This window comes from Kitasatospora sp. NPDC085879, from assembly GCF_040686255.1.
Classification (GTDB): domain Bacteria; phylum Actinomycetota; class Actinomycetes; order Streptomycetales; family Streptomycetaceae; genus Kitasatospora.
In genome coordinates, this window is sequence record NZ_JBFBJZ010000036.1 from 1 (window position 1) to 56,959 (window position 56,959).

Annotated in this window: 49 protein-coding genes and 2 pseudogenes (1 of these 51 cut by a window edge); 36 read left to right on the plus strand and 15 right to left on the minus strand. The window is 74.6% G+C overall.

Annotated features, from left to right (window positions below; genetic code table 11):
* Window positions 1–88: 88 nt before the first annotated feature.
* From AB0P35_RS25430 to AB0P35_RS25450, 5 genes and pseudogenes are all read left to right on the plus strand, one after another.
* Window positions 89–241: pseudogene (locus AB0P35_RS25430) on the plus strand (IS630 family transposase); the annotation flags it as partial.
* A gap of 223 nt (window positions 242–464) precedes the next feature.
* Window positions 465–2,060: an AMP-binding protein gene (locus AB0P35_RS25435; RefSeq protein ID WP_363514869.1), complete on the plus strand. Its 1,596-nt coding sequence runs from the start codon at window positions 465–467 to the stop codon at window positions 2,058–2,060.
* 46 nt (window positions 2,061–2,106) lie between these two features.
* The gene (locus tag AB0P35_RS25440; protein ID WP_363514672.1) at window positions 2,107–2,751 is read left to right on the plus strand and encodes a TetR/AcrR family transcriptional regulator; all 645 of its coding nucleotides are present in this window, start codon (window positions 2,107–2,109) and stop codon (window positions 2,749–2,751) included.
* Window positions 2,752–2,881: 130 nt separating this feature from the next.
* Window positions 2,882–5,353 (plus strand): SpoIIE family protein phosphatase, encoded by a 2,472-nt coding sequence (locus AB0P35_RS25445; RefSeq protein WP_363514675.1) that lies wholly within the window; start codon window positions 2,882–2,884, stop codon window positions 5,351–5,353.
* Window positions 5,354–5,526: 173 nt separating this feature from the next.
* Window positions 5,527–5,973 (plus strand): hypothetical protein, encoded by a 447-nt coding sequence (locus tag AB0P35_RS25450; RefSeq protein WP_363514678.1) that lies wholly within the window; start codon window positions 5,527–5,529, stop codon window positions 5,971–5,973.
* 6 nt (window positions 5,974–5,979) lie between these two features.
* On the opposite strand, the gene AB0P35_RS25455 is transcribed toward AB0P35_RS25450, so the two are convergent.
* From AB0P35_RS25455 to AB0P35_RS25465, 3 genes are all read right to left on the minus strand, one after another.
* Window positions 5,980–6,363, minus strand: coding sequence for an MmcQ/YjbR family DNA-binding protein (locus AB0P35_RS25455; protein ID WP_363514681.1), 384 nt, complete (start codon window positions 6,361–6,363; stop codon window positions 5,980–5,982).
* A gap of 65 nt (window positions 6,364–6,428) precedes the next feature.
* Window positions 6,429–7,373: a diacylglycerol kinase gene (locus tag AB0P35_RS25460; protein WP_363514684.1), complete on the minus strand. Its 945-nt coding sequence runs from the start codon at window positions 7,371–7,373 to the stop codon at window positions 6,429–6,431.
* On the minus strand, window positions 7,370–8,944 hold the full coding sequence (locus tag AB0P35_RS25465) for an FAD-binding oxidoreductase (RefSeq protein ID WP_363514872.1): 1,575 nt from the start codon (window positions 8,942–8,944) through the stop codon (window positions 7,370–7,372). The genes AB0P35_RS25460 and AB0P35_RS25465 overlap by 4 nt, the downstream gene beginning before the upstream one ends.
* 77 nt (window positions 8,945–9,021) lie before the next feature.
* On the opposite strand from AB0P35_RS25465, the gene AB0P35_RS25470 reads away from it, so the two are divergent.
* Both AB0P35_RS25470 and AB0P35_RS25475 read left to right on the plus strand, forming a co-directional pair.
* Window positions 9,022–9,618, plus strand: coding sequence for a TetR/AcrR family transcriptional regulator (locus tag AB0P35_RS25470; RefSeq protein WP_363514687.1), 597 nt, complete (start codon window positions 9,022–9,024; stop codon window positions 9,616–9,618).
* On the plus strand, window positions 9,615–11,174 hold the full coding sequence (locus AB0P35_RS25475) for a glycerol-3-phosphate dehydrogenase/oxidase (RefSeq protein WP_363514690.1): 1,560 nt from the start codon (window positions 9,615–9,617) through the stop codon (window positions 11,172–11,174). Before AB0P35_RS25470 ends, AB0P35_RS25475 begins: the two co-directional genes overlap by 4 nt.
* Before the next feature lie 4 nt (window positions 11,175–11,178).
* Here the strand turns inward: AB0P35_RS25475 and AB0P35_RS25480 are convergent.
* Window positions 11,179–11,362, minus strand: a pseudogene (locus tag AB0P35_RS25480) (transposase); the annotation flags it as partial.
* A gap of 158 nt (window positions 11,363–11,520) precedes the next feature.
* On the opposite strand from AB0P35_RS25480, the gene AB0P35_RS25485 reads away from it, so the two are divergent.
* From AB0P35_RS25485 to AB0P35_RS25535, 11 genes are all read left to right on the plus strand, one after another.
* Window positions 11,521–11,691, plus strand: a complete 171-nt coding sequence (locus AB0P35_RS25485) for a hypothetical protein (protein ID WP_363514693.1) — start codon at window positions 11,521–11,523, stop codon at window positions 11,689–11,691.
* Window positions 11,688–13,397, plus strand: coding sequence for a serine/threonine-protein kinase (locus AB0P35_RS25490; protein WP_363514696.1), 1,710 nt, complete (start codon window positions 11,688–11,690; stop codon window positions 13,395–13,397). Before AB0P35_RS25485 ends, AB0P35_RS25490 begins: the two co-directional genes overlap by 4 nt.
* Window positions 13,398–13,859: 462 nt before the next feature.
* Entirely contained in the window at window positions 13,860–14,177 is a 318-nt protein-coding gene (locus tag AB0P35_RS25495) for a trypco2 family protein (RefSeq protein ID WP_363514699.1), read from the plus strand.
* A gap of 133 nt (window positions 14,178–14,310) precedes the next feature.
* Window positions 14,311–18,960: a trypsin-like peptidase domain-containing protein gene (locus AB0P35_RS25500; RefSeq protein WP_363514702.1), complete on the plus strand. Its 4,650-nt coding sequence runs from the start codon at window positions 14,311–14,313 to the stop codon at window positions 18,958–18,960.
* Window positions 18,961–19,057: 97 nt separating this feature from the next.
* Window positions 19,058–20,527: an oxidoreductase gene (locus AB0P35_RS25505; protein ID WP_363514705.1), complete on the plus strand. Its 1,470-nt coding sequence runs from the start codon at window positions 19,058–19,060 to the stop codon at window positions 20,525–20,527.
* A gap of 59 nt (window positions 20,528–20,586) precedes the next feature.
* Window positions 20,587–21,555, plus strand: coding sequence for a leucine-rich repeat domain-containing protein (locus tag AB0P35_RS25510; RefSeq protein WP_363514707.1), 969 nt, complete (start codon window positions 20,587–20,589; stop codon window positions 21,553–21,555).
* A 511-nt stretch (window positions 21,556–22,066) separates the two neighbouring features.
* Window positions 22,067–23,611, plus strand: coding sequence for an arginine decarboxylase (locus tag AB0P35_RS25515; protein ID WP_363514710.1), 1,545 nt, complete (start codon window positions 22,067–22,069; stop codon window positions 23,609–23,611).
* A 3-nt stretch (window positions 23,612–23,614) separates the two neighbouring features.
* Window positions 23,615–25,228 (plus strand): class I adenylate-forming enzyme family protein, encoded by a 1,614-nt coding sequence (locus AB0P35_RS25520; protein WP_363514713.1) that lies wholly within the window; start codon window positions 23,615–23,617, stop codon window positions 25,226–25,228.
* 52 nt (window positions 25,229–25,280) lie between these two features.
* Window positions 25,281–26,297: a DMT family transporter gene (locus AB0P35_RS25525; protein ID WP_363514716.1), complete on the plus strand. Its 1,017-nt coding sequence runs from the start codon at window positions 25,281–25,283 to the stop codon at window positions 26,295–26,297.
* Between the two features lie 187 nt (window positions 26,298–26,484).
* The gene (locus AB0P35_RS25530) at window positions 26,485–27,507 is read left to right on the plus strand and encodes a citrate/2-methylcitrate synthase (RefSeq protein ID WP_363514719.1); all 1,023 of its coding nucleotides are present in this window, start codon (window positions 26,485–26,487) and stop codon (window positions 27,505–27,507) included.
* A gap of 294 nt (window positions 27,508–27,801) precedes the next feature.
* On the plus strand, window positions 27,802–29,115 hold the full coding sequence (locus tag AB0P35_RS25535) for a hypothetical protein (RefSeq protein ID WP_363514722.1): 1,314 nt from the start codon (window positions 27,802–27,804) through the stop codon (window positions 29,113–29,115).
* A 57-nt stretch (window positions 29,116–29,172) separates the two neighbouring features.
* Here the strand turns inward: AB0P35_RS25535 and AB0P35_RS25540 are convergent, their stop codons facing one another.
* From AB0P35_RS25540 to AB0P35_RS25565, 6 genes are all read right to left on the minus strand, one after another.
* Entirely contained in the window at window positions 29,173–30,756 is a 1,584-nt protein-coding gene (locus AB0P35_RS25540) for an MFS transporter (protein ID WP_363514725.1), read from the minus strand.
* Window positions 30,753–31,307 (minus strand): TetR/AcrR family transcriptional regulator, encoded by a 555-nt coding sequence (locus tag AB0P35_RS25545; protein WP_257018871.1) that lies wholly within the window; start codon window positions 31,305–31,307, stop codon window positions 30,753–30,755. Before AB0P35_RS25545 ends, AB0P35_RS25540 begins: the two co-directional genes overlap by 4 nt.
* Window positions 31,308–31,454: 147 nt before the next feature.
* Entirely contained in the window at window positions 31,455–31,850 is a 396-nt protein-coding gene (locus AB0P35_RS25550) for a cell division protein SepF (RefSeq protein WP_095871406.1), read from the minus strand.
* Between the two features lie 279 nt (window positions 31,851–32,129).
* On the minus strand, window positions 32,130–32,639 hold the full coding sequence (locus tag AB0P35_RS25555; RefSeq protein WP_095871405.1) for a DinB family protein: 510 nt from the start codon (window positions 32,637–32,639) through the stop codon (window positions 32,130–32,132).
* Between the two features lie 118 nt (window positions 32,640–32,757).
* The gene (locus AB0P35_RS25560) at window positions 32,758–33,471 is read right to left on the minus strand and encodes a VTT domain-containing protein (protein ID WP_363514730.1); all 714 of its coding nucleotides are present in this window, start codon (window positions 33,469–33,471) and stop codon (window positions 32,758–32,760) included.
* On the minus strand, window positions 33,468–34,388 hold the full coding sequence (locus tag AB0P35_RS25565; protein ID WP_363514733.1) for a deoxyribonuclease IV: 921 nt from the start codon (window positions 34,386–34,388) through the stop codon (window positions 33,468–33,470). Before AB0P35_RS25565 ends, AB0P35_RS25560 begins: the two co-directional genes overlap by 4 nt.
* Before the next feature lie 86 nt (window positions 34,389–34,474).
* On the opposite strand from AB0P35_RS25565, the gene AB0P35_RS25570 reads away from it, so the two are divergent.
* On the plus strand, window positions 34,475–35,728 hold the full coding sequence (locus tag AB0P35_RS25570) for a cytochrome P450 (protein ID WP_363514736.1): 1,254 nt from the start codon (window positions 34,475–34,477) through the stop codon (window positions 35,726–35,728).
* A 59-nt stretch (window positions 35,729–35,787) separates the two neighbouring features.
* Here the strand turns inward: AB0P35_RS25570 and AB0P35_RS25575 are convergent, their stop codons facing one another.
* Window positions 35,788–36,978, minus strand: a complete 1,191-nt coding sequence (locus tag AB0P35_RS25575) for an MFS transporter (protein ID WP_363514739.1) — start codon at window positions 36,976–36,978, stop codon at window positions 35,788–35,790.
* 88 nt (window positions 36,979–37,066) lie between these two features.
* On the opposite strand from AB0P35_RS25575, the gene AB0P35_RS25580 reads away from it, so the two are divergent.
* The 5 genes from AB0P35_RS25580 to AB0P35_RS25600 all read left to right on the plus strand — a co-directional run bounded on the left by AB0P35_RS25580 (window position 37,067) and on the right by AB0P35_RS25600 (window position 41,999).
* Window positions 37,067–38,260, plus strand: a complete 1,194-nt coding sequence (locus tag AB0P35_RS25580) for an ROK family transcriptional regulator (RefSeq protein ID WP_363514742.1) — start codon at window positions 37,067–37,069, stop codon at window positions 38,258–38,260.
* 235 nt (window positions 38,261–38,495) lie between these two features.
* The gene (locus AB0P35_RS25585; protein ID WP_179419244.1) at window positions 38,496–38,912 is read left to right on the plus strand and encodes a TOBE domain-containing protein; all 417 of its coding nucleotides are present in this window, start codon (window positions 38,496–38,498) and stop codon (window positions 38,910–38,912) included.
* Between the two features lie 35 nt (window positions 38,913–38,947).
* Window positions 38,948–39,646, plus strand: coding sequence for a glycerophosphodiester phosphodiesterase (locus AB0P35_RS25590; RefSeq protein WP_363514746.1), 699 nt, complete (start codon window positions 38,948–38,950; stop codon window positions 39,644–39,646).
* Window positions 39,643–40,761, plus strand: coding sequence for a winged helix DNA-binding domain-containing protein (locus AB0P35_RS25595; RefSeq protein ID WP_363514749.1), 1,119 nt, complete (start codon window positions 39,643–39,645; stop codon window positions 40,759–40,761). The genes AB0P35_RS25590 and AB0P35_RS25595 overlap by 4 nt, the downstream gene beginning before the upstream one ends.
* Before the next feature lie 95 nt (window positions 40,762–40,856).
* On the plus strand, window positions 40,857–41,999 hold the full coding sequence (locus AB0P35_RS25600; protein ID WP_363514752.1) for an AI-2E family transporter: 1,143 nt from the start codon (window positions 40,857–40,859) through the stop codon (window positions 41,997–41,999).
* Between the two features lie 18 nt (window positions 42,000–42,017).
* Here the strand turns inward: AB0P35_RS25600 and AB0P35_RS25605 are convergent, their stop codons facing one another.
* Window positions 42,018–42,923 (minus strand): hypothetical protein, encoded by a 906-nt coding sequence (locus AB0P35_RS25605; protein ID WP_363514755.1) that lies wholly within the window; start codon window positions 42,921–42,923, stop codon window positions 42,018–42,020.
* Window positions 42,924–43,169: 246 nt separating this feature from the next.
* On the opposite strand from AB0P35_RS25605, the gene AB0P35_RS25610 reads away from it, so the two are divergent.
* The 7 genes from AB0P35_RS25610 to AB0P35_RS25640 all read left to right on the plus strand — a co-directional run bounded on the left by AB0P35_RS25610 (window position 43,170) and on the right by AB0P35_RS25640 (window position 49,512).
* Window positions 43,170–44,138, plus strand: a complete 969-nt coding sequence (locus AB0P35_RS25610; protein WP_363514758.1) for an alpha/beta hydrolase — start codon at window positions 43,170–43,172, stop codon at window positions 44,136–44,138.
* On the plus strand, window positions 44,135–45,010 hold the full coding sequence (locus AB0P35_RS25615; RefSeq protein ID WP_363514761.1) for a fused MFS/spermidine synthase: 876 nt from the start codon (window positions 44,135–44,137) through the stop codon (window positions 45,008–45,010). Before AB0P35_RS25610 ends, AB0P35_RS25615 begins: the two co-directional genes overlap by 4 nt.
* Window positions 45,011–45,080: 70 nt before the next feature.
* Window positions 45,081–45,938: a class I SAM-dependent methyltransferase gene (locus AB0P35_RS25620; protein ID WP_363514764.1), complete on the plus strand. Its 858-nt coding sequence runs from the start codon at window positions 45,081–45,083 to the stop codon at window positions 45,936–45,938.
* Window positions 45,939–46,098: 160 nt separating this feature from the next.
* Window positions 46,099–46,821 carry a DedA family protein gene (locus AB0P35_RS25625; protein ID WP_363514767.1) on the plus strand — a complete coding sequence of 241 codons (723 nt, stop codon included), beginning with the start codon at window positions 46,099–46,101 and terminating at the stop codon, window positions 46,819–46,821.
* Between the two features lie 54 nt (window positions 46,822–46,875).
* A complete protein-coding gene (locus AB0P35_RS25630; RefSeq protein WP_363514770.1) occupies window positions 46,876–47,544 on the plus strand; it encodes an O-methyltransferase in 669 nt (222 codons plus the stop codon).
* Window positions 47,545–47,650: 106 nt separating this feature from the next.
* A complete protein-coding gene (locus AB0P35_RS25635; protein WP_363514773.1) occupies window positions 47,651–48,583 on the plus strand; it encodes a Gfo/Idh/MocA family oxidoreductase in 933 nt (310 codons plus the stop codon).
* A 401-nt stretch (window positions 48,584–48,984) separates the two neighbouring features.
* Window positions 48,985–49,512 (plus strand): GNAT family N-acetyltransferase, encoded by a 528-nt coding sequence (locus AB0P35_RS25640; RefSeq protein WP_363514776.1) that lies wholly within the window; start codon window positions 48,985–48,987, stop codon window positions 49,510–49,512.
* A 49-nt stretch (window positions 49,513–49,561) separates the two neighbouring features.
* Here AB0P35_RS25640 and AB0P35_RS25645 read toward each other — a convergent pair whose 3' ends face one another.
* Both AB0P35_RS25645 and AB0P35_RS25650 read right to left on the minus strand, forming a co-directional pair.
* The gene (locus tag AB0P35_RS25645) at window positions 49,562–49,930 is read right to left on the minus strand and encodes a YkvA family protein (protein ID WP_363514779.1); all 369 of its coding nucleotides are present in this window, start codon (window positions 49,928–49,930) and stop codon (window positions 49,562–49,564) included.
* 146 nt (window positions 49,931–50,076) lie between these two features.
* Window positions 50,077–50,664: a hypothetical protein gene (locus AB0P35_RS25650; RefSeq protein WP_363514782.1), complete on the minus strand. Its 588-nt coding sequence runs from the start codon at window positions 50,662–50,664 to the stop codon at window positions 50,077–50,079.
* A 154-nt stretch (window positions 50,665–50,818) separates the two neighbouring features.
* On the opposite strand from AB0P35_RS25650, the gene AB0P35_RS25655 reads away from it, so the two are divergent.
* Window positions 50,819–51,049 (plus strand): hypothetical protein, encoded by a 231-nt coding sequence (locus tag AB0P35_RS25655; RefSeq protein ID WP_363514785.1) that lies wholly within the window; start codon window positions 50,819–50,821, stop codon window positions 51,047–51,049.
* A gap of 13 nt (window positions 51,050–51,062) precedes the next feature.
* Here AB0P35_RS25655 and AB0P35_RS25660 read toward each other — a convergent pair whose 3' ends face one another.
* Entirely contained in the window at window positions 51,063–52,136 is a 1,074-nt protein-coding gene (locus AB0P35_RS25660; protein ID WP_363514788.1) for a nitronate monooxygenase, read from the minus strand.
* 113 nt (window positions 52,137–52,249) lie between these two features.
* On the opposite strand from AB0P35_RS25660, the gene AB0P35_RS25665 reads away from it, so the two are divergent.
* The 4 genes from AB0P35_RS25665 to AB0P35_RS25680 all read left to right on the plus strand — a co-directional run.
* Window positions 52,250–52,858: a hypothetical protein gene (locus AB0P35_RS25665; RefSeq protein WP_363514791.1), complete on the plus strand. Its 609-nt coding sequence runs from the start codon at window positions 52,250–52,252 to the stop codon at window positions 52,856–52,858.
* Window positions 52,859–53,143: 285 nt separating this feature from the next.
* Window positions 53,144–54,898, plus strand: coding sequence for a M12 family metallo-peptidase (locus tag AB0P35_RS25670; protein WP_363514794.1), 1,755 nt, complete (start codon window positions 53,144–53,146; stop codon window positions 54,896–54,898).
* Window positions 54,899–55,022: 124 nt separating this feature from the next.
* Window positions 55,023–55,613, plus strand: coding sequence for a TetR family transcriptional regulator (locus tag AB0P35_RS25675; RefSeq protein ID WP_363514797.1), 591 nt, complete (start codon window positions 55,023–55,025; stop codon window positions 55,611–55,613).
* Window positions 55,614–55,698: 85 nt separating this feature from the next.
* Window positions 55,699–56,959: the 5' portion of a hypothetical protein gene (locus tag AB0P35_RS25680; RefSeq protein WP_363514800.1), read on the plus strand. Its footprint extends 116 nt past the window's final position; the window shows 1,261 of its 1,377 coding nt (coding positions 1–1,261); the start codon lies at window positions 55,699–55,701; its stop codon lies off the right edge, out of view.

Consider the following 56,959-nt stretch of genomic DNA (forward strand, 5'->3'; position numbering starts at 1 on the left):
GAACCGCCTCCAGGCCATCGACCGGGAAACCGACGTCGCCTGAGCGGTGCACACAACTCCGTACCGGCTGGAGCACTCAGATCAGTACGCGGACATCAGGGCCTGGATCTCGACCTGGAACGACAATCCTCGGCCTTTCACCTGGACCAAGACCGCTGACGAGATCCTCAAATCCCTCGCCGACTATCTCACCAAGATCAACCCGACAGGCCCGGCATCAGAGCAAAACTCACCCTCGTGATTTGCGGCGCAAGACACTAGGAGTCGACTCAGGGGCAGCCGCATAGGGGCGCCGGGGGCACCTCCCGGCGCCCCTGAGTGGTTGCCCGCCGCCCCCTGTTGAGGTGCCCTCCTGCCAAGGATTGCTGTACGCCCTCTGGGCTGCGGGGCGGAAAGCGGGCAGGCTGTCACCTGGCAACTCCGCAGCACCGCGAGCTCCCACCACCCCGCCGGAGGTATGCATGGTGTTCCGCAGCGACCACCCCGAGATCGAGCCCGTCGACGTGCCGATCCACGACGCCGTCCTCGGCGACCTGAACGGCCGGGCCGACCTGCCCGCGCTGGTCGACGGCATCACCGGGCGCACCCTCAGCTACGCCGAGCTCGACCTCGCCTCCCGCCGGACGGCGGCCGGCCTCGCCGAGGCGGGGGTCCGCCAGGGCGACGTGGTCGCGCTGTACAGCCCGAACACCATCGCCTACCCCGTCGCCTTCTACGCCGCCACCCGCACCGGCGCCACCGTCACCACGGTCAGCTCCCTCGCCACCGCGGGCGAACTCACCGGCCAGCTGCGCGACAGCGGTGCCCGCTGGATCGTCACCATCGCCGCCTTCCTGCCGGTCGCCGCGGAGGCGGCCGCCGCACTCGCCGCCGACGGCCGCCCGATCGCCGAGATCTTCGTCTGCGACCAGGCCCCCGGCCACCGCTCGCTCACCGACCTCGCCGCGACCACCGCCGCCGAGCCGGCCCCGCGGATCGACCCCGGCGACCTCGCCGTGCTGCCCTACTCCAGCGGCACCACCGGCCTGCCCAAGGGCGTCATGCTCACCCACCGCTCGATCGGCTCGAATCTGGCGCAGACCGACTCGGTGCACGCCACCGCGGCCGGCGAGCGGATCATCGCGGTGCTGCCGTTCTTCCACATCTACGGACTGACGGCTCTGCTCAACCACCCGCTGCGCTGCGGTTCCACCGTCGTCGTGCTGCCCCGCTTCGACCTGGAGCAGTTCCTGCGCACCATCCAGGAGCAGCGGATCGAGGGCGTCTTCGCCGCCCCGCCGATCGTCCTGGCGCTCGCCAAGCACCCGCTGGTCGACCGCTACGACCTCTCCTCGGTCAAGTACGTGCTCAGCGCCGCGGCCCCGCTCGACGCCGAGCTCGCCGACGCCGCTGCCCGCCGGCTCGGTCTGCCGCGGATCCACCAGGGCTACGGCATGACCGAGCTCTCCCCGGTCACCCACGTCGTCCCGCTGGACGACCCGGCGCCGCCGCCCGGCACCGTCGGGAAGATGGTCGCCTCCACCGAGCTGCGCATCGTCTCCCTCGACGACCCGGACACCGACCTGCCGGCCGGGCAGAGCGGCGAACTGCTCTTCCGCGGCCCGCAGGTCATGAAGGGCTACTTCGGCCGCCAGTCCGAGACCGACGCCATGCTCGACGCCGACGGCTGGCTGCACACCGGCGACGTCGGCCACGTCGACGAGCAGGGCTACCTCTTCGTCGTCGACCGCGTGAAGGAGCTCATCAAGTACAAGGGCTACCAGGTCGCCCCCGCCGAGCTGGAGGCCCTGCTGCTCACCCACCCCGAGATCGCCGACGCCGCGGTGGTCGGCGTCACCGGCGAGGACGGCACCGAGCGCCCCAAGGCGTTCGTCGTCCGCACCCCCGGCAGCGGGCTGACCGGCGACCAGGTGCAGGAGTACGTGGCGGCCCAGGTCGCGCCGTACAAGAAAGTACGGGCGGTGGAGTTCCTCGACGCGGTGCCCAAGTCCGCCAGCGGCAAGATCCTCCGCCGCGAGTTGCGGGCCCGCCCGTCCTCCACCGGGGCGGCGGCGATCTGAGAGGATCGGCCCACCCGCCGTCGACCGCCACCGGAAAGTCAAGGCCATGACCGCCCACGCCGCCGCCCTGCGCACCCCGCAGCAGGACCGAAGCCGCGCCACCCGCCGCCGCCTGCTGGAGGCCGCCGTGGAGTGCCTGGCCGAGCTGGGCTGGCAGGGCTCGACGGTCGCCGTGGTCGCCGAGCGGGCCGGAGTGACGCGGGGCGCCGCCCAGCACCACTTCCCGACCCGCGAGGACCTCTTCACGGCGGCCGTCGAGCACGTCGCCGACGAGCGGCTCGCCCAGGTGCGGGCCAGCGCCGAGCAACTGCCGCCGGCCGGGCCGGGCCGCACCGAGGCCGTGGTCTCCATGATCGTCCGGCTGTACACCGGGCCGCTGTTCCGCGCCGCGCTGCACCTGTGGGTGGCCGCCGCGACCGAGGACGCGCTGCGCGAGCGGATCGTCGCCCTGGAGAACCACGTCGGCCGGGAGTCCCACCGGGCCGCCGTGGAGTTCCTCGGCGCCGACGAGTCCCGGCCCGGGGTGCGGGAGACCGTCCAGGCCACCATGGACATGGCCCGCGGCCTCGGCCTGGCCAACCTGCTGACCGACGACGGGGCCCGCCGGGCCGGCATCGTCCGGCAGTGGGCCGGCCTGCTGGAGGCCGCGCTGGCCGACGGCGGACCGGGTGGCGGGAGACCGGTGTGCTGAGCACGAACAGACCCCGCCCGGACCGGGCGGCGACCAGCAGTCGCCGACCGGCCGGGCTTTGTGCAGTCTGGTGGGGACCGGATTGGCCGGCCTCCCACCGGGAAGGTACCGGGCAGGTGAACTCCTGAAGATGCACGGATTCGACTGGACCGCGACCGACGGCGCCGGCCGCGGTGAGGCGGGCGCCGCCTCGGCGCGCCTGGCCGGCCACCGGCTGGTGCCCCTCGCCACCGCTCTCCTGCAGGAGGACGGCTGCATCCTGCACTGGAGCGAGGAGGCCGAGGCGCTCTCCGGCCACCCCGCCGAGGAAGCCGTCGGCTCCTACGCGGCCGACCTGCTCGTCCCCGAGAGCAGGCGGCACCGGGCCAACGAGCTGTTCAAGCAGATCATGGCGGGCTCCGGCTGGTCCGGCATCCAGGCGATCCGGCACCGGGACGGCACCGACGTCGAGATCGAGTTCCACACCTACCCGATCGCCGGGCCCGGCGGACAGCGCCTGCTGCTGGTCACCGGCTCCGACGTCCGCGCGCTGCGCCAGGTCGAGGCCGACCTCGCCGTCCTCGACGGCATCTTCAACCAGTCCCCGATCGGCATGGCGGTCTACGACACCGACCTGCGCTACGTCCGGCTCAACAACGCCCTCTCCAAGATCAACGGCGTGCCGGTCGACGACCACATCGGCCGCCGGGTCTCCAGCGTCCTGCCCGGCCTCAACAGCGCCGAGATCGAGGCCGTGATGCGCCAGGTGCTCACCACCGGCCGCCCGATCGTCGACGCCCGCTCGCACGGCCGCACCCCCGGCGAGCCGCGCCGCGACCGCGCCTGGTCCGCCTCCTACTTCCGGCTGGAGGACTCCACCGGCCGGGTGCTCGGCGTCAGCTCCTCGCTCATCGACGTCACCGAGCGCTTCCAGGCCGAGGCCCGCGCCGCCCGCGCCCAGGAGCGCCTCGCCCTGCTCGCCGAGGCCACGGCCCGCATCGGCACCACCCTCGACCTGCAGCGCACCGCCGAGGAGCTGATCGAGGCGGTCATCCCGCGGTTCGCCGACTTCGCCACCGTCGACCTGCTGGAGCCCGTGCTGCGCGGCGAGGAACCCGCCCCCATCCAGCCCGACAAGCCGATCCTGGTCCGCGCCGTCGCCGTCGGCGAGGCCTACGAGGCCGGGCTCACCCGGGCCGCCGACGCGGTCGGCGCGATCAGCGAGTACGACGCCCAGCGGGTCTACACCCAGTGCCTGCGCAGCGGCCGGCCGCTGCTGCGCTCGCACGTCGACGAGGAGGTGCTGCGCGGCCTGGTGCCCACCACAGACCGGGTCGGCCCCGGCGTCGCGGCCGGTGTCCACTCCTACCTGATGGTGCCGGTGCTCGCCCGCGGCATGGTGCTCGGCGGCGCCGAGTTCGTCCGCACCCGCAACCCCGAGCCGTTCACCGCCGCCGACGTCGCCCTAGCCGAGGAACTCGTCGCCCGGGCCGCCCTCGCCATCGACAACGCCCGGCTCTACCGGCGCGAACGCGAGACCGCCCTCACCCTGCAGCGCAGCCTGCTGCCGCAGGAGATCCACCGCACCCTCGGCCTGGAGATCGCCCACCGGTACCTGCCGAGCAGCCTGGTCTCCGAGGTCGGCGGCGACTGGTTCGACGTGGTGCCGCTCTCCTGCGGGCGGGTCGCCCTGGTCGTCGGCGACGTCATGGGACACGGCATCCGGGCCGCCGCCACGATGGGCCAGCTGCGTACCGTCGCCCGCACCCTGGCCACCCTCGACCTGCCGCCCGAGCAGGTGCTCACCCGCCTCGACGAGACCGCGAACGCCATCGGCGAGGGCCAGTTCGCCACCTGCATCTGCCTGGTCTACGACCCCGTGGACCGCACCTGCACGGTCGCCTCGGCCGGGCACCTGCCGCCCGTCCGGATCGCCCCCGACGGCACCTCCAGCACGGTCGAACTGCCGCCCGGCATCCCGCTCGGCATCGGCGGCGCCGGCTTCGAGAGCGTCGAGTTCACCCTGCCCGTCGGCGCGACCGTCGCCCTCTACACCGACGGACTGATCGAACGCCGCGGCCAGGACATCGACGAGGGCATCGCCGTGCTCGCCCGCACCCTGTCCGGCCGCCCCCGCACCCTGGAGGAGAGTGCCGACGCGGTGCTCGCCGCCCTGGTCGCCGAGGGCACCGACGACGACATCGCGATGATCCTCGCCCGCGCGCTGCCCGTCCCCGCCGAGCGGATCGCCACCCTCGACCTGCCCGGCGAGGGCCCGCTGCCCGCCCAGGCCCGCCGCTTCACCCGCGCCACCCTGCAGGCCTGGGGACTCGTCGGGCACTCCGACTTCGCCGAGCTGATGGTCAGTGAACTCGTCACCAACGCCCTGCTGCACGCCGACGCGCCGCGCCGGCTGCGGCTCTACCGCGACGACCGGACGCTGACCGTCGAGGTCTCCGACGCCGGCGCCCAGTCGCCGCGGCTGCGCACCTCCGCCGAGGAGGACGAGGGCGGGCGCGGGATGCACCTGGTCAGCGAACTCGCCCACCGTTGGGGCACCCGCCCCACCAAGGAGGGCAAGGTGGTCTGGGCCGAGGTCGAACTTCCCTACCGAGCCGGATAGTTGTTCGAGCGATTCGCCGATTCCCGCGCACCGGCGCCTCAGGTGCCCGACGATGGACTTCCGCGCACCGAGCCGGGCGCGGCACGGACCACCGTCGGCGGCAGAAGGGGATCCGTGCGCATGCCCGTGCACCTCGAGGCGCGGTACATGCTGCCGGCGCCTGACTGGCCGAAGTGAAGTCGGCCGGGACCCTCGTCACCACCAAGTGGAACGTCCACCACCTGTCCTCGCCCGGGTTCCTCCGCCCCCGGGAGGGCACCGCCTCGGCAGCCTTCCGCTGCCCGACCTGCGGGCTGGACTTCACCGTCCGGGTGGAGAGCCTGGGCAAGGCCCGGGCCGAGCGGCTCACCTGCCTGGTGGTCGGCGCGGTGCTGCTCGCCCTGCTGCTGCTCTCGGTGCCGATGGTGGTGCACTACGGCGGCCAGACCGTCGACGAGGACCAGGCGGACGCGACCGTCGCCACCACGGGCGTCCTGGTCGGCCTCGCGGCGGTCTCGTTCATCGGCGGCCCGACCACCTTCAAGGTCGGCCGTGCCCACACCGGGCTCAACAGGCTGCGCCGGGTCGCGGGCGACGGCCGGCCCTCCGTCCGGGTGAAGGGCCACAAGCTCTGGCCGTAGCCGCCGTCACCCCTCCTGGGGGCGGTACCTGACGCCCGGCCAGTCCAGCCGGAGCTGCTCGGCGCGCGGCAGCGAGGAGACCACCAGGTCGTACGAGTCCTCGATCATGTCGAGGACCAGCCGCTCGGGCACCGAGCCGTCCAGCAGCACGCTGTTCCAGTGCCGCTTGTTCAGGTGCCAGCCGCCGGTGACGGCCGGGTACTCGGCGCGCAGCCGGACGGCCAGTTCCGGATCGCACTTGAGGCTCACGCTCAGCGGGCTCCCCTCCAGCGCGCTGAGTGCGAACATCTTGCCGCCGACCTTGAACACCGAGGTCTCGGCGTTGAACGGAAAGGTCTCCTCCGCTCCGTTCAGGGCCAGGCAGGCTGTCTTGAGGACGTCGGGTGTCATGCCCCCAGTCTGCCCGGCCGCTCCGACAGCCCGGCCGGGGCGGGGCCGTCGGAGCGGCCCCGCGGTCACCCGCCGGCCGCGGCCCGGTGGCCGGCCGGTACCAGCAGGCGCAGGGCGCCCGGCACCATCCGGACGTCCACCGGCAGCGGGCCGATGAACTCGCCGTCGGCGTAGGCGGTGATGCCCGCGGACTCGATGCGCAGCGAGGCCGTGCGGTAGGTCTCGACCTCCTCGTGCTGCACATGGGTGCCCTTGAAGACCGTCGGGAAGAACCGGGCCACCTTGAGGCGCGGCATCGCCCGAACGACCGTCAGGTCGAAGAGGCCGTCGGTGTGGTCGGCGTCCGGGCAGATCAGCATGCCGCCGCCGTAGCTGCGGGTGTTGCCGACGGCGGCGAGCACGAGGTCGCGCTCGATCACCGTGCCGTCCGCCAGCACCAGCCGGAACGGCAGCGGCCGCAGGTTGGCGAACTCGACCAGGATCGCCAGGTTGTAGCGCATCCGGCCGCGCGGCCAGCGCAGCCGGTTGGTGCGGTCGCTGACCAGCGAGTCGAAGCCGGTGGCGAGCACCGAGCCGAACCAGCGCTCGGTGCCGTCCGCGGTGGTGGCCCGGCCCAGGTCGACGGTGGCGGTGTGCCCGGCGGCGACGATGTCGGCGGCCGCCTCCGGGTCGCCGAGCGGCAGCCCGTACTCGCGGGCATGGTCGTTGCCGGTGCCCGCGGGGACGATGCCGAGCGGGGTGTCGGTGCCGGCCAGGGCCTGCAGCGCGAGGCCGATCATGCCGTCGCCGCCGGCGGTGACCAGGGCGTCCACACCGCGGCCGACCGCCTCCCGGGCGAGCCGGACGGCGTCCTCGGGGTCGGCACCCGCGGTGTTCAGCACCTCGATGCCGTGCTCGCGCAGCCGGACGGTGGCCCGGCGGGCCGCCTTGTCGGCGTGGCCACCGCCTGCCGCCGGGTTGGTGAGGACCATGACGGTGCGCGGCGGGCGGCCGGTCGCGGCGGCGGTCACGGGATCAGCTTGCCGGGGTTGAGGATGCCGACCGGGTCGACGGCGTCCTTGACGGCACGGAGGATCCGCACCCCGAGGTCGCCGATCTCCTGCTCCATCCAGGGGCGGTGGTCGGCGCCGACGGCGTGGTGGTGCGTGATGGTGCCGCCGTTGGCCATGATGGCGTCGCAGGCGGCGCGCTTGGCCGCGCCCCACTGGGCGATCGGGTCGCCCTGCTGGGCGCCGACCACGGTGAAGTAGAGCGAGGCGCCGGTCGGGTAGACGTGCGAGATGTGGCAGAGCACCAGGCTGTTGGCGCCGAGGGCGCCCTGCAGCGCGGCGGTGACGGCCGTCCGCAGCCGGGCCAGGTTCGCCCAGTCGGTGGCGGTCTCCAGGGTCTCGCAGAGCGCGCCGCCGTCGAGCAGCGCGTCGCGCAGGTACGGGGCGGAGAACCGGCCGTGCTCCCAGCCGGCCGCGGGTTCGGCGCCGAGCGAGGTGCCGCCGGCGGCGAGCAGCACGGCCCGGGTCCGCTCGTGGCGGGCCTCGGCCTGCTCCTTGGTGCCCTCGAAGACGGTGACGGCGAGGCAGCCGCCGGTCACCTGGGTACCGCCGATCTTCTCCGTCATGGCGAGGTTGATCGCGGTCTCGGCCTCGTCGGAGAGCCGGATCACCGTTGCGCCGGTGCCCTGCTGCTCGACGGCGCGCAGCGCGGCGGCGCCGGTGGCGAAGTCGGGGAAGCTCCAGGCCTCGTGGACCTTGGCGGCGGGCAGCGGGTGGATGCGCACCTGGACCCGGGTGATGACGCCGAAGGCGCCCTCGGAGCCGAGGAACAGCTCGCGCAGGTCCGGGCCGGCGGCGGAGGCGGGGGCGCGGCCGAGGTCCAGCACCCCGGCCGGGGTGACCACGCGCAGGCCGCGGACCATCTCGTCGAAGCGGCCGTGGCCGGCCGAGTCCTGGCCGGAGGAGCGGGTGGCGGCGAAGCCGCCGATGGTCGCGAAGCGGAAGCTCTGCGGGTAGTGGCCGAGCTCCCAGCCGCGCTCGGCGAGCAGCTCCTCGGCACGCGGGCCGGTGAGGCCGGCGCCGAGCACCGCCTCGCCGGAGACCTCGTCCAGGGAGTGCAGGGCGTCCAGGCGGCGCAGGTCGAGCGAGACGACGGCCGAGAAGGAGCCGCGGACCGGGTCGAGGCCGCCGACCACACTGGTACCGCCGCCGAAGGGCACCACGGCGATCCGGCGTTCGGCGCAGACCGCGAGAACGGCGGCGATCTCCTCCTCGCCGCCGGGCAGCAGCACCGCGTCCGGCGCGTCCTGCGGCTCGCGGCTGCGGCGGCGCAGGAGGTCGGGCGTGGACTTGCCGCCCGCCCGGGGCAGCCGGTCGGCGTCCGCGGTGGAGATGTGCCCGGCGCCGACCGCGGCCGTGAGCGCGGCGAGGTCCTCTGCGGACAGCGCGGAGGGCCGCAGCCGGACGTCCTCGGCGGCGAGCGGCGCGGCGGCGGCGTCCGCGGACACGCCGAGGGCGGCGGCCAGCAGGCCCTTGATGTCCTCGGGGAGCGGCTTGGCGAGGGCCGGGTCGCCCCAGGCGTCCCACTTCATCGGGGGGAGCGGCAGGGCGGCGCCGCCGTCCTGACCTGCTTGCGTCTCAGATGCCATGCGTTACAGTATTACGCATTATGTCAAGCAGTAACGACACCGGTCAGTCGGACTCGGGCACCCCGGCGACGAGCACCGACGACGCGATCCTCGACGCCGCCGCCCACCTGATCGTCCATCTCGGCGTCCAGCGGACCCAGTTGGCGGAGATCGCACGCCGCGCCGGGGTCAGCCGGCCGACCGTCTACCGCCGCTGGCCGGACGTCCGCGCGATCATCGGCGCCCTGCTGACCCGCGAGATCCGCCGCACCCAGGAGCAGGTCGAGCTCACCGGCGAGGACCGCGAGGCCTTCGTCGACGCCGTCGTCGAGGTCGCCGTCCGACTGCGCGACCACCCCGTGGTCGGCGCCCTGCTGCACTCCGACACCATCGTCGAATACGTCGTCGAACGCCTCGGCACCAGCCAGCGCGGCCTGCTCGACGCCATCGGCACCGCCGTCCGGCAAGGGCAGCGGCACGGCTCCATCCGCGCCGGCGAGCCCACCGAGCTGGCCGCCATGGTCCTGCTCATCGCCCAGTCCACCGTCCAGTCGCACCGCATGGTCGCGCAGCTGCTGCCCGAGCAGGCCTGGCGCCGCGAACTGGCCCGCGCCCTGAACGGATACCTCGCGCCGTGACCTCTGCTGACGCCGCCTCCGCCGCCGGGTTCGCCGGAACCAGCGCCCTCAACGCCCACCGCCGGACGGCCGAACTCGCCGCCCTCGGCGACTCCCCGGCCGTCGACCTGCTCGTCGTCGGCGGCGGCGTGACGGGCGCCGGCATCGCCCTCGACGCCGCCGCGCGCGGCCTGCGCGTCGTCCTCGTCGACTCCCGCGACCTCGCCTTCGGCACCAGCCGCTGGAGCTCCAAACTCGTCCACGGCGGCCTGCGCTACCTCGCCTCCGGCCGGATCGGCGTCGCCCGCGAGAGCGCCGTCGAGCGCGGCATCCTGATGACCCGCACCGCCCCGCACCTGGTGCGGGCGCTGCCCCAGCTCGTCCCGCTGCTGCCCTCGGTCGGACGCGGCCAGGCCGCCCTCGTCCGGGCCGGGTTCCTCGCCGGCGACGCCCTGCGGGCCGTGGCCGGCACACCCGCCGCGGTGCTGCCCCGGGTGCGGCGGATCGGCGCCGAGGAGACCGTCCGGCTGGTTCCCGGGGTCCGCACCGCGGGGCTGTCCGGTGCACTCGTCGCCCACGACGGCCAACTCGTCGACGACGCCCGGCTCGTGGTCGCCAGCGCCCGGACGGCCGCGCACCACGGCGCGACCGTCCTCACCCGGGTCCGCGCCGAACAGGTCACCGGCGGCTCCGCCCGGCTCACCGACACCCTCACCGGCGAAACGCTCACCCTCACCGCCCGGGCCGTCGTCAACGCCGCCGGCGTCTGGGCGGGCGAGGTCGACGACACCGTCCGGCTGCGGCCCAGCCGCGGCACCCACCTGGTCCTCGACGCCGCCGCCCTCGGACACCCCCGCGCCGCCCTCACCGTGCCCGTGCCCGGCTCCACCAGCCGCTTCGTCTTCGCCCTGCCCCAGCAACTCGGCCGGATCGCCGTCGGCCTCACCGACGAGGACGCCCCCGGGCCGATCCCGGACGAGCCGCAGCCCACCGAGACCGAGATCGGCTTCCTGCTGGACACCGTGAACACCGCGCTGCGGACCGCACTCACCCGCGAGGACGTCCGCGGCGCCTTCGCCGGCCTGCGCCCCCTCATCGACACCGGCGGCGGCGCGACCGCCGACCTCTCCCGCAAGCACGCCGTCCTCGAATCGCCGAACGGCCTCATCACCGTCGTCGGCGGCAAACTCACCACCTACCGGCAGATGGCCGAGGACGCCGTCGACACCGCCGTGCGCCGCCGCGGACTCTCCGCAGGGCCCTGCCTCACCCGCCGCCTGCCGCTGATCGGCGCCCCCGGCCGCAGCGACAGCCGCCCCGTCGACGGCCTGCCCGCCTCCCTCGTCGCCCGGCACGGCGGCCTGTCGGCGGACGTGGCCGCCGCCGCGGTCTCCCGGCCCCTGGAGACGGTCGCCGAAGGCATCGACGTCACCCGCGCCGAGATCGCCTACGCCCTCACCCACGAAGGCGCCCTCGACGCCGAGGACGTCCTCCACCGCCGCACCCGCATCGGCCTCGTCCCGGCCGACGCCGACCGCGCCCGCCCGGCCGTCGAAGAGATCGCTGCTGCGGGCTGACGCATCAAGGCCTGTCTGATAAATGATCATCTGGTTGGTTCGCGGAGTCGGAGGATCAGGGAGGCCAGGAGGACTCCGGCGCGGTAGCGGTCGGCGAGCTTGTCGAAGCGGGTGGCGATGGCGCGGAGCTGCTTCAGGCGGGCGAAGCACCGTTCGACCACGTTCCGGTCGCGGTAGAGGACCCGGTCGAAGGCGGGTGGCGGCCGCCGAGGGCTCCGCGCCGTCGGCGGTTGTCCGCCTGGTCGCGGCGCTCGGAGATCGACGGCGATGGGTCGCATCAGGTCGGCCGCCCGTGTCAAGTTCCGCGATCTGTACGGTCAATGGGGGCTATTCGTACACTCGCGGCGTGAACGAATCCATCGGCTACGCCAAGTGTTCGCTCGACACACACACTCGCACCGCCCGGCGCAGCATCCTTCTCGGCCTCGGCGTCGCCGAGGACCGCATCTACCCCAGCCGGGTGACGGTCTACCGCGTGCTGGAACGCGCCCGGGACATGAATGCGGGGGTGCGATGAACTCCCCGGTCTGGCCGAAGCCGCTGCGGCAGGGTGATCCGCACGCGGTAGGCGATTTTCGGCTGGAGGGGCGGCTGGGCGGTGGCGGGATGGGGCAGGTGTTCCTGGGGCGCTCTCCTAGCGGCCGCCCGGTCGCGGTCAAGGTGGTGCGGCCCGAGCTAGCCGGCGATCCCGGATTTCGACGCCGGTTCGCCATAGAGGTCGAGGCAGCCCGCCGGGTCGGCGGGTTCTACACCGCCCAGGTGGTCGAGGCTGACCCCGATGCCGACCCGCCGTGGCTGGTCGCCGCCTACATACCCGGCCCGTCCCTGCACCAGGCCGTCGAGACGCACGGCCCGCTGCCCGCGGAGGGGATCGCCGTGCTGGGAGCGGGACTGGCCGAGGGGCTCCGTGCGATCCACGCCTGCAACCTGGTGCACCGCGACCTCAAACCCTCCAACGTGATCCTCGCCGCCGACGGCCCCCGCGTCATCGACTTCGGCATCACCCGCGCACTGGACGCCACATCCCCCACCCTCTCCCGCGCCGTGGTCGGCACCCCGTCGTTCATGTCCCCGGAACAGGCACGCGGCCACAAGACAGGCCCACCCAGCGACGTGTTCTCCCTCGGACTTGTCCTGGCCTTCGCCGCCACCGGCCGTAGCCCGTTCGGCACCGGTTCGGCCGAAGCGATCGTCTACCGCATCGTCCACGACGAACCCGACCTGACCGGCCTGCCCGCCTACCTGGCGGACCTGGTGCACCGCTGCCTGGCCAAGAGCCCCGGGGACCGCCCCGAGGTGGCCGACATCCTCAGGGAACTCACCAACCCCACCCAGACGGCCGTCCAATGGCTCCCCGCGCCGGTCACGACGATGATCGCCGAACGCCAAGTGCAGACCCAGCCGGCCCCGTTACCGTCGCCTCCTTCTGATCCCGGTCCCCGCGAGGGGAGGATGCCGGGAGGTTCCCGCAACGGCCGTCCCAACGAGTCGTCCCCACAACGGAGGCGGTTCGGCCCCAACCTCGCGTGGATCGGCGTCGCGTGCGCTGTCCTCGTCCTCGGCCTGCTCGCCGCCGTCGACTTCGCCGGCCTGCCCTCCTTCTCCCACCGGCAGGCCGCCGCCACGTCAAGCTCTACTACCGCTCTCAGCCCCACCGCCACTCCCACCCCGAGCCCCAGCCCTACACCCAGCCCCACCCCGAGTCCCACCGCGACGCCCAAGCCCAGCCCCACCCTGGACGCCGTCAGCCTGGCCTTCGCTGCGGTACGGGAGGGCGACTGCTTCCACGTGGGAGACGGAGCCCCGGGTGACTTCACCCTCGGCCAGCCGAACGACACCTTCAAGCCGGACATGGTGCCCTGCGACGCGTGGAACGCGTACTACCGAGTCACCAAGGTGGTGCCTACCGGCACCGAGTGCCCAGGTCCTCCCAACGGAGGCAGTGCGGAATGGGTCCACCACGACGGCTCCCCCGACATCACCCTGTGCATCGACCGCCAATTCCGCGTCGGCGACTGCGTCCTCGGCGACGGCAAGGGCGGCAAGCTGGACACCATCCACTTGCTGGAAGGCTGGAACTGTGCCGACTCCCGCATCCCCTCCGGCCACGACTACCTCGTGCAGATCTCCCAGATCCTCGGCCCCAACAAGCGCGACCAGTGCAACACGAGCTCGGTCCAAGCCCTCCACGGCACCGTGACGTTGTGCCTCAAGGTGGTCTGAGCTTCTGTCGATCTTCACGATCGGGTGACCTGCGAGGTCCGGGTTGCCGAGAACGAACGGGTCTACGGCCCCCGGCCCGCACGGACCGGGAAGAAGAGACGTCCCAGCTCGGGCCTCGTCGGCTCCTCGGCGAACTTCCCGTACGCCTCAGCCTGCTCCCTGTCCGGCGGCGGACTACCGAGGCCGCGCACCGCCGGGGCAACCATGATCATTATCACCGATACTGGCTGTTCCATTGGTCCCCGAGGCCGTGTCGCACACTCCTCCAGCCGGGGGCATCCGGGCGGGCGGGGCCGTGGAACGGGGCAGTGGATGCAGGCTTGGCGCCGTCACTGCGCGTCGGCCCCTAGCGCAGCCACGGACAACTCCGCCAAGTTGCATCTGTCGGATGCCGATTCCCGCTAGCGTGACTGCGAGTTGACCGGGCGTCCGACACGGCCCGGCGTGTGTGGGGGTGGGGTCATGGAGATCGGGCTGGCCGACGCGGTCGACGCGGTGCGCGAGGAGCTGCTGGAGGCGGCCGCCAGGGGAGCGGGCCAGTCGCTCTCGTTCGAAGTCGGCCCGATCGAGATGGAGTTCGAGATCGAGCTGCGCGCGGAGGCCAAGGCCGGCGGCAAGTTCAAGGCCTGGGTCGTCTCCGCCGAGACCGAGGCCGGCGTGTCCCGCGGCCGCACCCACCGGGTGGCGTTCACGCTGACGCCGCGCGGCGCCGACGCGGCGAAGGTGAACATCGGCGACCGCGTCACGTACAACGGCCCCCACGAGGACGACGTCGACTGACGCCGCTCACGGCGGGCCCGGGAGCCACCACACCTCGACCGCCCGGCCCCGGTCCGCCGAACTCTCCACCCGAGCCCTTCGGGAGGCTCGGGAACGGCAACTGCCGGGCGGTGACGAGCATGCAGGGGGAGTGGTGGACCGCGAGCGGCTGGTCGAGGTCGTCGGCGAGGACAACCGGGGCACCGGGTACCTGATCGGCCCGCGCCTGGTCCTCACCTCGGCGCACGTCGTCGGCGGGGTCGGGACGACAGCGCGGGTGCTGCAGCCGGGCCGACGGCCCCGGTACCGCTCGACGGTGGTCTGGCGCGGCGACCCGGACGGCGGCACCGACGCGGCCCTGGTGCGGGTGGAGCCCGCCGTGTGGCAGGGACCGGAGGGCACGGCCGAGCCGTGGGGACAGCTGGCCACCATGCGCCCCGGCCAACCGGTCGAGACCTGGGGCGTCCCGTGGGCGATCCAGGACGGCGGCACCGCCGAGGCCATGCAGCTCAGCGGAACCGTCAACCCGGGCACCGGCTACGTCCGGGAGCGTCACTTCCTCACCCTGTCCGACCACGGCTTCGCGCAGTGGGCCGGCACCGGAGTGCCGTGGGCCGGTCTGTCCGGTGCCGCGGTGGTGTGCAACGGACTGCTGATCGGCGTGGTCAAGGCGGACATGCTGACCTTCGGCCACGGGATGCTGGAGGTCGTCCCCGCCTACGTGCTGCACGCCGACGGCAGCTTCGTGGCAGCACTGAAGGAGCACGGGGCCGACTCGTCCACCCTGGGGCAGGCGGAGTTCGACCGCCTCCACCGGCATGACGTCCCCACCCCCTCGACCGGCCCGCTGCCGCCCGCCGCCCTGCTGCAGGCCGGGCGGGAGGTCGTCGGCTTCCACGGCCGCGAGGACATCCTGGACCGACTCCGGGGGTGGTGCGAGCCGCCCGGCTTCGGCGTCCGGCTGCTGCACGGGCCCGGCGGCCAGGGCAAGACCAGGCTCGCCGCCCGCCTCGCGGAGACGCTCCGGCAGGACGACCCCCGGTGGACCGTGCTGTGGCCGGACCCGGCCGCCCCACCGGACGAACTGGCGGCGGTGCGGGACAGCACCGGACCCGTCCTGGTCGTCCTCGACTACGCGGAGGCACGGCGCGAGCAACTGTCCGGACTGCTGCGAGCCGGCCAGTCCCACCGGGGCGGCGTTCCGCTCAAGGTGCTGCTCCTCGCCCGGACCGCGGGCGGCTGGTGGGACAGCGCGAAGTGGGCAGCCGACGGCGCCGTGCTGCGCCGGGCACCCGCCGAAGAGCTTCCCGCCCTCGCGCCCGACCGCGAAACGCGCGCACTCCTGTACCGGCAGGCGCTGACCGCCTTCGCCGAACGGCTGCCCGCCCCGGCGGACACGGCCGAGGGCGGGACCTGGCACGACCGCGCGGCGGAACTCGCCGCGCCCCGGCCCGCGGCACTGGCGTCCGGCAACGTCCTGACCCTGCACATGACGGCGCTGGCCGACCTGCTGGACAAGGCCGTCGGGGACGGAGAGCCGGTCCTGGACGACGTCGGGCACGACGCCGAGGACCGCATCCTCGAACACGAGCGGCTGTACTGGGCCCAGGTCGCGCACGAGCGGCCGCTTCCGCACGGACTCGGCGACGGCGGAGCACCGGCCGATGCGCTGGCCACGGTCGCGCTGCTCGGCGGCGTACCGCTGGGCGGCCGGGAGCGGGAGGCGCTGCTGCGCCGCGCACCGGTCCTCGCCGACCTCCGGGCGCACGAGATCAGGCCCGTCCGCGAATGGGTCGAGGCCGTCTACCCGGTGGACACCGAGAATCCCTGGGAGGTCCTGCAGCCCGACCGGCTCGCCGAGCGATTCGTCGGCCGGCACGTCCTGTCCGACCCCGAGCTCGTCGACGGCCTGCTGGCCGGGGTGGGTCCCGGCCGGACGGCGGTCCGGGCGCTCACCGTGCTCGCCCGCGCCGCCGCCCATCCGCCGCTGATCGGCAGGCTCGACGGCCTGATCACCGAGGTCTGCACCCGGCACGCCGGCAGCCTCGGGACGGCCACCATGGATGTGGCCACCCAGGTGGAGCGACCGCAGCCGCTGGTCGACGCACTGTGGAAGCGCACCGACGACCCGGCGACGTCGCTCGCCGAGCTCGCGGACCTGGCCGACCGGCTGCCGAGGACGTCGCGCGTGCTCGCGGACTGGGCGCTGCGGTTGGTGGAGCGGCTGGTCGAGCTCCGACGGGACGGCGGAACGGCCACCGTCCAGGAGAGGATCGCCCTCGGCGTCGAGTACCGCCGTCTGGGCAAGCGGCTCTCGGATGTCGGCCGGCCGGCCGAGGCCCTCGCGGCCGCGGAGCAGGCCGCTGAGCTGCTGCGGCCCCTGCTGGACAGTGACCCCCTCGCCGTTCGGCTCCACGTGGCCGCCGTCCTCAACAACCGGTCCGTGTGCCTGGCCACCTTGGGCAGGCGCAGCGAGGCCCTTGAGCCGGCCGAGCAGGCGGTCGAGCAGTACCGCATCGTCGTCGGTGCAGAGCCGGTCCCCGAGGAGGCCCGTGGTCAACTGGTGCGTGCGCTGAGCAGCCTGTCGGCAGTACAGAGCCAGCTCGGACGCCACCAGGATGCGCTCGACACCGCCGTCGAGGCGGTGAAGGTCCAGAAGGAGCTGATTCCGGACGGCGGGCCCGAGGCGGCGATCGGACTCGTCTCGCAGCTCAACAACCTCTCCATCCGTCACACCGAAGCGGGCGCCCACCGGGCGGCGTTCGAGGCGGCCGCCGAGGCGGTGGCGCTGTGCGAGCCGTTCGCCGAGCAGTACCCGGACGCCTACCTGCCGGACCTGAACCGGGTGCTGGGGACCCTGTCCAGCTGTTACGGCGACCTCGGGGACCACGGCAGGAGTCTGGAGTTGGCGCGCCGGTGCGTGGTGCTCCGCGAGCAGCTCTACCGGGAACACCCCGAGGCCCACCGGCACAGCCTCGCCCAGGGACTCAACTCACTGGCGATCGACCTCGGTACGGCGGGTCACGCCGTCGAGGCGGTCGCGACGGCCGAGCGGTCGGTGCTGCTCTACCGCGAGCTGGCCCGGTCGCATGCGGACGGCACCCGGGACGAGTTGGCGATGGCACTCAACACGCTGGCGAACCAGCGCGGTGACGCCGATGACCCCGACGGCGCGCTGGCGGCAGCCGAGGAGGCCTGCCACATCTACACCGACCTCGACGAGGGCCTCTCCGATGTGTTCGCCGCGGACCGGGCCATGAGCCTGGGCACCGTGGCGAGCTGCCTCACCGCGCTGGGACGGTCGGACGAAGCGATCGAGCGCTCCCTGGAAGCCGTGGCGATCTTCCGGCGGCTCGCGGAGTCGGATCCGGCCCCGATCGCCCAGCACTTCGCGTCGGCCCTCCACAACCTGCGCCTGTACCTGCAGGCCGCGGACCGTACCGCGGACGCCGTGGATCTCATCGACGAGGCGCTCAAGACCTACGCCGACCCCGACGGCCCCCGGGCGGACGGCATCCACCCGGTGACGCTGAAGCTGCTGCTCGGGCGCACGATGTGCCTCACCTCGACGGGACAATGGGACGAGGCCGTCGCGACGGTGCGGAGGGCGGTGGAGTTCGCGAGGCGGGTGGCCGCCCTGCCCTCCGGGCCCGGGCCGGCCGAAGTGGTCCGGCAGCTGGGGATCTTCGGCGCGGTGGCCTTCAGCGCCGGCCGGTCCGCCGAGGCCGCGGACGCGCTGGCGGAGCAGGCCGAGCTTCTGCGGCAGCTGGCAGTGGACGATCCGCAGCGGTACGAAGGGGAGCTCGCCGGCGTACTGGGGAACGCCAAGAACCTGCTCTACCTGGTGGACCGCATCGACGAGGCCGAGGAGGCCGCCCGCCGGGCGGTCGAGGTCCGGGGCAGGCTCGCCGAGCGGGGCGGGGTCGCCGAGCGGGTCCGGCTCGTCACCGAGTTGGCCGGACTCGCCGAGGTCGTGATGATGCGCGCAGGGGCATCCGAGGCGCTGGCGATCCTCGACCTGGCGCAGGACGAGGAGGGGAAGCTCTCGGCCGACGAGGCTGCCACCCACCGCGTGACGCTCGTGCAGGCCCACCGCATGCGAGGCCAACTCCTGTACACCGTCGGGCGCCGGGACGAGGCACTCGCCGTCGCGCGGGAGTCCCTGCGCACAGCCGAAGAGATCGCCGAGTCCGCCCCTGACCAGTCACCCGGCCTTGCGGCTGCGCTTCTCATGATCGGGGCGATGCTGGTCGACGAGGAGCAGCGCGAAGAAGCGCTGGACTGCCTGCGGCGGGCGGTCGCCCTCTGCCGGCCTCACGCAGCCGCCTCGGAGCCCGCGAACGAGATCCTCCTGGCCAGCTGCCTCGGAGCTCTGGGCGCGGCGCTCGCACTCGAACCGGCCGATCCGCAGCACGCGTTGGAGGCGACCGCCGAAGCACTGGCCATCTGCCGCAGGCGTTGGGCAGCAGATCCGGCGCGCGGGCGGGCCGGTCTCTCCCGTGCGGCTGCCCAGCACGGCATGCGGCTCGCCGAGGCCGGCCGCGCCGAGGAGGGACTCCCGCTCGTCGAGGAAGCTCTGCTGCTGGCGCGGGAGTCGGCCGACACCGACCGGCGTGTCAACCTGTTCGAACTCGTCGAGGCACTCTGTGCCTCCGCCGAAGTCCGGGCCCGCGCCGGCAGAGAGGCCGCGACCGCGCTGGACGAGTTGACGGAACTCCTGGGACTTCTGCGAGAGGAACAGCCCGGCCTGGTCGAGCAGTTCAGCGGTCGGATCGCCGACATCCGCAAGCGCCTGCACGAATGACCGCAGCGCACCCGCTGACGACAGGACCGGTCCTCGGTGCCGCGTCCACCGTCCACTACGCTCCTGACCCGGTGTCAATCGGGTGGGGGAGTGGCCGGTGCCGGCGTACGAGGAGCTGGGTGAGGCGGAGCGGCGGCTGTGGGAGGCGTTCCCACGCGGGGAGGAGTTGGACCTGCGGGGTGCCGCCGATCGGGTCGTGCGGGCGGAGGTGCTGGCCGCGCTGCTGCTGGGCGGCGGGCCGGCCGCCGTGCGGGGGAGGGTCGGCGGAGTGCGGCTCACCGGGGCCACCGTCACCGGACAGTTGGATCTGACCGGGGCGGGCGTCGAGCAGCCGGTGCAGCTGCGGGAGTGCGAGTTCGAGCAGCGGGTGCTGCTGCGCGGCGCGACGATGCGCTCGACCTCCTTCCTGGGCTGCCGCCTGCGCGGGCTGGACGGCTGGCTGCTGCGGGTGGACGGCAACCTGTTCTTCGAGGACTCGGTCATCGAGGGCCGCCTCACCCTCACCCGGGCGCACATCACCGGCGAACTCCGGCTCAGCGGCGTCCGGTTGACGGCGTCCGAGCTGCTGGAGCCCGGAGAGCCGGGGGAGCGGGCCGCGCCGGCCTGGGCGTTCTGGGCCGGCGGGCTGGTCATGGAGGGCGGCTGCTTCGCGCGGAAGGGTTTCCGCTGCCGGGGTGGTCTGCGGCTGGTCGGGGCGACCTTCGGCGGCGGGCTGTTCATGGAGGGCGCGGAGCTCGACAACCCCGGCGGCGACGCGATCTCGGGCGACGACCTCACCGCGTCCACCATGATCCTCACGGACGGTTTCACCGCCCGCGGCGCGATCCGGCTGCCCGGCGCGACCGTCCGCAGCCGCCTCTCCCTCGACGGTGCGAGGCTGCACGGCGACGGCACCACCGCCCTGGACGCCACCCGCCTCACCGCCGGCGACCTGCACCTCACTCCCGCCGCCGCCCCGCAGGGCGCGGTCGACCTGAGTGCGGCCCAGGTCGCCGTCCTGCACGACAACGCAGTCGCCCGCGCCGCCGACACCCGCCTGGACGGCCTCGCCTACGTCTCCCTGCACGGCGCCACCGGCCTCGCCGACCGCCTTGCCTGGCTGCAGCACAGCTCCGGCTACACCCCGCAGCCGTACGAGCAACTCGCGGCCTGGTACCGGCGGATCGGCCACGACGACGACGCCCGCCGGGTGTTGCTCGCCAAGCAGCGCCGCCGCCGGCGCACCCTCGGTGTGCTGGGCCGCGCCTGGGGCCGGCTGCTCGACGCGACCGTCGGCTACGGCTACCGGCCGTGGCAGGCCGCGCTGTGGCTGGTCGCCCTGATCGCGGCCGGTACCGCGGCGTTCAGCCACGGCACGCCCACCGCCGTCCAGTCCGGCCAGGGGGCGCCGTTCAACGCGCTGATATACACGATGGACCTGCTGATACCCATCGGCGGCTTCGGCCAGCGCACCGCCTGGTACTGGACCGGCCTCCACCAGTGGCTCGGCTACGGCCTCATCGCGGCCGGCTGGCTGCTCACCACCGCGACCCTGGCCGGCGTCACCCGATCGCTCAACCGGACCTGAGCCGGCCGCCTGAGGCCGGCCGCCCGACCGCACCCCCGAATCCGAACGCAGGTGCCGTGATGCCCCTTCCCCCGAACTCCCTCCGCCGCGACCCGGACGGCACCCCGGTCGCCCTGCGCGCACCGCACGCCGGCCTCACCCACTGGCCCGAGGATCTAGCCGCACTGCGCGGCCTCCGGCTGATCGACCTGGACGGCAACCGCCTGACCGAGCTGCCGGCGGCGGTCGCCGGGCTGCCCGCGCTGCACACCCTGCTGCTGTACGGGAACCGGATCGGCAGTGTGCCGTCCGAGCTGGGCGACGCACCGGCCCTGCGCCACCTCAGCCTGGGCGGCAACGGCCTCGCCGAACTACCGGACCGGCTCTGGCGGCTGACCGGCCTGCACTCGCTCAACCTGGCCGAGAACGAGCTGACCGGAGTGCCCGACGGCATCGGCGCCCTCACCGGGCTGCGGATGCTCGACCTCGGCCACAACCGGCTCGACCACATCCCGGCGGTCATCGGCGACCTGCCGCACCTCACCGACTACCTCTACCTCAGCGACAACGGCTTCACCGCCGTCCCGGCGAGCCTCGGCCGACTGGACCGCCTCGGCTACCTCAACCTGACGGACAACCGGTTCACCACCCTGCCCGCGTCCCTGGGCTCACTGGCGGCGCTCCGCGAACTCCGGCTCTACCGCAACCGGCTGACCGAGCTGCCGGACACCCTCGGCCGGCTCACCGCGCTGCGCGAGCTGCACCTGGCCGACAACCGGATCACCGAACTGCCGGCGAACATCGGCGGTCTGACGGACATGCGGGTGCTCGACCTGCGGAACAACCCGCTGCGCCGCCTGCCGGAGTCCGTCGGTGGACTCCGCCGCCTGCGCCAGCTCGACCTGCGGGCCACCCGGATCACCGACCTCCCCGCCGGGCTGGCAGACCTGCCCGACCTGGAGAAACTCGACCTGCGCTGGACGAAGCCGGAGACGCTGCCCGACTGGCTGCCGGCCCTCCGCGACCGCGGCTGCACCGTCCTGCTCTGACACCCGAGCACCGTCCTGCTCTGACACCCGAGCGCCGCCCTGGTCTGACACCCGAGCGCCGTCCTGCTCCGGCATCGGCCGCGGCCCTCCGGCTTCAGACCGATCGGTCGGAAACCGCGGACGCGGCAGGTCGGCTGCCCCACCGTTTCCATAGATCATCGCACTTACCATGCGAACGATCGACGGTCCGTCAAATCCTCCGTGAAGGAACGAGTGCGGCGCGGCGCCGCATCGGACGGTCGGTCGGTTCGTCGTTGCGCGTGTAGCTCGGCACTGACGTGCGTGAATCCGCAGAAGCGGCGCGCGGATCTGTCATCGCTCCCCTCAGGGGTCTCCGGCGCCCCATCCGTACACCGCGCGCCGGCGCAAGCCCTCTTGCAAGAAGTTCGTTGGGTCATCAGAATCCTCGATGCCATTTGATACCGCCGCGAAGGTTTTATTTCATGGGAGTCGAGGCACTCAGCCCACGCCCTCTCCCGGGTGCTCCGATACCCCTCTGGAGTGCACACCCATGACCCCAGCCAGCAGCACCGCCCTCGGGCCGGAAGCCGTCCCGCAGGCCGTGTCGGAGCTCGGCCCCCCGGAGCCGAGCGCCACCCCGCTCGCCGACGCCGTCCTGCGCGTCGCCAGACGGGACATCGCGTCCTTCCACGCGCTGCCCCTCTCGCACGGCCGGTCCATCCTCAACTCCCGGACCAAGGCCGTGTACGAGGCCCTCTTCGGGCAGGCGCAGCTGGCCGCCGACGTCTCCTACAGCGGCACCATGCTCGACTCGTTCTTCCGCCCGCACGGGCCGCTGCGCGAGGCCCAGCGGCTGGCCGCCAGGACCTTCGGCGCGGACACCACGCTCTTCCTGTCCGCCGGCACCTCGACCGCCAACCGGGTCGCGCTCGCCGCGCTCACCCGACCCGGCGGCCGGGTCCTCGCCGACCGCAGCTGCCACCAGTCCGTGCACTTCGCCCTCGGCTCGCTCGACGTCGCCGTCGACTACGCGCCGATGCGGCGCTGCTGCGACAGCTGCCCGCGCACCTTCGCCGACCTCCCGGTGCTGCTGCACAGTTTCGCCGAGGCCGCCGCCGAGGGCCGCCCGTACGACACCGTGGTGCTCTCCGCGGTCTCCTACGACGGCGTCCGCTACGACCTGCCCACCCTGCTCGCCGAGATGTCCCGGCTCCACCCCGCGGTCAACGTCCTGGTGGACGAGGCCTGGGGCGCCATCCACCGCTTCCACCCGCAGCTGCGTCCGCTGACCGCGCTCGCCGCCGTCGAACAGCTCCGCGCCGACGACCCGTCACTGCCCATGACGGTCGCCGTCACGCACTCCGCGCACAAGTCGATGTCCGCGCTGCGGCAGGGCTCGTACCTGCACCTCGTGGGCGATCGGGAGGCGCAGGAGCGCACCGCGCAGGCCCTCTTCCAGCACCACACCACCTCGCCCAGCTTCCCGGTGCTGGCCAGCCTCGACCTCGCCAGGCTGCAGGCCGAGCACGAGGGCGAGACCCTGCTGGACCGGTCCCTGATGCTCGCCCGCACCCTGCGCAACGAGATCGCCACCGACCCCCGGCTCTCCGCCTACCGCACCCTCGGCCCCGAGGGCCACCTCACCGACCCGGCGATGCTGGTCTCCGACGACCCCACCCGCGTCCTGGTCGACATCCGCGCCCTCGGCATCACCGCCGCCGACTTCCGCCGCATCCTCTTCGACGAGTACGCCCTCTACGTGGCCCGGGAGAGCGGCGGCGCCGTCCTCTTCCACGTCCACATCGGCGTCGACGAGGGCACCCTGCTGCGCCTCCTGGAGGCCCTGCGGGTCATCCAGCGCACCTACCGGACGACCTCGGCGGCCCTGCACGAGGACAGCGCCGACCACTTCATCATCGCCTACCCGCCCGGCATCCCCATCACCGTGCCCGGCGAGAAGCTCTGCGACGCGACCCGCGCCGAGATCCGGGCGCTGCGCGCCAGCGGCAGCGAGATCTACACGCTCTACCAGCCGCAACCCGCCGCCGCCCGGGACCCCGAGACGGCATCCGCCACCACCGCAGCATCGGAGTAACGCATGATCAAGCTCGACGACATCCGCAAGCACGCCGCGCGGCGCCCCGACCACGTGGCCGTGGTGGACCGCGACTTCCGTCTCACCTGGGCCGAACTCGCCGAGCAGGTCGCCCGGGTGGCCTCCGGCCTGGCCCACCACCTGCCCGCCGAGCGCCCCGCCCGGGCCGCCTTCATGTCGTGCAACAGCTGGGAGCTGGTGGTCGTCATGGCCGCCTGCGCCACCCTCGGCGTGCCCTGCATAGGCCTCGACTACACGACCACCCCCGAGGCCACCGCCGGCGCCCTGGAACAGCTGCAGCCGACCGTGCTGATCAGCACCCCGCTGCGCCGCCCGCTGCTGGAGCAGTCCGGCTGGCCGGGCGCGCGCGACGTCCTCGGCATCCACCTGGCCGGCCCCGAGAACGACGACTACGACACCGGCCCGGCCGCGCCCGGCGCCGTCTGCTACCAGGCGCTGGCCTCCTTCGAGGCCGTCCCGACCACCCCGGTCGAGCAGCCGTTCACCGCCTTCTCCTTCACCTCCGGCACCAGCGGCATCCCGAAGCTGGTCATCCGCAACTCCTCGTTCGAGGCGCGCCGGCTCTCCGACCTCGTCGACCAGTTCTCCTTCGACGAGGACGACGTCCACATGGTCACCGTCCCGCTCTACCACTCCTCCGGCCCCGGCTGGGCCAGGATCTCCCTCTCGCTCGGCGGCACGGTCGTGCTCAGCCCGTACGAGGACGCCGGGAAGATGGCCGAACTGATCGTCTCCGAGGGCGTCTCCACCACCCTGATGGTGCCGCCGGTGCTCAACCGGCTGATCTCGCACCCGGCCTCCGAGCACCTGCACAAGACCTCCCGGCTGCGCTTCCTGCTCTCCGGCGGACGCCACCTCAACCGCTGGGTCATCAACCAGACCTGGGACCGCCTCGGCCCCGTCCTGCACCTCTACTACGGCACCACCGAGACCGGCCTCAACACCATGATCGGCCCCGAGGAGCTGCACGTCGCCCCGGCCCGCTCCGGCCGGCCGATGCCCGGCAGCACCATCCTCGTCCTCGACCCGGAGCACCGCCCGCTGCCCAAGGGCCGGCTCGGCCGGATCGCCATCGCCAGCTACCAGCTGATGGACAGCTACGCCGCCGCCGAGCCCGACTTCCTGCACATCGAGCACGCCGGCCGGACACAGAAGTACCTCCTCACCGGCGACAGCGGAGTCATGGACGAGGGCGGCCGCATCGAGCTCAGCGCCCGAAACGACGGCGTCACCAAGGCCGAGGGCCGGCACCCGCTGGACGTCAACATCTTCGCCCTCGAGGACGAGCTCACCGGCCTCCCCTGCGTCCGGGAGACCGCCGTCCTCAAGGTCGACCTCCCCGACGAGGGCCCGACGCTGGTCGCCGCCTTCGCCCCCATCTCCCCCGAGCGCGAGGCGAGCGGCTCCCGTGCCGTCCTCGCCGCGTGCCTGCGCCGCGCACCGCAGTTGCCCGCGCGCGTCGTGACCGTCCCCGAGATCCCCTACAGCCCGACCGGCAAGGTGCGCACCGCGCAGCTGCTGTCGACCGTCCTCGACCTGATCGGGCAGGAGGACTCGGCCGCGACGGCCGACCGCATGGAGCTGACGACGGCATGACCCGAATCCTGCGTGCCGCACCACCTCACCCCGACTCCCCGACAGGAGAATTGTGAACGACCAGAAGAAGTACGCCCGAGGGGTTCTGCTCTGCCTCGGGGCCACGCTCTCGTGGGGCGCGATGTTCCCCCTCATGGACGTGACGCTGAAGCACATCGACCCCTTCACCTTCACCTGCCTGCGCTACGGGATCGCCGGCCTGATCTTCCTGGTCGTCCTCCGCAGCCGCGAGGGCGCCGCCGGGCTGCGCCTCAAGGGCGAGCGGGTCGGCCTGGCCTGGCTGTTCGGCACCGCCGGATTCGCCGGCTTCCAGTTCCTGGTCTTCTTCGGCCAGGACCTGATCGGCGAGCAGGGCGCGCTGATCGCCTCCATCATGATGGCCACCATGCCGATGATGGGCTTCCTGGTGAACTGGGTGCTGCGCAAGGTCGTGCCGCCCCGGTGGTCCTTCGCCTTCATCGGACTGTCCTTCGTCGGCGTGATCCTCGTCGTCACCAAGGGCGACCTGGCCTCGCTGGTCAACACCCCGCAGAACTTCGGCGCCGACGCCCTGCTGCTCTTCGCCGCCCTCTGCTGGGTGATCTACACCTCCGGCGCGACCTACTTCCCGACCTGGTCGCCCATCAAGTACACGACCGTCACCACCGTGCTGGGCCTCGGCAGTGCCGTGGTCATCACCGCGGTGCTGCTCGCCACCGGCGCGGTCGCGGTGCCGACCGGCGGCGCGGTCGTCACGATCCTGCCCGAGCTCGCCTACATGAGCCTCATCGCCGGCTTCGGCGGCGTGCTCGCCTGGAACATCGGCAACCGCAACCTCGGCCCGCTCAACGGCGTGCTGTTCATGGACGTCGTCCCGATCACCGCCTTCACCATCTCCGCGCTGACCGGTGTCATCCCGGCCGGCATGCAGGTGGTCGGCGCGCTGTTCACCGCGTCCGCCCTCGTCCTCAACAACCTCTACCTGCGGCGCCGGGCCGCCGCCCAGGCACCGGCACCGGCCGCACCCGTGGCCGCCGCACCGGCCGCCGAGCGGCGTCCGGCCGAGCAGTCGGCCACCGCCGGCCGCTGAGCCGCACCGGAGCATAGCCCGGGCACCGTCCCCCGCCGGCCCTCGCGGCCGTCGGCGGGCGGTGCCCATCCGCCGTCCCCGGACCGCACCACACGGCCCGGACGGCACCGTCACGGCCGTACGGCCGCACAGCCCCGCGACCGCACCAGCCGGACCGCAGCAGCCGGTCCGGACCGAGGAGTCGTCCATGCCCGACCCCGCCGCCCCCGGCCTCGCCACCCCCGACCTGCCCATCCCCGACCTGCCCGGCCTCGACGTCGTCGGGCCCCAGCCGGCCGCGCTGATCGGCCGTCACACCTTCGACGAGGTCTGGGGAGTCCTCGTCGACGGCAGACCGTGGCCGGGCCTCGGCCCGGGCGAGCCGCTGACCCTGCCGATGCGGCACGGCGACGTCCGGGTGGACACCCAGAGCGCGCTCGCCGCCCTCGGCCCCGCCTGGGGACTCGGCCCGCTGCAGGACATCGGCGACGAACAGGCCCGCGAGGACCTGGAACGCGCCACCCTCGCCACCCACACCTTCGTCGCCCAGTCCGTCCGCGGCCTGCACCTGCCGACCGTGCCGTACTGGGCGATCGAGGCGGGCGGCAGCGCCGCCGAACGCTTCCTGCTGCGCTGGCGCGGCACCGCCGAACCACAGCACGTCCGAGCCGTCGACGCCTACTGGTGCTCCGTCGCCGTCCACCCGGTCGACGCGGCCAGCAGCACGGCCCGGCTGATCGCCTCCACCGGCGCGGACGTCGCCACCTGTCTGTCCGGCGCGGTCGCCGCGATGGGCGGGCCCCGGCACGGGGCCGTCCCGGCGGCCGTGCTGCGGCTGGTCGCCGAGGCCGAACACGGCACGGACGTCCGGGCGGTGGTGCGGTCCGCGCTGGTCGGCGGCGAGGCGCTGCCGCTGTTCGCCGCACCCCCGACCGGCGCGGCGGCCGAACGGGCCCGCGTGCTGCGGGAGGCCGTGCTGCGGGTGGGCGCCCCCCGGTACGAGGCCGCGGCCCGGCTGGAGGAGGCCGCCGCAGAACTGCTCGCCGAGGTCGGCGCCGCCCCCGTTCCGGCCACGGCCGGCCCCCAGTTCTGGGCCGCCGTCCTGCTGGACTCCGCCGACGTCCCCGTCCACCTCTTCACCGCCCTCGCCATCTGCGGCCGCACCGCCGACTGGTCCGCCCACATCCTCGACCAGAACCGCACCCGCCACCCGGTCCCGACCGCGGCCTGAACCGGCCGGGCCGGACCCGGTCCGGCCCGCTCCGGGAGCAGGGGAGTCGTCGGCGTCGCACGAGCGGCGCCGCTCGCGGGCGCGGGAAAACGGGTTGCCCGGCGTGGAGGCGGGCCGACATGATCGGCCGCATGTGCGACCACGACCGGAAGGGCGGCTGCCGCCCGTTCCGTTGAGCGCCGGTGTGCCGCGGCCCGCGAGGGCCGGCGGCACCCTGTCCGGCGCGCCGTCGCGTCCGTGTCCCACCCGAAGAGCGGGACGCGGATGCCCGCCCGTCCACTCCGGAGTACCTGCATGAGCACCGAACTGTCCAAGGCCCGAGAGCTGTTCGACTCGGGTGATCCGCAGGGCGCGATGCGCACCCTGCGTCTCGCCGCCGACACACTGGCACCGGCGGACTGCGCGCCACTGGTCGGCCGGCTCGCCGAGGGTGCCGGCTTCGACGACCTCGTCGAGGCCGCGGCCGCGCTCGCCGCGCGCCCCGACCGGCCGGACGCGCTGTACGACTACGGGTACGCGTGCATCGAGCGCGGGGTGTCCGCGCTGGCCGTGCCCGCGCTGCGCGAGGCCCTGCGGCTGGCCCTGGCGCCGCGCCGCGGCGGCCTGTTCGGCCGGGCGCCCAAGCCGACGTACACGCCGCAGCAGATCCTGCTGGAGCTCGCGGTCGCCCTCGAGGACGAGCAGCGGCACGCCGCCGCCGTCGAGCTGCTGACCGAGCACGACGGCCTGCTGGCCGACTGGCCGGGCCGCTACCTAGTGGTCCACAACGCGCTGATGGCCGGCCGGCTCGACACCGCCGGCCGGGTGTTCGCCGCGCTCGGCGAGCCGTCGGAGACCTGGCGTCCGGCCGCCGACCGCGTCCGCCGCACCCTGCGACGCTCCGGGCTCGCCGCGCCGGCCGACCTGCGCGACCTGCGCGGCTGGCACTTCACCCTGACCGGCGGCCTGCTGACCACGCTCTCGCCGTACGGCTTCGCCGCCGGGATGACCGGCCGCTGGGCGTACTACCAGGACGGCTTCGACTCCTGCCGGCGCGGTCTCGACCGGCTCGGCACGGTGCTGGAGGCCACCGGCCGGCGGCCCGCCTCGGTGGCGCTGCTGCCCGACCGCGGCAGCCGGGCGCTCGGCCTGGCCGCCGCCGGACTGCTCGGGCTGCCCGCGGCCCCGTACCGGCCGGGCACCCCGGCCACGCTGGTGGTGGCGTACGACCTGAACGAGTGCGACCCGGCGGTGCTCGCCGCCCTGCGCGACCGCGCGGACGGCGAGGTGCTGTTCGAGCACGCCACCTGCTGGACGGACCCGCCGGCGGTCTCCGCGGACGTGTCCACCCTGCTGGTGCAGCACAATGTCGCGCCCTGGGAGCCGTCGATGCGGATCGGCGACGCGGGTGAGCCCGAGCGCACCCCGGCCGACGAGCGGTCGGCCGAGGAACTGGCCGAGGAGATCCGCGCCGCGGAGCCCGAGCCGGACGAGGGAGACGGCGAGACCCCGGCCGACCCGGACGAACTGCTCGCGGCCTTCGCCGCCCGGGTGCGGGGCGGTTGGCTCGGCGGCCCCCGCGACCGGGTCCGCTCGGCCGGGCCGGTGCCCAGCTCGAAGTTCGCCTGACACCGCGGCTCCCCGGGGCCGGCCCAAGGACAGTCCCGGGGCCGGCCCCGGGACGGCTCAGCCGACCTTCTGGCACTCCCGGGGCTCGGCCCGATCGGGGACGGCCCCGGCGGGCTCCACCGCTGCCGCCCGGGAACGGGTGCGCAGCAGCCACCAGGCGGTGGCCGCGGCCGTCAGCAGCAGCGCGCCGGCGAGCCAGGCGGCGATGTTGACGCCGTGCACGAAGGCGAGCTGGGCGTCGTCGAGCAGCCGGGCGCCGAGCGGACCGGGCAGGGCGGCCGCGGTCTCGGTCGCGCCGCCGATCGACTCGCGGGCCTGCTCGGCGGCGGCCGCGCCGACCCCGGCCGGGACGGTCACCGCACCGGCGTAGATCGCGGTGACCACCGAGCCGACCAGGGCGATGCCGAGTGCGGTGCCCAGCTCGTAGGCGGTCTCCGAGACGGCCGAGGCTGCGCCGGACTTCTCCGCCGGCGCGGCGCCGAGCACCAGGTCGGAGGAGAGGGTGTAGACGATGCCCTCGGCGGTGCCGACGGCCAGGAACGAGACGCCGAGCAGCAGGTAGGTGCTGTCGCGGTGCATCACGCCGAGGACGGCGATGCCCGCGCCCATGGCGAGCAGACCGGCCGTCAGGGTGGCCCGGGTGCCGAACCTGCGGGCCGCCCGGACGGTCAGCAGGCCGCCGACGACGGCTCCGGCGAAGGCCGGGAGTTCGGCGACACCGGCCGCCAGCGGGGACAGCCCGCGGACCAGCTGCAGGTACTGCGACATGAAGAAGATCACGCCGGAGAGTCCGATCAGCGAGGTCAGCGTGGCCACCACGGCCGCGGTGAACCGGCGGTCGGCGAAGAGCCGGACGTCCAGCAGCGGGGTGTCCAGCCGCAGCTGGCGGCGGACGAAGAGGATCAGCGCCGTGGCGCCCAGGACGAACACGGCGGGCACCGTCCAGTGCGCGAGCGGGCCGTGCGCCGCGGCCTCCTTGACCGCGTAGACGACACCGATCACACCGGCCATCGACAGCACGACGGACGCGACGTCCCAGCGGCCCGGGCGCGGGTCGCGGGACTCGGGCAGCAGCCAGGCGCCGAGGACGAGCAGCAGGGCCAGCACCGGCAGGTTGAGCAGGAAGACCGAGCCCCACCAGAAGTGCTCCAGCAGCATGCCGCCGACCAGCGGGCCGAGCGCGGCGCCGGCGGTGGCGCCCGCGCCCCAGATGCCGATCGCGGTGGCCCGCTCCCGGGCGTCCGGGAACAGTGCGCGGATCAGCGACAGCGTGGAGGGCATGATGGTGGCGCCCGCAACGCCGAGCAGGGCGCGGGCCAGGATCAGCCAGCCGGCGCTGGGCGCGTAGGCGGCGAGCAGCGAGGCGGCGCCGAACGCGCTGGAGCCGAGCAGCAGCAGCCGCTTGCGGCCGATCCGGTCGCTGAGTGCGCCCATGCTGACCAGCAGGCCGGCGAGGACGAAGGAGTAGGCGTCGCCGATCCACAGCAGCTGGGTTCCGCTCGGGCGGAGCGTCTCGCTGATGGACGGGATGGCGAGGGAGAGCACGGTCGCGTCGAGCGCGACCAGGGTGACGGCGAGGACGAGAACGCCCAGGCCGGCCCAGCGGTGCTGCGCGCGGGCCTGGACGCGGGTGCCGGTCATGAGGGTTCCGATCTCCTGAGTGCTCCCCCGAGGAAGAGCTCGGTGAGCGAGTACGTGCCGTCGCGTGGGGCCAGGCGTCCGTCCTGGACGGCCCAGCCGACGCCGGCGACGAGGTCGAAGAAGGCTTCGCTGAGCCAGGCGGCCGAGAGTTCGATCCGGAAGACGCCCTGTTGCTGCCCGCGCAGGAAGAGCGCGCGGACGCGGGCGTCGTGGGCCTCCCAGAGGTCGTTGATCTCGGGATCGTCGTAGAGCTGGTTCTCGCCGGCGAGGAAGGCGCACAGCGCGGCGTCGGGCACGACCGCGTCCACCAGGCGCCGCAGTGCGGCGTCCGCCGGGCCGTCCTCGATCGCGGCGGTGTCGCAGGCGGCTGCGAACTTCCGCAGGCTCAGCATGCCGACCTCGATGATCAGCGCCTCGCGGCCGGGGAAGATCCGGTGCAGCGTGGCACGGCTGATCCCGGCGGCGCGCGCGATCTCGTCGAGGTGGGCGGTGGGGCGGCGGGAGAGCACGCCCACGGCTGCCTCGAGGACGGAGTCGCGGTCGGTGGCCATGAGCCGAGTGTAGACCATATGAGACATTCATGTCTCAAAAGCGAGCAGTGAATCGTGAATGAGACGGTCTTCTGCCGTGCCGCGCCCGGATCCGGGCAACAGAAAACCGGGGACGGCAGGGGCCGCCCCCGGTCGGGGAGGGGTGGGTCAGCTCTGGTTGTAGAAGCCGCCGGTGTCGAGCGGGCGGTCGATCACCGTCACCTCGACGTCCGCCGGGGTGAGCAGGAAGACCCGGCGGGCGATCCGCTCGATGCCGCCGCGGGTGCCGAAGATCAGGCCGGACGCGAAGTCGACCATGCGCTTGGCCTCCGGGTCCTCCATCTCGCTGAGGTCCATGACCACCGGCGTGCCGGTGCGGATGTGCTCGCCGACGGTGCGGGCCGCCTCGAAGCCGGTCGGCTTCAGCGAGATGATCCGGGCCGCGGGCGCCGGCACGGACGGCAGGGTGTCCTCGGTGTCCCACGCGTCCTCGTACACCGCAGCGGGGTAGTTCCCGGAGGGCATCAGCCACCCGTTGTGGTGCTCGTCGCGAAGTGCTCCCATTGCCGCGCCTCCCTCTCCCGACCCGGTACGCGCCCCCCGTGGGCGTGTCTTTTTGACACGTCATCCACTTGTTGGAACTGTCCGAGTATCGCACTGATCACCGGTTCGGTGCCCGCACGCGACCGCCGTCCGGGTCGTGGCGCGCCCGATCGCCGGGAGATCCCGACGTTCGGTGCGACGCCGCAGGTCGCCGGACGGTTCCGCGTGTTGACCATATGGGGGAGCAGATTCGGGAAGTTGACGATCCGTCAACGAAGCTGTAACAGCGTCAGTCCCCGGTCACTCCCCGGTGGCACCGTCGATCCGCTCGCGGATCAGATCGGCGTGTCCGTTGTGCCGCGCGTACTCCTCGATCATGTGGACGAGGATCCAGCGCAGCGTGACCTCCTCGCCGCGGCGCAGCCGCTTGCCCACCGTCTCCGGCGGCAGCCCGGCGGCGGCCGCGCGGGCCAGCTCGACCTGGGTGCGGAAGGTCGCGAAGTCGGCCTCGACGTCGGCGGTGTCGACCTGGTTGAAGTCGCCGTCCTCGTCGTCCTTGTTCCAGTAGATGCCCTCCTCGAACTCCTGGCCCTGGAGGACGCCGAGGAACCAGTGCCGCTCCACCTCGGCCATGTGCCGGACGAGGCCGAGCAGGCTGAGCGAGGACGGCTCCACCGAGCGCAGGCGGAGCTGGTCGTGGCCGAGGCCCTCGGTCTTCAGCAGCAGGGTGGCGCGGTGGTACTCCAGCCAGCTGGTGAGCATGGTGGTCTCGTCGGCGGCGTAGGGCGGATCGATGCGTTCGGTCGTCATGCCGGACATCCTGAGGCAGCGTCGGGAACGGCCGCCACCGATTATCCGGCGTGTCCGCGCCGGATGCTGCCGGTCCGAACCGTCCGACCAGCCCGACCGGCCCGACCCGTCCAGGGCCTCAGCCGGCTGCCGCGGCCGAGCGGCGGGCGCGGAGCAGCGAGACACCGCTGGCAGCGGTCATCAGCACGATCACCCCGGCGGAGATCAGGAACGCCGGCGAGGTCGGCGAACCGGCGCTGGCTCCGGCCACCACCGAGGCCGCGGTGCCCGGAAGCACACCGAGGGCGGTCGCGGCGAGGTACGGCGCGGAGCGCACGCCGGAGAGCGCGCAGGCGTAGTTGGCGGGCTGGAAGGGCACGCCCGGCACCAGCCGCAGCAGCAGCACGCTGCGGAAGCCCTGCTCGGTGAGCCGCCGGTCGACCGCGGCCGCCGCCCGGGCGCGCAGCAGCGGACGCAGCGCGTCCCGGCCGAGCGCGCGGCCCAGCCAGAACGCCGCCGCCGCGCCCAGGGTCGTCCCGGCGACGGCGAGCGGCAGGCCGACCGCGACGCCGAGCAGCAGCCCGGTGGCCGCGTTGAGCGCCGGCTTGGGGACGAAGGCCAGGGTGCCCACGGTGTACACCGCGAGCGCGACCGGCAGCCGCCACGGCCCGTGGCCGCCGCCGAGCGCGTCGACCGGGCTCCACAGCAGCAGCGAGGCGGCCGCGGCGGCGAGCACCAGCACCAGCAGGACGGGCCGCAGCCACGCCGCGCGCCTCCCCGTGCCGGACGGCTCGCCCGTGCAGGTGGGCTCACCCGTGCGGGCGGGCTCGGCGGCGGCCGTCCGTCCGGTCATGCGGGCACTCCGGCGGCGGCGCGCAGCTCCTTGAGCCGCCGGATGTCCTGGCCGTGCCGGGCGCCCTCGACCCGGTCGGGGTCGTGGCGGCCGTCCGGGGTCTCGATGATCAGCGGGACGCCGGCCGTGTCCGGGTGGGCGAGCAGCTCGCCGAAGGCGGCCGCGCCGATGTGGCCGGCCCCGATGTTGGCGTGCCGGTCCTTGCGGGCGCCGAGCACGTCCTCGGAGTCGTTGGCGTGGACGAGCCTCAGCCGCCCCGGGCCGACGGCGTCGGTCAGCTCCGCCAGCATGGCGGCCGTGCCGCCCGGGGTGGCCAGGTCGTGTCCGGCGGCGAAGGCGTGGCAGGTGTCCAGGCAGACACCGAGCAGCGGGTGGCGGTCCAGCGCGTCGGCGTAGTCGCCGAGGTCGGACATCCGCCCGCACAGCGAGCTGCCCTGGCCGGCGGTCGGCTCCAGCAGCAGCCACGGCGCGCCGGGGCCGAGCGCCGCCAACTCGTCGAGCAGCGGCAGCACCTGCGCCCGGACGTGCGCCAGCGCCTCCGCGCGCGGCCCGCAGAGCGCCGACCCGGTGTGCACCACCACGCCGAGGGCGCCGATCGCGTGCGCGCGGTGCAGCGAGTGCCGCAGCGAGGTGGCGGAGCGCTCGCGGGTGGCCGCCGACCCCGAACCGAAGTTGATCAGGTAGGGGGCGTGCACGTACGCCGGGACGCCCAGCTCCGTACAGGCGGTGCGGAAGGCCTCGTCCTGCCGCGGGTCGCCGGGCGGGGTGGCCCAGCCGCGCGGATTGGCGACGAAGACCTGCACCGCCTCGGCGCCGACCCGGGCCGCGTAGGCCAGCCCGGTGCCGACCAGCCCGCGGCCCGCCACGGGCACATGGGCGCCGACCGGGTTGCGCTGCGCGGGCACGGGGAGATCCATGGCGGCGAGCATGCCCGATCGGGGACCGCGGGCGGAAATCGGCCCCGGCGGGCCCGGCCGTCCGCCGGCTCTGCGATCATGCCGGGGTGGCCGTCGAACCCTTCACCGCCGACCCGGGCCGGCCGGGCGGCGCCACCGGGCGGCGGCCGTGCCCCGGCCCGCCGGCGCCCGCACACCTGGACGAGGACTTCCTCGCCGATCCGCACGGCGCCTGTGCCGCGCTGCGCGGGCGAGGGGCGGTGCACCGGGCGGTCGCCCCGGACGCCGCACCGGTGTGGCTGATCACCGGGTACGAGCAGGTCCGGGCGGCCGCCGCCGACACCCGGCTCGCCCTGGACAAGCGGCACGCCCGGAGCCGCGGCACGGCCGGCGACTCGCTGCCGCCCGAACTCGACGCACACCTGCTCAACGCCGACGGTGCCGACCACGCTCGGCTGCGCCGCCTGGTGGCGCCGGCCTTCGGGCCGCGGCGTACCGATCTGCTGCGCGGACGGATCCGGCAGACCGCGGACTCCCTGCTCGACCGGGTCGAGTCGCGCGGCAGGGCCGATGTGGTGGCCGACCTGGCCGCCCCGCTCTCCATCACGGTGATCTGCGACCTCCTGGGCGTGCCCGCCGACCGCCGGGTGGACTTCCGGGCATGGACGGACACCCTGCTCTCGCCCGACCCGGGAGCTCCGCGGCGCTCGCGCGAGGCCATGCGGGCCATGCACGGCTTCCTCACCGAGCTGATCGCCCTCAAGCGGGCGGCGCCCGCCGACGACCTGCTCTCCGAGCTGCTCGGCGCGGTACGGGACGGGCAGGCGGCCGAGCGCGAACTGCTCGCCACGGCCTTCCTGGTGCTCTTCGCCGGGTATCACAACACGGTCGGCCTGGTGTCCAGCACCGTGCTGGCCCTGCTCACCCACCCGCGGCAGCTCGCCGCCGTCCGCGCGGGGAGCCTCGGCCTCGGGGCCGTGACGGAGGAGGTGCTGCGGTGGAACCCGCCGGCCATGCTGGCCGTCCGCCGCTTCCCGACCGAGGACCTCGACGTCGCGGGCACGCGGATCGGCGCCGGCGACCGCGTCTGGCTGTCCTGGGCCGCGGCCAACCGCGACCCCGGGGCCTTTCCCGACCCCGACACCTTCGACCCCGCCCGGCAGGGCCCGCCGCACCTGGCCTTCGGCCGCGGCCCGCACTTCTGCGTCGGCGCGGCGCTGGCCCGGGCGGAGAACGAGATCGCCGTCGGGGCTCTGCTGCGGCGCTTCCCGCGGCTGGCCCTCGACGCCGAACCCGAGCGGCTGACCTGGCGGCGGTCGCTGCGCAGCCGCTGCCTGACCGCGCTGCCCGTCTCGGTGTGACGCCCGGGCCTCACCCGTCGGCCCGGCCGGAGATCGGCCCCCGAGGGGTGCCGGAGGCGTCAGTCGACGCGGGCGGGGACGCGGGCGGGGGTGCGGTCCACGATGGTCCTGCGGCGCAGTGCGCCGGCGGACGGGACGAGGGCGGCGGCCAGTGCCGTCACCACGGCGAAGGAGACGGTGAGCGAGGTGGCCTGGGCGATGCCGCCGACGATCGCCGGGGCGACCAGGCCGGAGGTGTAGGTGACGGTGGCGACGCCCGCGATGGCCTGGCTGGCGTTGCCGCCGGACTTGCCGGCCGCGGCGAAGGCCAGCGGGACGACGACGGCGATGCCGATGCCGATCAGCGCGAAGCCCGGGATGGCCAGGGCCGGGGTGCCGGAGAAGACCACCAGCAGGCCGCCGGCGGTGGCGATCGTGCCGCCGATCCGGACGGTCCGGACCGGCCCGAGTCGCTGCACGACGGCGTCGCCGGCCAGCCGGGCTGCGGCCATGGTCGCCGCGAAGGCGGAGTAGCAGGCGGCCGCGGTGCCGGCCGAGGCGCCGGTGACGTCCCTCAGGTAGACGCCGCCCCAGTCCATGCTGGCGCCCTCCGCGAAGACCGCGCAGAAGCCGACCAGGCCGATCACCAGGGCCGAGCGCGGCGGCAGGGCGAAGCGCGGCGGCGCCTCCTCCTCCGGCTCGGGGCGGACGTCCAGCAGCGGGCGGCAGACGACCACCGCGAGGGTGGTGAGGACGGCGGCAGCGATGGCGAACTGCACCCGGGCGTCGACGCCCCGGTGCGCGGCGAGCACGCCGAAGCCGGAGGCGACCAGGCCGCCGACGCACCACATGCCGTGCAGGCCGGACATGACGGAGCGCCCGAGCCGCTCCTCGACCGCCACGCCCTGGGCGTTCATCGCCACGTCGGACATGCCGGCGCTGGCGCCGTACACGAACAGGGCGAGCCAGAGCACCGCGAGGTCGGGGGCGAGGGCGGGCAGTGCGAGGGCGAGCGTCCAGGCCATCAGCAGGGCGCGGACGGCGGCCCGTTCGCCGTAGCGGTGCACGATGCGGCCGGCCAGCGGCATGGCGAGGAAGGAGCCCACCGCCGGGGCGATCAGTGCGAGGCCCAGCTCGCCGGGGCCGAGGTCCAGGTGGTCCTGGAGCCAGGGGATGCGGGTGGCGAAGGTGCCCGTCACCGCGCCGTGCACGGCGAAGACCAGGGCGATGCCCACTCTGGCGCGCCGTACGCCGTGCAGATCGTCTGCCATGCGCTCGTCCTCTCCGGTCTGTCCAGCATGACTCCGATAAACTATCAGGAAGGGACCCTGATAAAAACCTCTGGAAGGATTCGCTTCCATGACGACCGCGCGCACGGCGACGCCCAGCACCGCCCGGGCCATCAACGACCGGCTGGCGCTCGACCTCCTGCTGGAGAGCGGGCCGCTGACCGCCACCGAACTGCGCGGCCTCACCGGGCTCTCCCGCCCCACCGTCGCCGACCTCCTCGACCGGCTGCAGCGGGCCGGCCTGGTCGCCGTCGTCGGCGAGAGCGGCGAGCAGCGCCGCGGACCCAACGCCCGCCTCTACGCCCTGGTCGCCGACCGCGCCTTCCTCGCCGGCCTCGACGTCCGCACCACCGGCGTCGACCTGGTGGTCGCCGACCTGACCGGCCGCACCCGGGCCACCGCCACCGTCGCCGGCGGCGACGAACAGCTCGCCGAACGCACCCTCGACGCCCTCGGCCGCGCCGCCCGCGAGGCCGGCGCCGAACTCCTGCACACCGTCGCCATCGGCGCCCCCGGCCTCTTCGACCCCGCCACCGGCGAGCACCAGAACTCCGGCGCCCTCTCCCGCCGCCAGACCGAACTGATCTCCGCCCTGCGCGCCGACCCGCACACCGAGGTGATCGTCGACAACGAGGTCAACCTCGCCGGCATCGCCGAACACCGGATCGGCGCCGCCCGGGACCGCGACACCTTCGTCCTGATCTGGCTCAGCCACGGCGTCGGCGCCGCCGTCGTCCTCGACGGCCGGCTCCGGCGCGGCGCCACCGGCGGCACCGGCGAGATCGGCTACCTCCCGGTGTACGGCTCCGGACTGCCGAGCGGCGACGGCGGCTGCGCCTCCGGCGGCTTCCACACCCTGGTCTCCTCCGCCGCCGTCTGCGACCTCGCCCGCGAGCACGGCCTGCCCGTCCCCGACCCGGCCGAACTGCCCGTCAGCGCGCCCCTCGGCGAGGAGGTGCTGCGCCGCGCCGCGGCCGGCGACGGACCGGAGGTCGACACCTTCCTCGACGCCTACGCCCGGCGGATCGCGCTCGGCGCGGCCTCCGTCTGCGTGGTGCTCGACCCCGGCTGCGTGGTGCTCGGCGGCGAGATCGGCCGGGCCGGCGGCCCGCGACTGGCGAGCCGCGTCGAACGCGAGATCGCCCGCCTCGTCCCGCTCCGCACCGAGGTCCGCGCCGGCACCGCCGGCGGCGGCGCCGTCCTCGCCGGCGCCGTCCTCACCGCCGGCGACGCCGTCCGCCGCGACCTCTTCGGCGGCGCCTGACCCGCGCGCTGGGCGCCCGCCACCGTGCTCACCGGGGGCGTCGTTGCCGTGTCGCCGGGCATCCGGCGCCGGCCCGGGCGGCGTGCCGCGGGAGTTCGCCGCGGGGTTCGGACGGTGCGGGCGGGTTCCGCTTCGCCCGGGCGCGGTCGGGTAGGGCAGGATGGCGGCGGACATCCCGGTGCGCGGCAGGCGCCCGTACCGGTGCACCGCTCGAACCACACGCCAGGAGAGCCCCATGGCCCAGCCCGACCGGCCGGTCCACCCGTACCGCATCGGCGAGGCCGCCGCGATGCTGGGCGTCAGCGCCGACACCATGCGCCGCTGGGTCGACGCCGGTCGGCTCGCCGCCACCCGCGACGACCACGGCCACCGGATCATCCCCGGCGACCGGCTCGCCGCGTTCGCCCGCGAACTCGCCAGGCCCGAGAACGCCGAGGCCGAGGGCCGGCCGTCGTCGGCGCGGAACCGCTTCCCCGGCATCGTCACCGACGTCGTGCTCGGCGACGTCGCCGCCCAGGTCGAGATCCAGGCCGGGCCGTTCCGGGTGGTCTCGCTGATCAGCCGGGAGTCCGCCGAGGAGCTCGCCCTGGTGCCCGGCGCGCCCGCCACCGCCGTCATCAAGTCCACCAACGTGGTCGTCGAGCGGCGCTGACCAGCGCCGAGCCGTCCGAGGAGACGCCCCGCCCCATGAGCCGTCCCGCCGTGCTCGCCGTCGCCCACCGCGGCGACCCCTACCGGTTCCGCGAGAACACCCTGCGCTCCGTCGAGTCGGCCGCCGCCGCCGGGGCCGACGCCGTGGAGGTGGACGTCCGGCTGACCCGCGACGGCGTCCCCGTGCTGCTGCACGACGCCACCCTGGAACGGCTGTGGGGCGACCCCAGGCCGCTGGACCGGCTCACCCTCGACGAGCTCGCCGGGATCGGCGAACCCGGCGGCCCCCGGATCCCGACCCTCACCGAGGCGCTCAAGGCCGTCGCCGAGACACCCGGCACCCGGCTGATGATCGACCTGGACGAGCGCGGCCCGGCCGCCGCCGCGTACCGCGCGGTCGCCGACCTCGGCGCCCGGCCGAACGTCGCCTGGTGCGGCCCGACCGCCGCGATGCTCGCCGTCCGCGAGCTCGACCCCGAGGCGGAGATCGCCCTGACCTGGCGTCAGCCCCGGCTGCCCGGCCGGACGCTCCTCGACGACCTGCGGCCGCGGTACCTCAACCCGCCGTTCGGCATGGTCGAGCCCCGCCTGGTCGGCGCCGCCCACGACGCCGGCCTGCTGGTCTCCACCTGGACGGTCGACCTGCGCCGCACCGTGCGCCGGATGCTGCTGGCCGGTGTCGACTCGCTGACCAGCAACCGGATCGGCATGCTGCGCCGGGAGCTCGCCGGGTGAGCGCCCCGCTGACCGCCCGCGCCCTCGGCCGCGCGCTGCTGGCCCGTCAGCACCTGCTGCAGCGCAGCACCCTGGACGCCGCGGCGATGGTCCGCCACCTGGTCGGCCTGCAGGCCCAGGCAGCCCCGGAGCCGCCCTACCTCGGGCTGCTCAGCCGGATCGAGGGCTTCGCCCCCGAGCAGCTCACCGCCCTGCTGGAGGACCGCGGCGCCGTCCGGATCGCACTGCAGCGCGGCACCATCCACCTCGTCACCGCCGACGACTGCCTGATCCTGCGTCCGCTGCTGCAGCCCGTCCTCGACCGCGGGCTGCGGACCACGTACGCCAAGCGGCTGCCCGGCCTCGACCTCACCGACCCGGCCGACCCCGCCGGCGACCTGGCCGCGCTGGCGGCGCGCGCCCGGCCGCTGGTCGAGGCCGAACCGCTGACCTTCCAACAGCTCGGCCCGCTGCTCGCCCCGGCCTATCCGGGGAGCGACCCGGCCGCGCTCGCCCAGGCTGCCCGCTGCGCGCTGCCGCTCGTCCAGGTGCCGCCGCGCGGCCTGTGGGGGCGCGGCGGCCCGGCCGCGCACACCACCGCCGAGCACTGGCTCGGCCGCCCGCTCGACCCGGCGCCGGCGCTGGACGGCCTGGTGCTGCGCTACCTCGCCGCCTTCGGCCCGGCCACCGCCGCCGACGTGCAGAAGTGGTCCGGCCTCACCCGGCTGGGCCCGGTGCTGACCCGGCTCGGCGACCGCCTGGTACGGCTGCGCGACGCGCAGGGCCGCACTCTGTACGACCTGCCGGAGGCGCCGCGGCCGGACGCCTCGGCGCCCGCCCCCGTCCGGCTGCTCGCGCCCTTCGACAACCTGCTGCTGTCGCACGCCGACCGGACCCGGGTGCTGCCCGAGGAGTACCGCCCGCGGGTGATGACGGTGAACGGGATCGTGCTCGGCACGGTGCTGGTCGACGGCTCGGTGGCCGGCAGCTGGAAGACCGAGGAGGACGTGCTGACGGTCCGTCCGTTCGCGCCGCTGCCGCGGGCCGCGCTGGCCGGTGTCGAGCAGGAGGGCGCCCGGGTGCTGGCCCTCGGCGGCACGCCGGACGGCCGGGTGGTGGTCCTTCCGGCGGAGTGAGCGGGGCGCGCCGGTCGCCGTCCAATCGCCTGATTCATCGGCTTGTGTGCTGATATGGGGTCGAGTCGAGAGTGGCTGCCCACCCCGGAGGTGCGATGCCGGCCGAGCCCCCGGACGCCGAGGACGGGCCGGCCGCGCCGCCCCGGGCGGTGCGGCTGGCCGCCTCCTGGTCCGCCGCCGTCCTGCTCGTCGTCGCGGTCGCCGCGCTGCTGGTGTGGGCGATGGTGGAACTGCAGGCGGCCACCGTCCCGGTCGTCGTCGCCCTGCTCGGTACCGCCCTGCTCGAACCCGTGATGCCCTGGCTGGTCCGCCGCGGCCTGCGCCGGGGCGCCGCCGCCGGCCTCACCTGCACGGTGCTGGTGCTCGCCGTCTGCGGGGTGATCGCGCTGCTGGTCAACTCGCTGGTGCACAGCGCGCCCGACATCGCCGCCGCGCTCAGCGAGGCCGGCCGGCGGATCGCCGACTGGCTCGGCCCGCTCGGACAGAAGATCCAGTACGCGCTCGAACAGAGCTCCGGCTCGGGCAGCGACCTGGTCAACTCGCTCGCCAACGGCGTGCTCTCCGGCCTCGGGCTGGCCACCCAGCTGCTCACCGGCGCGGTGCTCACCCTCGCCCTGGTCTTCTTCTTCCTCCGGGACGGCCACCGCACCGCCGACGCCGTCCGCGGCTGGCTGCCGCCAGGCCCGGCCGAGACCGTGATCGCCTGCGGCCGGCAGGCCTTCGCCGCGACCGCCGGGTTCATGCGCGGCACCACCCTGATCGCCCTCATCGACGCGCTGTTCATCACGATCGGACTGGTGGCGCTGAGCGTCCCCGGCGCGGCCGGCCTCGGCGCCCTGGTCTTCATGGGCGCCTACATCCCGTTCGTCGGCGCCTTCCTCTCCGGCACCGTGGCGGTGCTGGTGGCGCTCGCCGACGGCGGCTTCGCCAAGGCCCTGTGGGTGCTCGGCGTGGTGCTGGCCGTGCAGGCCATCGAGGGCAACATCCTGCAGCCCTTCATCCAGAGCCGCACCGTCGAGCTGCACCCGGCCACCATCATGGTCGCGGTGGTGGCCGGGGCGGGCGTGGCCGGGATCCTGGGCGCGCTGCTCGCCGTACCGCTCTGCGCGGCCGGCCTCGGCGTCGTCACGGTGCTGCGGGGCACCGCCGCCCCCGGCCCCGCACCGACACCGGACGGCGACGGGCCGGCGGCCGGCGGACCGGAGGGCGACGGGCCGGGGGACGACGGGCCGTCATGAGCCCGGCCCGGGAGCGGGTCAGCCCACCAGCGCCTGGTCCTGCCAGAACGAGAACTGCTGCACCGCGTCGCCGTCCAGCCCCCACGGCCAGATGGTGACCACCCCGTCCATCGCCCGGAACACCCCGGCCGCCTCGCCGACCCGGCCCGCCTGCCCGAGCGCGTACCCCAGGAGGTTCAGGTCGGCGAGCGCCGCCGCGTGCCGCAGAAAGCCGGGCTCCGGCCAGTCCGCGACCGCCCGGGCCAGTGCCGCGTCCGCGTCCGGCATGGCCCAGCGGCGCCGGGCACCCAGCGCCGTCACCCCGCCGGCCGCCAGCGCCGCGCGGTAGCGGTCCGTCAGCATCGCCAGCTCCAGCCCCGCCACCGCCGAACCCGGCGGGGCCGCGTCCCGGACGGCCGCCACGAAGTCCAGCAGCTGCCCGTGCGAACCGCACTCCTCGGGCGACAGGTAGCGCAGCATCTCCAGATGCGCGATCCGGTTCCAGGCGTCCCGGGCACCGATCTCCCGGCACAGCGGGTACATCTCCTGCTCCGGTCGCCGCAGCAGCCGGTGCACCGCCAGCAGCGCCACCCACGGCGCCGGGTCCTCCGGCCGCAGCTCGGCCGCCCGGCGGCACCGGTCCACGGTGCCCTGCGGATCCTCCAGCGCGCCGGCGAGCCGCGCCTGCGCCACATCCACCCACGCGTGCAGCACCAGCGCGTCCGGCTCCTGCGGCCGCTGCCGCCGCCACACCCGGGCCAGCGCCGGGCTCGCCACCTGGGCGAGCACCGCCAGCCGGTGGGTGCGCCGGTCCCAGTCCCGGCCGGCCGACCGCAGCACCTGCTCGACCAGCCCGGCCGACAGGTCCAGCTGGCCCTGCAGCTGCGGGCCGGACAGCTGCCGCCGGACCCGTCCGAGCTCGGCGTCGTCGAGCTCAGGAGCCAAGCGCGGTGCGGTACTTCGGCGTCGTCCAAAGATCGGCATGCCCCAGGAGGCTAGCGAAAGGGCAGCGCGCCGACAAAAAGCCCGACGGCACCCCGCGGGCCGCTCCGTGCCACATCCGGCTGCTCGGTGTACGCCCTGATCAGAGGGGTCGGGCGGCACCTTCCGGCGGCCCGTCGGCCCACCGCGGGCTACCGGGCGGTATGGTCGGGCCCGGAGACCGATCACTAGGGGAAACGGGGCAGCGGCATGGACTTCCGGACGGACATCCTGGGCGAGCCGTACGAGGCCGTCGAGCTGCCGCTCGCCGACGACGAGGAGGGCGCCGTCAGCGCCACCCTGGTACGCCGCCTGGTGCCCGGGTCGCAGCGGGCCGTGCTCTACGTGCACGGCTACGTCGACTACTTCTTCCAGACCCACCTCGCCGACCACTACACCGCGGCCGGCTACTCCTTCTACGCGCTCGACCTGCGCAAGTACGGCCGCTCGCTCCGGCCGCACCAGTCGCCCAACTTCGTCCGCGACCTCACCGCCTACGACGAGGAGCTCGACGCGGCCGTCCGCATCATCCGCGAGGTCGACGGCCACACCCAGCTGCTCGTCAACGGCCACTCCACCGGCGGCCTGGTCACCGCACTCTGGGCGGACCGGCGGGCCGGCAGCGGCCTGGTCGACGCGATGTTCCTCAACAGCCCGTTCCTCTCCATGCCCGCCGCGGCCGCCGTCCGCACCCTCGGCGCCCCCGCCGTCGAGGCCCTCGGCCGCGTCGCCGGCCTGCGCAAGCTGCCCGCCCCGCTCAACCCGCACTACGTGCACAGCCTGCACCGCGCCCACAAGGGCAGCTGGGAGTTCGACCTCTCGCTCAAGCCCGCCGAGGGCTTCCCGCTCTACGCCGGCTGGCTCGCCGCCATCCAGCGCGGCCACCGGGCCGTCCGCCGCGGCCTCGCCATCGACTGCCCGGTGCTGCTGATGGCCTCCACCGCCTCCACCGTCACCAACCGCTGGGACGACGCGCTGCGCACCACCGACGGCGTCCTGCGCGCCGACGACATCGCCGCGCTCGGCCCGCGCCTCGGCCGCAACGTCACCGTCCTGCGGATCGAGGGCGGCGTGCACGACCTCGTCCTCTCCGGCGAGCAGGCCCGAGGCCAGGTCTTCACCGAACTCGACCGCTGGCTCGCCACCTACCTGCCCGCCGTGCCGGTCCCCTCCGCATGAACCACGAGGACACCGCCGGCGGCCCGCCCGAGGACGACGAACCGCACCCGGTGCTGCGCGCCGTCGCCCTCGGCACCGCCCGGCTGCTGCCCGACCTCGACCGGCCGCAGGCCTGGCTGCTCACCCTCGACCACACCCCGCAGTCCTACGTCGACCTCGCCGACCCCACCCACCTCGAGTTCGAGTACACCCGGCGGATCGGCCACCTCGTCGACGCCCTCGCCCCCGCCGGGCAGCCGCTCGACGCCCTCCACCTGGGCGGCGGCGCCCTCACCCTGCCCCGCTACCTCGCCGCCACCCGGCCCGGCTCCCGGCAGCGGGTCGTCGAGGCCGACGGCCCGCTGGTCGACCTGGTCGCCGAGCACCTGCCCTGGCCCGCCGGCATCGAGGTCGCCGTCGGCGACGCCCGCGACGCGCTCGCCGCCGCCGAGCCGGCCGCCGCCGACCTCGTCGTCGCCGACGTCTTCCACGGCTCCCGCACCCCCGCCCACCTCACCTCGGTCGAGTTCGTCGCGCTCGCGGCCGCCGCGCTGCGCCCCGGCGGCTGCTACGCCGCCAACCTCGCCGACGGGCCGCCGCTCGCCTTCGCCGCCGCCCAGGCCGCCACCCTCCGCGCCGTCTTCCCGCACACCTGCCTGGTCGCCGAACCCGCCGTGCTGCGCGGCCGCCGCTACGGAAACATCCTGCTGGTCGGCTCCACCGCGCCGCTGCCCGGCGACGGACTCGCCCGGCGGCTGGCCGGCGACCCCTTCCCGGCCCGGCTCACCGACGGCGCCGCGCTGGACGCCCTGGTCGGCGCCGCCCGGCCCGTCCACGACGCCGACGCGGTCGACTCCCCGACGCCGCCGGACGGCGCGTTCAGCGTCGGCTGAGCACCCCGCCGGGGCAGAATGCCAACCCGGGCCCGGCGACCGCCGCCGGACCACCGGAGGGAGCCCGGCGATGACCGCCCAGCAGCCGCAGAAGATCGGCGCCGATCTCGGCGATGTCCCCGAGACCGCGCTGTGGACGCTCTACCACCGGGCCGTCGAGGCCCGCCGCCCCGACACCGTGCTCTTCGACCCCTGGGCCGTCGACCTCGTCGACCGGATCGACTACCCCTTCGCCGAACGCTTCGGCCCCGACGGCGGCATCATCGGCCAGATCCAGGCCCTGCGGGTCCGCTGCTTCGACCGGGAGATCGCCGACTTCCTGGTCCGCTCCCCGCGCGGCACCGTGGTCTGCCTCGGCGAAGGCCTGGAGACCCAGTACTGGCGGGTCGACAACGGCCGCGCCCAGTGGCTCTCCGTCGACCTCCCCGAGGCCGTCGCGCTGCGCGAGCGGCTGCTGCCCGCCGCCCCCCGCCAGCGGCTGCTCGCCCGCTCCGCGACCGACCCCGCCTGGATGGACGAGGTCGACCCCGCGCACGGCGTCCTCATCACCGCCCAGGGCCTGCTCATGTACCTGCGGCCCACCCAGGTCCGCGACCTGATCGCCGCGTGCGCCGAGCGCTTCCCCGACGCGACCTTCGTCTTCGACGCCGTGCCGCGCTGGTTCAGCCGCGCCGCCACCCGGGGCAAGCTGCACGACCGCGGCTACACCGCCCCGCCGATGCCCTGGGGCATGGACGCCGACGAGCGGTGGAAGCTCGCCACCGCCCACCCCGCCGTCGCCGAGATCCGCGACGTGCTGCCGACCGGCGGCCGCGGCCCGGTCGGCGCCCTGCTGCCGTACATCGCGCGGCTGCCCGTGATCGGCGCGCACCGGCCCTCCGTGGTGGCGCTCCGCTTCTCCACCCGTGCGGGGCGTGAGACCGGCTGAGCAGACGCCGCGCGGCGGGCGGACGGAACCGCGGTCCGATGATCGGCGTATAAGGTAAAGGCCGGGTCAACCCGTTACGCTGCCCTGTGGGCGCCGGACGTGCCCGCGGCCCAGCAATCCAGCCGAGACGCGGTCTCGTACTGCCACGGAGGTACCGGCCTTGCACATCGACCAGTGGATCGAGAGCGTCCCACCCACCTCGGTGTACGCCCTCGTCGCCCTGATCATCGGCCTGGAGAGCCTGGGCATCCCGCTGCCCGGCGAGATCGCCCTCGTGTCGGCCTCGCTGCTCTCCGCCCGCGGCGTGGTCAGCCCCTGGTGGGTGGCGGCCTGCGCGATCGCCGGCGCGGTGATCGGCGACTCCATCGGCTACTCCATCGGCCGACGCGGCGGCAAGCCGCTCTTCGAGAAGCTCGGCCGGCGCTTCCCCAAGCACTTCGGGCCGGACCACCTGGCCACCGCCGAGCGGTCCTTCAAGAAGTGGGGCATGTGGGCGGTCTTCTTCGGCCGCTTCATCGCCCTGCTGCGGATCTTCGCCGGCCCGCTCGCGGGCGCCCTGCGCATGCCGTACTGGAAGTTCCTGATCGCCAACGTGCTCGGCGGCATCGTCTGGGCCGGCGGTACCACGCTGCTGATCTACCAGGTCGGCAAGGTCGCCGAGCAGTGGCTGAAGAGCTTCTCCTGGGCCGGCCTGGTGGTGGCCGCGCTGGCCGGCGCCGGCTCGGCCTGGCTGGTGAAGCGCCGCGCCGCCAAGTCCCGCGCCGAGCACCCCGAGCAGTCCGGCGGCAAGACCGCGGCCGAGCCGGTCGAGACCCCCGCCGCCGTGGCCGAGCCGGTCGAGACCCCCGCCGCCGTGGCCGCGCCAGAGCCGGTCGCCGACTGACCGTCAGGTCGGTGGGCTAGGCTCGGTCCGCGTACTACGGACTGGGAGGCGGGCGTGAGCCAGCAGCAGTGGACGGCAGTCGACGACTACTTCACCGAGGTCCTGATCGGGCACGACCCGGTCCTGGACGCGGCCCAGCAGGCCGCCGACGCGGCCGGGCTGCCCCGGATCGCCGTCTCGGCGCCGCAGGGCAAGCAGCTCCAACTGCTCGCCGAGACGCTCGGCGCCCGGCGCATCCTGGAGGTCGGCACCCTCGGCGGCTACAGCGCGATCTGGATGGCCAGGGCGCTGCCCGCCGATGGCCGCCTGGTCACCCTGGAGATCGACCCGGTGCACGCCGACGTCGCCCGCGGCAACCTCAAGCACGCCGGCTTCGCCGAGATCGCCGAGGTCCGCCTCGGCCCCGCCGCGGACAGCCTGCAGCAGCTCGCCGATGAGGGCGCCGACCCCTTCGACCTGGTCTTCATCGACGCCGACAAGCCGGGCAACCCGGTCTACTTCGCCTGGGCGCTGCGGCTCACCCGGCCCGGCTCGCTGATCGTCGTCGACAACACCGTGCGCGCCGGCAAGGTCGCCGAGGCCGACTCCACCGACCCCGCCGTGCTCGGCGTCCGCCGCCTGCACGACGCGATCGCCGCCGAACCGCGGGTCTCCGCCACCTCGATCCAGACCGTCGGCGCCAAGGGCTACGACGGCTTCACCCTGATCCGCGTCCGGGCCTGACGGCCCCGGCGCCCGGCGACACCCACGCGCCGGGCGACACCCACGCGCCGGGAGAACGCACCCGCACCGAGAGAACGCACCTGCACCGAGAGAACACGGGAAGACCATGCGGATAGGACTGCTCGGCACCGGCCCCTGGGCGCGCGGCGTGCACGCACCCGCCCTGGCGGGCCACCCCGGAGTCGAGTTCGCCGGCGTCTGGGGGCGCCGCCCCGAGGCCGCCGCCGAGCTCGCCGCCGCCCACGGCGTCCCCGCCTACGACAGCGCCGACAAGCTGATCGCCGACGTGGACGCCGTCGCCGTCGCCCTCGCCCCGCAGGCCCAGGCCGAGGTGGCGATCCGGGCCGCCGAGGCCGGCCGGCACCTGCTGCTGGACAAGCCGGTCGCGCTCACCGTGCCCGAGGCCCGCCGCATCGCCGACGCCGTCACCGCGAACCGGCTCGCCTCCGTGGTCTTCTTCACCCTCCGCTTCGGCGGCGAACGCGTCGGCTGGCTCGCCGAGCAGGCCGCCCGGGACGGCTGGTTCACCGCCCGCTGCGACTGGCTCGGCGCCGTCTTCACCACCGACAGCCCCTACGCCGCCTCGCCCTGGCGGCAGGAGAAGGGCGCCCTGTGGGACATCGGCCCGCACGCGCTCTCGCTGCTGCTGCCGGTGCTCGGCGATGCCGTGAGCGTGACCGCCGCCGCAGGCCCCGGTGACACCACCCACCTGGTGATCGGGCACGCCGGGGGCGCGTCCAGCAGCACCGCCGTCAGCCTGACCGCACCCCCGCAGGCCGCCGGTGTGGCGCTGGAGCTGCGCGGCGAGGCCGGCGTGCACCGGCTGCCCGACCAGGGCGTCCCGCCCGTCGACGCCTTCGGCCACGCCGTCGACGCGCTGCTCGCCGCCGCCGACAGCGGCACCCCGCACCCCTGTGACGCCGCCTTCGGGCTGCGCGTCGTCGAGATCCTCGCCGCGGCCGAGCACTCCCTCGCCGAGGGCGTCACCGTCCCGCTGTCGGCCCCCGCCACCGCGCCGGTCGCCGTCACCGAGGCGTGAGCAGGGGCGTCACCCCTGGGCTCCGTACCTGATCAGCAGCGGGTGGCGCGGGTATGCACCTGTTCAGCGGCTCGGACGTCCGGCGGGGGCCCTGAGGTTTTCCGCGGTGGTTCTCGTCTTCTCGTCCTCGTCGTGCAGGGCTCGATCCTCCAGCACGGCAGCGGTCCCCAGGTGCGCCGGCCAGCCGAGGGCCAGCATGTGCATGGCCTTGCGTCGTAGCTCGGGGCAGTGGGGGGCACTCAGGTTGCGCTCGGGTGTGCGCGGCCTGCCGCGCCGCGCGCCGGTCCGCTGCCGGCGCACCACGGGCGGACGTGCCCGCGCATCGGAGGCCTTTCCCGCAGGGGTACCCGCGCATGGCACGATGGCAGGGCCAGACCGCCCGCCGACCCCGGAGCCCGCCCGTGCCGACCGAACCCGTCTTCCGTGCCGCCGGCCCCTCCGACGTGCCCGACGTCGTCGCCCTGGTCGAGTCCGCCTACCGCGGCGAGGCGAGCCGGGTCGGCTGGACCACCGAGGCCGATCTGCTGGACGGGCAGCGTACCGACGAGGCCGGCGTCGCCGAGGTCATCGCCCGCACCGACTCCGTCGTCCTGCTCGCCGAAGCCGACGGCGATCTGCTGGCCTGCTGCCACCTGGAGCGCCGGGCCGCCGCCGCCTACTTCGGGATGTTCTCCGTCCGCCCCGCCCTGCAGGGCACCGGGATCGGTCGCGCCGTCCTCGAGCGCGCCGAGCGGCACGCCCGCGAGGAGTGGGGCATCGGACGCATGGAGATGACCGTCATCGAGCAGCGCGCCGACCTGATCGCCTGGTACGAGCGGCGCGGCTACCGGCGCAGCGGCGAGTACGAGCCCTTCCCCTACGGCGACGAGCGCTTCGGCGTGCCGCTCCGCCCCGACCTGCGCTTCGAGCGGCTGGTCAAGGCGCTCTGAGCCGGGGCACCGCGGACGCCCTGCGCCGCCGGAGGCCGGCGGCCCCCGATCAGTCGGCCTCGGCCTCGCGCCGCGACCATTCCAGGTAGCGGCCCGACTCCCGGGTCAGCCCGGCGAGGAACCACACCAGGACGGCGGTGTCGTCCGTCCAGCCGACGAACGGGATGATGTCCGGCACCGCGTCCACCGGGCTCAGCAGGTACACCGCGCACAGCACGGCGAGTGCCGCCAGCTTGCCGGGGCCCACGCCCGGGTAGCGGCCCGCGAGCACGTCCCGCGTGAGCCGCGGCACCGCCACCACCCGGGCGCCCAGCCCGGGTGCGCCGGGCCGCTGCGTCTCCCGGTACAGGCCCCACGCGGACCGCGAAACCGCGGCCCGGTCGAGCCCTCGCAACCGCTTCGGTACGGGCTTGGCCACGGCGTCCTCCTCACTGCCCGGTGGGACGCGCCTGCCGCGCCCGCCGCTCCACGGTACGGGACACCGCCCGCTCCGCCGTAGCGGCGCGCACCCCGTGACAGCCAGGACAACGGGGAGCGCGGCCCGGTTCCCGGGCGCCGGGCGGTTCAGCCGCCGTAGAGGTTCCGGCAGATCCTGGCCTGCTCCGAGCCCGGCGGCCAATGTCCCTGTCGCTCCGCCTCCGCGCACACCTTGATCGAGGGCATGGCCGGCGCGGTGGCCGTCGCCCGCGGCCGGGTGCCGGTGTGCGGCCTGTGCGTCGTCCGGGCGGGGCTCGGCCGGCCCGTCCCGGCCGGGGCCGCCGCGGGATCCTCCGCGGCCGGGTCGCTCGGGCTCGGGCCGTCGGCGGGCGACCCGCTCGGTGCGGCCCCGGCGGGGGAGACGGGGGAGGCCGGAGCGGGGGAGGACGGGGCGGCCGCCGACGGGGCCGGGGGCGGCGCGACCGGGGCGGACGGCGGCGCCGCGCTGGCGAGGACACCGGTGAGCTCGCCCGAGCCGGAACCGCCCGGCCCGCAGGTGGCGAGCAGCCCGCCGAGCAGCGCCACGCCGCTTAGCACGGCCGCCGCGGTGCCGAGCGCCGCCCGCGGTGCACGCCGGCCGGCCGGCGGGGGCGCGGCGGCCGGCATCGGCTGGGGTGGCGCCGGCTCCGGGATCTCCCAGCCGTACGTCCACGGCGCCTTCCACTGCTCGTCCATCCCGGTCTCCCGTCCGCACGGCGGGCCGCCCGCGGATCGCGGCGAGGCCCGCCGTGCCCAACGAGCCGGGCCGCCGACGCGGAACGGCACCGGGCGGCCGACACGGTGGTGCGGTGCGGGTGCGCGCCCCCGGGCCCCGGACGATGCTGAGGGCATGAACAGCAACAGCACCACCGAACCCCTGGTCGAGGTCGCCGAATTCCGCACCGACAGCCGCTACCGGCTGGTGCACTTCAAGGGCAGCGGGTGGAAGCCGCTCGCCCCGGAGGAGTTCGAACCCGAGGTCAAGCACGCCTTCCCGGACCTGGACCCGCACGACCCCGCGCTGGTGCACTGGGTGGACCGCCCCTGGGAGTGGCCGGCCTGGCACCCCGGCGAGGCCTGACCGACCGTCGGGGTCAGAGCGGACGGCCGAGCAGCCGCTCGGCGTCCGCCAGCACCCCCGCCAGGTAGTCGGCGGCCGCGCCGCCGACCGCGAGCCCGGCGGCCTGCCCGGACCACATGGCGACCAGACCCGAGTCGCCCCGGGCGGCCGCCTCCGTGCGCAGCGGCACCATCAGCGCGTTCTGCACCGGGTACGGCGGGACCTCGTCCTCGTACGCGGCCATCTCGCGGACGAAACGGTTGGCGATGCCGCGCGCCGTCCGCCCCGAGAACAGCCGGGTGAGCACCGTCGTCCGGGCCTCCGGGGAGAGCAGCGCCCGGCGGTGCACCTCGCTCGCGGCGGACTCCGCGCAGGCCAGGAAGCCGGTGCCGATCTGCACCGCGTCCGCGCCCAGCACCAGGGCGGCGGCCAGGCCCCGCCCGTCGGTGATGCCGCCCGCCGCCACCACCGGCACCCGGACCGCGTCCGCCACCTGCGGCACCAGCGCGAAGGTGCCGACCAGCGACTCGCGCACCGGTGAGAGGAACGCGCCCCGGTGCCCGCCCGCGTCGCTGCCGGAGGCCACCACCGCGTCCACCCCGGCCCGCTCCAGCGCCTCGGCCTCCGCGACGGTGGTCGCGGTGCCGATCAGCAGGATGCCGCGCCGCCGGGCCTCGGCCACCACCCGCTGCGGCGGCAGCCCCATGACCAGGCTGATCACCGGCGGCTCGGCGGCGAGCAGCGCGTCCACCTGCTCGTCGAAGTCCGGCTGGTGCAGTTCGGTGGACGGGTCGGGCAGCCCGAGCTCGGCGTAGTAGGGGTGCAGCCGGGCGACGTCCGCCGCGGTGGCGCGGGTCTCGCCCTCGCCGGGCTGCGGCACCCAGAGGTTCACCGCGAACGGGCGGGCGGTCGCCGCCCGGAGGTCCTTCACCAGCCCCGCCAGCGCGTCCGGCGGCAGATGGTGCGCCCCGAACGAGCCCAAGCCGCCCGACTCGGAGACCGTCGCGGCCAGGGCCACGGACGACAGGCCCCCGCCGAACGGCCCCTGGACCACCGGGTGGTCCAGGCCCACCAGCTCGCAGAACCGGCCCACGGCACGTGTGTTCATGACGGTGCGCTCCCTCGCTGTCGACTGGCAGTCATCCTAGACGACCGGTCAACTATTCGTCGGTATCGGGCGGGCAACCGCCGTGTCGGAGGCGGCCTTTACGCTCTCCGCCCATGGGACTCTCGATCACCGTCGGCCTGCTCGACGACCTCGACCGCCACGACCCGGAGGGCGTCGCCCACCACGCCCGTGAACTCGACCTGCTGGCCGAGGCCTTGCAGGCCGAGGGGATCGCCTGGCGCGAGCCCGCGCCGGCCGGCACCGGCCGCGCCGCCTGCGCCGGCGGCTTCCCGTACAGCCACCTGCACCACCTGCGCCGGGCGTTCGTGCTGCACCGCCGCGGCGCCGCCGTCACCCCCGCCGCCACCACCGACCCCGAGCAGTACGACCTCGACTGTGGCGAGGTCGAGGAGGAGGCCCTGATGTTCTCCTCGCACCTGCTCTGCCACTCCGACTGCGCCGGGTACTACGTGCCCGCCGACTTCGCCGACCCGCTGTTCCTGCCGGCGGACGCCCCGGTCGCGGGCGGCGGCATCGTCGGCTCCACCTCCGGTCTGCTCGCCGAACTCCGGCGCCTCGCACCCGCGATCGGCATCGACCCGGACGACCCCGCCGAGCCGGCGCGCGACGACCCGTACGAGGCGGAGACGTTCGCCTGGCACCTGCTGCACCGGGCCTGCCGGGAGAGCCTGGCCACCGGGCGGGCGATCGTCTTCCACTGACGCCGGTCCGCCTGCCCGCCGCGGCGGCCGGGGCGTCCTGTGCCGGACTGCCGGGGGCGGCCGTCGGAGTGACACTCCGTTGAGTCGTGACGGGATGTCGTCAATCCGGTGCTTAGCGTGACCGGTATGACTGCAGATCGTTCTCTCGGCGCCCCGGGCGGGCCGGGGCGGGGGGGGGGGGGCCCGCGGGGGGGGGGGGGGGCGGGCCGGGGCCTGGTCCTGGCCCTGCTCACCGTCGCCGCGGCCATCACACCGGCCGCGGCCGCGCGCCGTGCGGGCGGCACCGTGTCCGTGCAGTTCGAGAACAAGAGCGACCGCGACCTGACCGGCTTCGCCATCACCGTGCCCGAGGGGTGTCTGATCCCCTTCGCGCCGGCGACGATCCAGGCCGGCACCACCGCCACCTGGACGGTGGGGCCGTGCGACTCCACGTACGGCACCAGGGGGACGATCGACTACACCGTGCAGGGCGAGAACGGCGCGACCCTCCGGATCGGCTGGGACGTGCCCTTCACCGGGGCCAACGGCTACACCGAGACCGCGCCCACCGGGTACGTGATCAGCCACACCGGCGGCACCGACACGAGCACCCCCGTCCACTGGAGCTTCGACTGCAACTCCAAGACCTGCGACGGGATCCCGGACGCCTGGAAGCTCAGCGGCGTCACCCTCGACCCGGGCGACGGCAGCCCCGCCAAGTTCATCGACCTCAAGGCGATGGGCGCCGACGTCAACCGGCCGGACGTCTTCGTCCAGCTCGACTGGATGGCCAACACCGCGCACAGCCACGCGATCGACCCCGCCGCGATCAAGAAGGTCGTGGACGCCTTCAAGAACGCGCCGTACAACAAACGGGGTCAGACCGGTACCGGCATCAACCTGCACATCGACGCCGGGCCCGACAGCATCATGAACTTCACGACCAACACGACCTGGGGCACGCTCAGTCGGGCCAAGCAGCTCACCGAGACGACCAACCTCGGCACCAAGGTCGGCGGCCTGTACCAGTGGGACGCCTTCACCGCGCTGAAGAACGCCGCAGGCGGCTTCCGCAGCACCGCCCGGGCGCCGATCTTCCACTACGCGATCTCGGCCCACAACCTGGAGAGCGGCTCCCGCTCCAGCGGGATCTCCGCCGGCACGCCCGGCAGCGATCTCATCGTCAGCCTGGGCAGCTTCACCAACAGCGTCGGTACCGTCGACGAGCAGGCCGGCACGCTGATGCACGAACTGGGCCACAACCTCGGCCTGCGGCACAGCGGCAACTCCGACATTCCGAACCACGAGCCGCAGTACTTCAGCGTGATGAACTACAGCTACCAGTTCGGCCTGGCCGTGGGGACGACGAAGGGCCTCATCGACTACTCGCGGCAGAACCTGTCGCTGAACGAGACCTCGCTCGCCGAGAACGCCTACCCGGCCACCACCCCGCTCTACGACGTCAGCCACTTCTGCCCCGGCATCGACGGCGTGGTCGGCAAGTTCGTCACCGTCCAGTCGGGCAAGGGCAGCGTTGACTGGAACTGCGACGGCCGGATCGAGACGACCCCGGTCGAGGTCGACGTCAACGGCGACACCCTGAAGACCGGGCTCGCCGGGCACGACGACTGGAACGCGCTGGTGCTGCGCGGCGGATCCGTCGGGCACCCGGGCGCCAACGCGGGAGTGCCGGCGCCGACCATGGACAACGAGGCGACCCCCGAGGACGAGGCCATGGACCTCCCGGTCGACGTCACCCCGCCGGTCACCACCGCCAGGGCCGGCTCGCACCCGCACAAGGCCGGCGGCGACCACAAGGGCGAGGTCCCGGTCACCCTCACCGCGACGGACGACCTCTCGGGCGTCGCCATGACCGAGTACAACCTCGACGGCGCAGGCTGGACGACCTACACCGGCCCGATCATCGTGACCGGCGAGGGCAAGCACCGCCTGCTGTACCGCTCCGTCGACCACGCCCAGAACCAGGAGGCCGACAAGTACCTGGTGCTGCGGGTCGACCGCAACTCCGAGTGGCACGAGGAGCCCACCGCGGAGCACTGAACCGGCCCCAGCGCCCCCGGCTACAAGCCCACGCGCCACCGCCGCCCCCGGGTCGAGTCCTCGGCCCGGGGGCCCGGCGCGCCCGGACCCGGCTCGGATAGTTGACCGACCGTATACTCGGCGCATGGGACGCAGCAGCACGGCACAGGAGCGACTGCTCGACGCCGCCTGCGAACTGCTGCACATCCGCGGCTACTCGGCCGTCGGCGTGGCCGAGATCTGCGCCCGCGCCGATGTCCGGAAGGGCAGCTTCTACCACTTCTTCGCCTCCAAGCAGGCCCTCACCCTGGCCGCCGTCGACAGTCACTGGACCGTCCAACGGCAGCGCTGGCAGGACCTGCTGGGCACCGGCAGGCAGCCGCCGCTGGAACGCCTGCGGCTGCTGCTGGACGCCCAGGCCGCCGCGCAGCGGGCCGACAAGGCCGCCGGCGGCACCGTCCGCGGCTGCCTGCTCGGCAACCTGGCCCTCGAACTCAGCGGACAGGAACGGGAGATCCAGACCAGGCTGGCCGAGATCTTCGAGGAGCAGGCCGCGCTCGTCCGCGGCGTCCTCGCCGAGGCCGCCGAGACCGGCCCGGTGGCCGCCGACACCGCGACCGCCCGGGCCGTGGTGGCCCACCTGGAGGGCGCCGTCCTGCTCGCCAAGCTCGCCGACGACCCGGGCCGGCTCGACGGACTCTGGCCCGCCGTGCAGCGGCTCGTGCGCGCCGGCTGAGCACGCCGGTCGAGCCCACGCGCCGGGCACGCCGGATTCCGCCGAACCGGCCCGGCCCGCGCGGCGCCGACCGTAGGCTCCCCAGGTGGGGGAATCGCAGTGGCAGCACGCCTGGACGGACGGCGGGCGGCGCGCCGTGCACATCGGCGACGTCGCCGACTTCAACGCGCAGTTCGTCCCGCAGACCCCGGAGGCCCGTCGGCAGGCCCACCACTACTCCTGTCTCGCCGCCTTCTACACCCCCGACCCGGCCGCCCTGCTGCTGCCGGGTGAACCCGAGGAGCAGTGGACGGCCTGGCTGGCACGGGAGTTGGCCTGGGGGCCGGTCGACCTGCACACCGGCCTCGCCGACGAGCACGGCACCGTCCGTGAGACCCTCGCCGCCCGCCCCACCCTGTGCGAGGGCATCGAACGGCTCGGCCTGCCCGTCCGCCCCTGGGGGCGCACCGCCGGCGCCGGCCTGGACGCCGTCCGCCGCTACGAGTCCAAGGCCGCCTCGCACGAGCTCTTCACCCGCACCGCAGGCGGCCACCCCGGCATCCGGGTGCCCCGCCAGCAGCCGGCCGGCTCCCCGCGGCAGGCCGCCCGGCTGCTCGCCGCCGCGGCCCGCCGCGGCGAGACCGCCGTCCTCAAGGCCCACCACGGCGTCGGCGGGTACGGCACCGCCGTCCTCACCCCGCAGCAGGTCGCCACGGCGGGCGGCGCCCGCCCGCTGCTGCGCGCCCTCACCGCCGAGGGCGTCCTGCCACCGGGCGGGCTGCTGCTGGAGGAGTACGTCCCCGGGCGCGGCCGGCTGCGGAACCTCACCTTCGACGCGGTGATCGCCGACGACGGCACCGTGCACCCCGTCGGCACCGCCGTGATGCACATCGACGGCACCAGCTACCAGGGCGCCACCACCGGCCCCGGCACGGTGCCGCCCGGAGCGGCCGCCACCGCCGAGGCGTTCGGCCTCGCCGTCGGCGCCGAACTCGCCCGGGCGGGCCACCGCGGCTGGTACGACGTCGACTTCGTCACCGACCCGGCCGGCCGGCTCGCCCCGACCGAGGCCAACCTGCGGCTCACCGGCCCCGCCGTCGCCTTCGTCCTGGCGGCCCGGCTCGACGCGGTGCACGGCCCCGGCCACCGGGTGCGCACCCTGGACCGGTTGCCGCTCGGCGCCCGGCTGCCCCAGCAGGCACTGCTCGACCACCTGGCCGGCCTCGCCGGGCGTTGCGCACGCTTCGGGGTGCGCCTGCTGCCGACCATCCCCACCGCGAGCCGCGACGAACTGCCCACCGCCGGCATCGCCCTGGCCTCCCGCGCCCCGCACGCGCAGGCGGCACTGGACGCGCTGGACGCCGCCG

What these genes read in the sequence shown, in the direction of transcription:
- AB0P35_RS25610 (WP_363514758.1), top strand. Translation starts at nt 43,170, where the DNA reads ATGGACTTCCGGACGGACATCCTGGGCGAGCCGTACGAGGCCGTCGAG.
- AB0P35_RS25535 (WP_363514722.1), top strand. Translation starts at nt 27,802, where the DNA reads ATGAGCACCGAACTGTCCAAGGCCCGAGAGCTGTTCGACTCGGGTGAT.
- AB0P35_RS25495 (WP_363514699.1), top strand. Translation starts at nt 13,860, where the DNA reads ATGGAGATCGGGCTGGCCGACGCGGTCGACGCGGTGCGCGAGGAGCTG.
- AB0P35_RS25575 (WP_363514739.1), bottom strand. Translation starts at nt 36,978, where the DNA reads ATGGCAGACGATCTGCACGGCGTACGGCGCGCCAGAGTGGGCATCGCC.
- AB0P35_RS25440 (WP_363514672.1), top strand. Translation starts at nt 2,107, where the DNA reads ATGACCGCCCACGCCGCCGCCCTGCGCACCCCGCAGCAGGACCGAAGC.
- AB0P35_RS25560 (WP_363514730.1), bottom strand. Translation starts at nt 33,471, where the DNA reads ATGACCGGACGGACGGCCGCCGCCGAGCCCGCCCGCACGGGTGAGCCC.
- AB0P35_RS25515 (WP_363514710.1), top strand. Translation starts at nt 22,067, where the DNA reads ATGACCCCAGCCAGCAGCACCGCCCTCGGGCCGGAAGCCGTCCCGCAG.
- AB0P35_RS25510 (WP_363514707.1), top strand. Translation starts at nt 20,587, where the DNA reads ATGCCCCTTCCCCCGAACTCCCTCCGCCGCGACCCGGACGGCACCCCG.
- AB0P35_RS25455 (WP_363514681.1), bottom strand. Translation starts at nt 6,363, where the DNA reads ATGACACCCGACGTCCTCAAGACAGCCTGCCTGGCCCTGAACGGAGCG.
- AB0P35_RS25520 (WP_363514713.1), top strand. Translation starts at nt 23,615, where the DNA reads ATGATCAAGCTCGACGACATCCGCAAGCACGCCGCGCGGCGCCCCGAC.
- AB0P35_RS25490 (WP_363514696.1), top strand. Translation starts at nt 11,688, where the DNA reads ATGAACTCCCCGGTCTGGCCGAAGCCGCTGCGGCAGGGTGATCCGCAC.
- AB0P35_RS25565 (WP_363514733.1), bottom strand. Translation starts at nt 34,388, where the DNA reads ATGGATCTCCCCGTGCCCGCGCAGCGCAACCCGGTCGGCGCCCATGTG.
- AB0P35_RS25550 (WP_095871406.1), bottom strand. Translation starts at nt 31,850, where the DNA reads ATGGGAGCACTTCGCGACGAGCACCACAACGGGTGGCTGATGCCCTCC.
- AB0P35_RS25600 (WP_363514752.1), top strand. Translation starts at nt 40,857, where the DNA reads ATGCCGGCCGAGCCCCCGGACGCCGAGGACGGGCCGGCCGCGCCGCCC.
- AB0P35_RS25445 (WP_363514675.1), top strand. Translation starts at nt 2,882, where the DNA reads ATGCACGGATTCGACTGGACCGCGACCGACGGCGCCGGCCGCGGTGAG.
- AB0P35_RS25585 (WP_179419244.1), top strand. Translation starts at nt 38,496, where the DNA reads ATGGCCCAGCCCGACCGGCCGGTCCACCCGTACCGCATCGGCGAGGCC.
- AB0P35_RS25650 (WP_363514782.1), bottom strand. Translation starts at nt 50,664, where the DNA reads ATGGACGAGCAGTGGAAGGCGCCGTGGACGTACGGCTGGGAGATCCCG.
- AB0P35_RS25665 (WP_363514791.1), top strand. Translation starts at nt 52,250, where the DNA reads ATGGGACTCTCGATCACCGTCGGCCTGCTCGACGACCTCGACCGCCAC.
- AB0P35_RS25555 (WP_095871405.1), bottom strand. Translation starts at nt 32,639, where the DNA reads ATGACGACCGAACGCATCGATCCGCCCTACGCCGCCGACGAGACCACC.
- AB0P35_RS25660 (WP_363514788.1), bottom strand. Translation starts at nt 52,136, where the DNA reads ATGAACACACGTGCCGTGGGCCGGTTCTGCGAGCTGGTGGGCCTGGAC.
- AB0P35_RS25580 (WP_363514742.1), top strand. Translation starts at nt 37,067, where the DNA reads ATGACGACCGCGCGCACGGCGACGCCCAGCACCGCCCGGGCCATCAAC.
- AB0P35_RS25655 (WP_363514785.1), top strand. Translation starts at nt 50,819, where the DNA reads ATGAACAGCAACAGCACCACCGAACCCCTGGTCGAGGTCGCCGAATTC.
- AB0P35_RS25635 (WP_363514773.1), top strand. Translation starts at nt 47,651, where the DNA reads ATGCGGATAGGACTGCTCGGCACCGGCCCCTGGGCGCGCGGCGTGCAC.
- AB0P35_RS25620 (WP_363514764.1), top strand. Translation starts at nt 45,081, where the DNA reads ATGACCGCCCAGCAGCCGCAGAAGATCGGCGCCGATCTCGGCGATGTC.
- AB0P35_RS25530 (WP_363514719.1), top strand. Translation starts at nt 26,485, where the DNA reads ATGCCCGACCCCGCCGCCCCCGGCCTCGCCACCCCCGACCTGCCCATC.
- AB0P35_RS25615 (WP_363514761.1), top strand. Translation starts at nt 44,135, where the DNA reads ATGAACCACGAGGACACCGCCGGCGGCCCGCCCGAGGACGACGAACCG.
- AB0P35_RS25545 (WP_257018871.1), bottom strand. Translation starts at nt 31,307, where the DNA reads ATGGCCACCGACCGCGACTCCGTCCTCGAGGCAGCCGTGGGCGTGCTC.
- AB0P35_RS25540 (WP_363514725.1), bottom strand. Translation starts at nt 30,756, where the DNA reads ATGACCGGCACCCGCGTCCAGGCCCGCGCGCAGCACCGCTGGGCCGGC.
- AB0P35_RS25470 (WP_363514687.1), top strand. Translation starts at nt 9,022, where the DNA reads ATGTCAAGCAGTAACGACACCGGTCAGTCGGACTCGGGCACCCCGGCG.
- AB0P35_RS25590 (WP_363514746.1), top strand. Translation starts at nt 38,948, where the DNA reads ATGAGCCGTCCCGCCGTGCTCGCCGTCGCCCACCGCGGCGACCCCTAC.
- AB0P35_RS25465 (WP_363514872.1), bottom strand. Translation starts at nt 8,944, where the DNA reads ATGAAGTGGGACGCCTGGGGCGACCCGGCCCTCGCCAAGCCGCTCCCC.
- AB0P35_RS25675 (WP_363514797.1), top strand. Translation starts at nt 55,023, where the DNA reads ATGGGACGCAGCAGCACGGCACAGGAGCGACTGCTCGACGCCGCCTGC.